This is a genomic window from Erythrobacter sp. HL-111 (genome assembly GCF_900105095.1).
Taxonomy (GTDB): Bacteria; Pseudomonadota; Alphaproteobacteria; order Sphingomonadales; family Sphingomonadaceae; genus Erythrobacter.
In genome coordinates this window covers 2,359,987-2,416,553 of the sequence record NZ_LT629743.1, presented here as the reverse complement: position 1 = coordinate 2,416,553, position 56,567 = coordinate 2,359,987, and the positions used below count along the sequence as shown (strand labels likewise).

The 56,567-nt window shown below is 68.6% G+C and carries 47 protein-coding genes, 1 tRNA gene and 1 pseudogene (2 of these 49 only partly in view); 18 read left to right on the top strand and 31 right to left on the bottom strand.

Annotation, left to right across the window (positions count from 1 at the left end; genetic code table 11):
• Positions 1–869 carry the 3' portion of a UTP--glucose-1-phosphate uridylyltransferase GalU gene (gene galU / locus BLU08_RS11425; RefSeq protein WP_090199573.1) on the top strand. The gene continues 13 nt to the left of window position 1, outside the view, so 869 of the gene's 882 nt are visible here — the last part of the coding sequence; the start codon falls outside the window, past its left edge; it ends in the stop codon at positions 867–869.
• A gap of 48 nt (positions 870–917) precedes the next feature.
• Here the strand turns inward: galU and BLU08_RS11420 are convergent, their stop codons facing one another.
• The 7 genes from BLU08_RS11420 to glnE form a co-directional block, all read right to left on the bottom strand.
• Positions 918–3,818: a DNA methyltransferase gene (locus BLU08_RS11420; protein ID WP_090199571.1), complete on the bottom strand. Its 2,901-nt coding sequence runs from the start codon at positions 3,816–3,818 to the stop codon at positions 918–920.
• 9 nt (positions 3,819–3,827) lie between these two features.
• A complete protein-coding gene (locus tag BLU08_RS11415) occupies positions 3,828–5,150 on the bottom strand; it encodes a cytochrome P450 (protein WP_233995952.1) in 1,323 nt (440 codons plus the stop codon).
• The gene (locus BLU08_RS11410) at positions 5,150–6,724 is read right to left on the bottom strand and encodes an acyl-CoA synthetase (RefSeq protein ID WP_090199569.1); all 1,575 of its coding nucleotides are present in this window, start codon (positions 6,722–6,724) and stop codon (positions 5,150–5,152) included. Before BLU08_RS11410 ends, BLU08_RS11415 begins: the two co-directional genes overlap by 1 nt.
• Positions 6,725–7,016: 292 nt before the next feature.
• Positions 7,017–7,793: a M23 family metallopeptidase gene (locus BLU08_RS11405; RefSeq protein ID WP_090199567.1), complete on the bottom strand. Its 777-nt coding sequence runs from the start codon at positions 7,791–7,793 to the stop codon at positions 7,017–7,019.
• A 132-nt stretch (positions 7,794–7,925) separates the two neighbouring features.
• Complete coding sequence (locus BLU08_RS11400) at positions 7,926–8,738, bottom strand: ferritin-like domain-containing protein (RefSeq protein WP_090199565.1); 813 nt, start codon at positions 8,736–8,738, stop codon at positions 7,926–7,928.
• A complete protein-coding gene (locus BLU08_RS11395) occupies positions 8,735–9,208 on the bottom strand; it encodes a peroxiredoxin (RefSeq protein WP_090201323.1) in 474 nt (157 codons plus the stop codon). The genes BLU08_RS11400 and BLU08_RS11395 overlap by 4 nt, the downstream gene beginning before the upstream one ends.
• Before the next feature lie 21 nt (positions 9,209–9,229).
• Entirely contained in the window at positions 9,230–11,974 is a 2,745-nt protein-coding gene (gene glnE / locus BLU08_RS11390; protein ID WP_090199563.1) for a bifunctional [glutamate--ammonia ligase]-adenylyl-L-tyrosine phosphorylase/[glutamate--ammonia-ligase] adenylyltransferase, read from the bottom strand.
• A gap of 112 nt (positions 11,975–12,086) precedes the next feature.
• Here glnE and BLU08_RS11385 point away from each other — a divergent pair, with 112 nt between their 5' ends.
• Both BLU08_RS11385 and BLU08_RS11380 read left to right on the top strand, forming a co-directional pair.
• Positions 12,087–13,796 carry a M28 family metallopeptidase gene (locus tag BLU08_RS11385; protein ID WP_090199561.1) on the top strand — a complete coding sequence of 570 codons (1,710 nt, stop codon included), beginning with the start codon at positions 12,087–12,089 and terminating at the stop codon, positions 13,794–13,796.
• 21 nt (positions 13,797–13,817) lie between these two features.
• Positions 13,818–14,798: an agmatine deiminase family protein gene (locus BLU08_RS11380; RefSeq protein WP_090199559.1), complete on the top strand. Its 981-nt coding sequence runs from the start codon at positions 13,818–13,820 to the stop codon at positions 14,796–14,798.
• Positions 14,799–14,805: 7 nt separating this feature from the next.
• Here BLU08_RS11380 and BLU08_RS11375 read toward each other — a convergent pair whose 3' ends face one another.
• The 3 genes from BLU08_RS11375 to thrS are packed head-to-tail and all read right to left on the bottom strand — an operon-like array spanning position 14,806 to position 18,207.
• Positions 14,806–15,765, bottom strand: coding sequence for a sulfite exporter TauE/SafE family protein (locus BLU08_RS11375; protein ID WP_369816786.1), 960 nt, complete (start codon positions 15,763–15,765; stop codon positions 14,806–14,808).
• Positions 15,766–15,780: 15 nt separating this feature from the next.
• On the bottom strand, positions 15,781–16,197 hold the full coding sequence (locus BLU08_RS11370; RefSeq protein ID WP_036797859.1) for a DUF305 domain-containing protein: 417 nt from the start codon (positions 16,195–16,197) through the stop codon (positions 15,781–15,783).
• Between the two features lie 3 nt (positions 16,198–16,200).
• Entirely contained in the window at positions 16,201–18,207 is a 2,007-nt protein-coding gene (gene thrS, locus BLU08_RS11365; RefSeq protein WP_090199557.1) for a threonine--tRNA ligase, read from the bottom strand.
• 287 nt (positions 18,208–18,494) lie between these two features.
• On the opposite strand from thrS, the pseudogene BLU08_RS15650 reads away from it, so the two are divergent.
• Positions 18,495–18,660 (top strand): annotated as a pseudogene (locus BLU08_RS15650) (helix-turn-helix transcriptional regulator); the annotation flags it as partial.
• On the opposite strand, the gene BLU08_RS11360 reads toward BLU08_RS15650, so the two are convergent.
• Positions 18,614–20,296, bottom strand: a complete 1,683-nt coding sequence (locus tag BLU08_RS11360) for an alkaline phosphatase (protein WP_090199556.1) — start codon at positions 20,294–20,296, stop codon at positions 18,614–18,616. The pseudogene BLU08_RS15650 and the gene BLU08_RS11360 overlap by 47 nt on opposite strands.
• Before the next feature lie 104 nt (positions 20,297–20,400).
• On the opposite strand from BLU08_RS11360, the gene BLU08_RS11355 reads away from it, so the two are divergent.
• The 5 genes from BLU08_RS11355 to BLU08_RS11335 all read left to right on the top strand — a co-directional run bounded on the left by BLU08_RS11355 (position 20,401) and on the right by BLU08_RS11335 (position 29,226).
• On the top strand, positions 20,401–21,132 hold the full coding sequence (locus BLU08_RS11355; protein WP_090199554.1) for an alpha/beta fold hydrolase: 732 nt from the start codon (positions 20,401–20,403) through the stop codon (positions 21,130–21,132).
• Positions 21,133–21,142: 10 nt separating this feature from the next.
• A complete protein-coding gene (locus tag BLU08_RS11350) occupies positions 21,143–22,006 on the top strand; it encodes a tetratricopeptide repeat protein (RefSeq protein WP_090199552.1) in 864 nt (287 codons plus the stop codon).
• A gap of 10 nt (positions 22,007–22,016) precedes the next feature.
• The gene (locus BLU08_RS11345; RefSeq protein WP_090199550.1) at positions 22,017–23,012 is read left to right on the top strand and encodes an LLM class flavin-dependent oxidoreductase; all 996 of its coding nucleotides are present in this window, start codon (positions 22,017–22,019) and stop codon (positions 23,010–23,012) included.
• Between the two features lie 161 nt (positions 23,013–23,173).
• The gene (locus BLU08_RS11340) at positions 23,174–27,907 is read left to right on the top strand and encodes an NAD-glutamate dehydrogenase domain-containing protein (protein WP_233995951.1); all 4,734 of its coding nucleotides are present in this window, start codon (positions 23,174–23,176) and stop codon (positions 27,905–27,907) included.
• Between the two features lie 53 nt (positions 27,908–27,960).
• Positions 27,961–29,226 (top strand): NAD(P)/FAD-dependent oxidoreductase, encoded by a 1,266-nt coding sequence (locus BLU08_RS11335; protein ID WP_090199547.1) that lies wholly within the window; start codon positions 27,961–27,963, stop codon positions 29,224–29,226.
• Here the strand turns inward: BLU08_RS11335 and queG are convergent.
• Positions 29,210–30,283: a tRNA epoxyqueuosine(34) reductase QueG gene (queG, locus tag BLU08_RS11330; RefSeq protein WP_090199545.1), complete on the bottom strand. Its 1,074-nt coding sequence runs from the start codon at positions 30,281–30,283 to the stop codon at positions 29,210–29,212. The two genes, BLU08_RS11335 and queG, sit on opposite strands and share 17 nt — an antisense overlap.
• Positions 30,284–30,353: 70 nt before the next feature.
• Here queG and BLU08_RS11325 point away from each other — a divergent pair, with 70 nt between their 5' ends.
• From BLU08_RS11325 to msrB, 4 genes are all read left to right on the top strand, one after another.
• Positions 30,354–31,328, top strand: coding sequence for an ABC transporter ATP-binding protein (locus BLU08_RS11325; RefSeq protein ID WP_090199544.1), 975 nt, complete (start codon positions 30,354–30,356; stop codon positions 31,326–31,328).
• Positions 31,325–32,608 (top strand): ABC transporter permease, encoded by a 1,284-nt coding sequence (locus BLU08_RS11320; RefSeq protein WP_090199542.1) that lies wholly within the window; start codon positions 31,325–31,327, stop codon positions 32,606–32,608. The genes BLU08_RS11325 and BLU08_RS11320 overlap by 4 nt, the downstream gene beginning before the upstream one ends.
• A gap of 116 nt (positions 32,609–32,724) precedes the next feature.
• On the top strand, positions 32,725–34,059 hold the full coding sequence (locus tag BLU08_RS11315) for a cytochrome P450 (RefSeq protein ID WP_090199540.1): 1,335 nt from the start codon (positions 32,725–32,727) through the stop codon (positions 34,057–34,059).
• A gap of 88 nt (positions 34,060–34,147) precedes the next feature.
• The gene (gene msrB, locus BLU08_RS11310) at positions 34,148–34,648 is read left to right on the top strand and encodes a peptide-methionine (R)-S-oxide reductase MsrB (protein WP_090199539.1); all 501 of its coding nucleotides are present in this window, start codon (positions 34,148–34,150) and stop codon (positions 34,646–34,648) included.
• A gap of 12 nt (positions 34,649–34,660) precedes the next feature.
• Here msrB and BLU08_RS11305 read toward each other — a convergent pair whose 3' ends face one another.
• The 4 genes from BLU08_RS11305 to BLU08_RS11290 form a co-directional block, all read right to left on the bottom strand.
• Entirely contained in the window at positions 34,661–36,478 is a 1,818-nt protein-coding gene (locus BLU08_RS11305) for a hypothetical protein (RefSeq protein ID WP_090199537.1), read from the bottom strand.
• A gap of 4 nt (positions 36,479–36,482) precedes the next feature.
• Positions 36,483–36,920, bottom strand: coding sequence for a GtrA family protein (locus tag BLU08_RS11300; RefSeq protein ID WP_090199535.1), 438 nt, complete (start codon positions 36,918–36,920; stop codon positions 36,483–36,485).
• Positions 36,920–38,548, bottom strand: coding sequence for an NAD(P)/FAD-dependent oxidoreductase (locus BLU08_RS11295; protein WP_090199534.1), 1,629 nt, complete (start codon positions 38,546–38,548; stop codon positions 36,920–36,922). The genes BLU08_RS11300 and BLU08_RS11295 overlap by 1 nt, the downstream gene beginning before the upstream one ends.
• Positions 38,549–38,727: 179 nt before the next feature.
• Positions 38,728–39,465: a PilZ domain-containing protein gene (locus BLU08_RS11290; RefSeq protein WP_090199532.1), complete on the bottom strand. Its 738-nt coding sequence runs from the start codon at positions 39,463–39,465 to the stop codon at positions 38,728–38,730.
• A gap of 462 nt (positions 39,466–39,927) precedes the next feature.
• Here BLU08_RS11290 and BLU08_RS11285 point away from each other — a divergent pair, with 462 nt between their 5' ends.
• The 3 genes from BLU08_RS11285 (at position 39,928) to BLU08_RS11275 (ending at position 41,753) form a co-directional block, all read left to right on the top strand.
• The gene (locus BLU08_RS11285) at positions 39,928–40,545 is read left to right on the top strand and encodes an OmpA family protein (protein WP_090199530.1); all 618 of its coding nucleotides are present in this window, start codon (positions 39,928–39,930) and stop codon (positions 40,543–40,545) included.
• A 74-nt stretch (positions 40,546–40,619) separates the two neighbouring features.
• Positions 40,620–41,285, top strand: a complete 666-nt coding sequence (locus BLU08_RS11280; protein ID WP_090199529.1) for a YsnF/AvaK domain-containing protein — start codon at positions 40,620–40,622, stop codon at positions 41,283–41,285.
• A gap of 72 nt (positions 41,286–41,357) precedes the next feature.
• Positions 41,358–41,753 carry a DUF2382 domain-containing protein gene (locus tag BLU08_RS11275; RefSeq protein ID WP_090199527.1) on the top strand — a complete coding sequence of 132 codons (396 nt, stop codon included), beginning with the start codon at positions 41,358–41,360 and terminating at the stop codon, positions 41,751–41,753.
• Positions 41,754–41,847: 94 nt separating this feature from the next.
• Here the strand turns inward: BLU08_RS11275 and BLU08_RS11270 are convergent, their stop codons facing one another.
• The 6 genes from BLU08_RS11270 to BLU08_RS11245 form a co-directional block, all read right to left on the bottom strand.
• Positions 41,848–42,909, bottom strand: coding sequence for a glutathione synthase (locus BLU08_RS11270; RefSeq protein ID WP_233995950.1), 1,062 nt, complete (start codon positions 42,907–42,909; stop codon positions 41,848–41,850).
• Positions 42,906–44,126 carry a tyrosine/phenylalanine carboxypeptidase domain-containing protein gene (locus BLU08_RS11265; RefSeq protein ID WP_157674531.1) on the bottom strand — a complete coding sequence of 407 codons (1,221 nt, stop codon included), beginning with the start codon at positions 44,124–44,126 and terminating at the stop codon, positions 42,906–42,908. Before BLU08_RS11265 ends, BLU08_RS11270 begins: the two co-directional genes overlap by 4 nt.
• On the bottom strand, positions 44,123–45,004 hold the full coding sequence (locus BLU08_RS11260) for an N-formylglutamate amidohydrolase (protein WP_090199525.1): 882 nt from the start codon (positions 45,002–45,004) through the stop codon (positions 44,123–44,125). The genes BLU08_RS11265 and BLU08_RS11260 overlap by 4 nt, the downstream gene beginning before the upstream one ends.
• Before the next feature lie 323 nt (positions 45,005–45,327).
• Positions 45,328–45,412 (bottom strand) — tRNA-Leu (locus BLU08_RS11255).
• A 118-nt stretch (positions 45,413–45,530) separates the two neighbouring features.
• Positions 45,531–45,812 (bottom strand): integration host factor subunit beta, encoded by a 282-nt coding sequence (locus tag BLU08_RS11250; protein WP_090199523.1) that lies wholly within the window; start codon positions 45,810–45,812, stop codon positions 45,531–45,533.
• A 209-nt stretch (positions 45,813–46,021) separates the two neighbouring features.
• The gene (locus tag BLU08_RS11245) at positions 46,022–46,360 is read right to left on the bottom strand and encodes a GntR family transcriptional regulator (protein ID WP_090199521.1); all 339 of its coding nucleotides are present in this window, start codon (positions 46,358–46,360) and stop codon (positions 46,022–46,024) included.
• Positions 46,361–46,655: 295 nt separating this feature from the next.
• Between BLU08_RS11245 and BLU08_RS11240 the strand changes: the two genes are divergently transcribed.
• Together BLU08_RS11240 and BLU08_RS11235 are read left to right on the top strand one after the other, a co-directional pair.
• Positions 46,656–48,263, top strand: a complete 1,608-nt coding sequence (locus BLU08_RS11240) for a peptide MFS transporter (protein ID WP_090199519.1) — start codon at positions 46,656–46,658, stop codon at positions 48,261–48,263.
• Positions 48,264–48,365: 102 nt separating this feature from the next.
• A complete protein-coding gene (locus BLU08_RS11235) occupies positions 48,366–49,043 on the top strand; it encodes an NnrU family protein (protein WP_090199518.1) in 678 nt (225 codons plus the stop codon).
• Positions 49,044–49,053: 10 nt separating this feature from the next.
• Here BLU08_RS11235 and BLU08_RS11230 read toward each other — a convergent pair whose 3' ends face one another.
• From BLU08_RS11230 to BLU08_RS11190, 9 genes are all read right to left on the bottom strand, one after another.
• The gene (locus BLU08_RS11230) at positions 49,054–49,851 is read right to left on the bottom strand and encodes a crotonase/enoyl-CoA hydratase family protein (protein WP_090199516.1); all 798 of its coding nucleotides are present in this window, start codon (positions 49,849–49,851) and stop codon (positions 49,054–49,056) included.
• A gap of 56 nt (positions 49,852–49,907) precedes the next feature.
• Positions 49,908–50,219, bottom strand: coding sequence for a hypothetical protein (locus BLU08_RS11225; RefSeq protein ID WP_090199514.1), 312 nt, complete (start codon positions 50,217–50,219; stop codon positions 49,908–49,910).
• A 160-nt stretch (positions 50,220–50,379) separates the two neighbouring features.
• Positions 50,380–51,108 (bottom strand): IS21-like element helper ATPase IstB, encoded by a 729-nt coding sequence (gene istB / locus BLU08_RS11220; protein WP_090193854.1) that lies wholly within the window; start codon positions 51,106–51,108, stop codon positions 50,380–50,382.
• Complete coding sequence (gene istA / locus BLU08_RS11215; RefSeq protein ID WP_090193857.1) at positions 51,095–52,609, bottom strand: IS21 family transposase; 1,515 nt, start codon at positions 52,607–52,609, stop codon at positions 51,095–51,097. The genes istB and istA overlap by 14 nt, the downstream gene beginning before the upstream one ends.
• A gap of 61 nt (positions 52,610–52,670) precedes the next feature.
• Positions 52,671–53,039 (bottom strand): flavodoxin family protein, encoded by a 369-nt coding sequence (locus BLU08_RS11210; protein ID WP_090199512.1) that lies wholly within the window; start codon positions 53,037–53,039, stop codon positions 52,671–52,673.
• Positions 53,040–53,205: 166 nt separating this feature from the next.
• Positions 53,206–55,140, bottom strand: coding sequence for a 1-deoxy-D-xylulose-5-phosphate synthase (gene dxs / locus BLU08_RS11205; RefSeq protein ID WP_090199510.1), 1,935 nt, complete (start codon positions 55,138–55,140; stop codon positions 53,206–53,208).
• An 82-nt stretch (positions 55,141–55,222) separates the two neighbouring features.
• Positions 55,223–55,705: a Fur family transcriptional regulator gene (locus BLU08_RS11200; protein ID WP_090199508.1), complete on the bottom strand. Its 483-nt coding sequence runs from the start codon at positions 55,703–55,705 to the stop codon at positions 55,223–55,225.
• A gap of 92 nt (positions 55,706–55,797) precedes the next feature.
• Complete coding sequence (msrA, locus tag BLU08_RS11195; RefSeq protein ID WP_090201315.1) at positions 55,798–56,448, bottom strand: peptide-methionine (S)-S-oxide reductase MsrA; 651 nt, start codon at positions 56,446–56,448, stop codon at positions 55,798–55,800.
• A 50-nt stretch (positions 56,449–56,498) separates the two neighbouring features.
• Positions 56,499–56,567, bottom strand: the end of a protein-coding gene (locus BLU08_RS11190) for a hypothetical protein (protein WP_090199507.1). 126 nt of this gene lie beyond the right edge of the window; only the last 69 of its 195 coding nucleotides appear in the window; its start codon lies off the right edge, out of view — the gene reads right to left on this strand; it ends in the stop codon at positions 56,499–56,501.

Below are 56,567 nucleotides of genomic sequence, written 5' to 3'. Positions count from 1 at the left end.
AGCCGATCAAGAAAGCCGTCTTCCCGGTCGCCGGGCTCGGCACCCGCTTCCTGCCCGCGACCAAGGCCGTGCCCAAGGAACTGCTGCCGATCGTCGACCGGCCGCTGATCCAGTACGCGGTGGACGAGGCGCGCGAGGCGGGGATCGAACAGATGATCTTCGTCACCGGGCGCGGCAAGACCGCCATCATCGAGCATTTCGACATCGCCTTCGAACTCGAAACCACGATGAAGGAACGCGGCAAGGACCTCGGCGTGCTCGAACCGACCCGCGCCGTGCCGGGCGACATCATCACCGTGCGCCAGCAGGTCCCGATGGGGCTCGGCCACGCGATCTGGTGCGCCCGCGCGATCGTGGGCGAGGAACCCTTCGCGATCTTCCTGCCGGACGAACTGATGATCGCCGAAAAGGGCGGGACCGGCTGCATGAAGCAGATGGTCGAGGCCTACGAAAAGGTCGGCGGCAACCTCATCAGCGTGCTTGAAGTGCCGCGGGAAAGCGTGTCGAGCTACGGCGTGATCGATCCGGGCGCGAGCGACGGCGCGCTGACCGAGGTGAAGGGGCTGGTCGAGAAGCCGCCGGTGGACAAGGCCCCGTCGAACAAGATCGTCTCGGGCCGCTATATCCTCCAGCCAGAGGTGATGCGGACCCTCGAAACGCAGGAAAAGGGCGCGGGCGGGGAAATCCAGCTGACCGACGCGATGGCGAAGATGATCGGCACCCAGCCGTTCCACGCGGTCACCTTCGCGGGCAATCGCTATGATTGCGGGAGCAAGCTCGGCTTCGTCGAGGCGACGCTCGCGCTGGCGATGGCGCGCGAGGACATGGGCGCCGAAGTGCGCGAAATCGCGCGCCGCCTGCTGGGATAGGGGCCTGCCCGGCCGAGGGTCAAAGGGCGCGCGCCGCGGCCCGCCGCTCTAGGCCTCGGCCCTGCGCGCGCCGCGTCGTTCCGAACGGCGCTGTGTGCGGCGATTGGCCTTTTCCGCGCCCGCCATCGGGTTGACCAGTTCTTCGTAGAGGCCGAACAGGTGTTCAACCCGGTCACGGTCGCTTTCGAAGGGGCGCCTGCGGTAGAGCCGGTCGACGGCGCTATCGAGCGCCCGGTGCGCCTTGCGCAGATTGGCGGGCATGGTGTCGGGATCGTAGAGATCGGCAAGGCTGGAAGTGGGATGCGCGGCGCGGGCATCGAGCACGCCTTGCGCGAGGTTTTCGATTGCACCGCGCTGCGCTTCGGTCGCTTCGGGCCATGGGAAGGTGTTGTAGGTATATTTTGCGGAGTATCGGTACCGGCTTTCTAGGCGCCCGGCGGTAATCTTGATCCACGCCATGTGCATCGTGGTCGTAAGAACGGCGAATTCAAATAGACTAGCATTTGGGATGATCTGCAAATCATTGGCGGCGATGATATCAGACGGCAAAACTTCGATGGGAAGAAATTCCCGCCTTTCAGAAGAAGTCCTAGGTAGCGCCAGATACTGCCCAGACTTGGGTTGCCGCCGCTCGGCAAAGAGATAGGCAGATTCGGCTTTTTGCCGTGTCGCCGCCTTTTTGCTCGCCAGCCGCATTTCTTTTACCGACTTGATGGCATCGCGCAAAACCTGGCTCCCGCGCATAACGGAGGGAGGGCAATCGACAAGCCAGAAGCAATGCCTTTGTGTCGCATTCAGTAGGTCTTCGCCTCCAACGAAGGGCTTTATCCAATCTTTGAGATCGGGTTCTTTCGAAAGGTACTCTGCCCTCTCAGCGTTCCCAAAAACCAGATTACCTCCGTCTGCTGCGACGCTGCCATTCACGATCTTTGATACCTGATCCAATGGATTTAAGGCTGGTTGAACAATTGTATGAGGGCCGATACGCGTCGCATCGAACAGATAGGCCGTCAGCGCGCCGTGGCGGCTTTCGACCGGGTCGCCCTTGATATCGGGATAGCTGAACAGCCGTTTTTCGGGTCGCTCGAAATCGCGGTGCGTCAGGCCGATGATGACGACATGGACATGCGCCTTGCCCCGCGCCTCCGAAAACCAGTTGAAGGTGCGGTGGGCGAAGGCGATCTCCAGCCCGTAGCGGTCGAACAGGAGCGGCCAAAGCTGCGCCACCTGCTCGCCCTGCGTGATCGAATTGGTCGAAACGAAGGCGATGCGGATGCGGCGGTTGCCGCGCGAAAGCCCCTCCCCTGAAGGGGAGGGGTTGGGGAGGGGAGTATTGGAGGCCAGCCCCTCCCCCACGGGGAGGGGAGAAGAGGTGCCATTGAGATACGCGCCCGCCTTCAGGAACCACGCCGCGACATAATCCAGCGTGCCGCCCGAACCGCCCAGATCGGCAATGCGGCGCACCTGCGCGCGCTGCTCGGCGCTCTGATACTTCGACCCCACAAACGGCGGGTTCCCCATCACGAAGCTGCATTCCTGCGCCGGCAGAACCTCGTTCCAGTCCACCTCCAGCGCATCGCCATGCCGGATCGTCGCCCCGCCGGTCAGCGGGATGCGCGCATAGTTCAGCCGGAACGCCTCGTTGATCTCGTTATTGGCGATATGGTCCGCCATCCACATCGCCACCTCGGCGATCATCGCCGGGAATTCCTCGTATTCGATGCCGTAGAACTGATCGACCGTCACCCGCGTCATCAATTCGGCGTCGATGCGCTGATCGCCGTAGAGCGCCTTGAGACAATCGAGTTCCAGCCGCCGCAGTTCGCGATAGGCTATGACGAGGAAATTGCCGCAGCCGCACGCCGGATCGAGAAAGCGCATCCGCGACAGCTTCGCCTGGAATTCGAGCAGCGCCCGGTCCTTTGCGGTCTTGCGCGATTTCAGCTTTTCCAGCTCCTCGCGCAGGTCGTCGAGAAACAGCGGGCCGATCACCTTGAGGATGTTTTCTTCCGAGGTGTAATGGGCACCCCGCGCACGGCGTTCGCCGGCATCCATCACGCTTTGAAACAGGCTGCCGAATATGGCCGGGCTGACCGCCGACCAATCATGGCGGCAGGCGTCGAGCAGGTCTTCGCGCATCTTTGCATCGAATACCGGCGTGCGCAGGTTTTCGCGGAACAGGTCGCCGTTGATATAGGGAAATTGCTTCAGCTCGTCGGGCAGGTTCGCCTGCCGTTCGTCCTCCGGCGTGTCGAGCACTTCGAACAATTCGTTGACGATGCGCCCGGTATTGCTGCCGTCGGGAAGCGTGTCGTTGTCGATCAGCTGGAGGAAGATGTCCTTGGGCTGGAATATGCCGGTATCGTCCGCGAACATGCAGAATAGCAGCCGGACAAGGAAGCGTTCGAGATCGTGTCCGCGATAGCCGTTCTCCTCCAACCCGTCATGGAGGCGGCCCATCAGTTCGGCGGCCTTGATCGTGACCGCTTCCTGCCGTTCGAAACTGACCCGGCGGCCAAGCATGAAATCGAACGCCTGCACGTGCTTGTGCAGGTCGGCCAGCTTGAACCTGAGCGGTTCGCCGGCGGCGTCCCGGTCGCGCAGCACCCAGTTCTGGAAATCGCAGGTCAGGATGAAGCGGGGCTGTTCGGTCGGGTGGATGCCGATCAGGTAATCGAGCGCCTGCGTTTCCGCCTTCTTCAGGTCCAGCGTGGCGCTCTTCTGTTCCACCAGCAGGGTTCGCGGCCAGAACAGGTCTATGAAGCCCTGCTTGTTATCGAGCAGTTTCACCCGCCGCTCGTAATCGGCGACCTGGCGGCGCTTGATCCCGAAGATGTCGAAAAAATCGTTGTAGAAGCTTTGCGTCTCGCCCTTTTCGTAATGTGCTTCGGCCCAGTCTTCGCTGAAAGCCTTGGCGCGGCGCGCGATTTCATCCCAGCCCAGACGCATCGGGGCGCTTTACCCCGCCCGGATACGCAGGGGCAGCGTCTTCAGCCCGCCGACGAAGGTGCTGTTCGCCCGCTTCGCCTCGCCCGCCGGTTCGACCGCGCCCACCTTGTCGAGCAGCGCTTCGAACAGCAGCCGCATCTCCAGCCGGGCAAGATGCAGGCCGAGGCACTGGTGCGCCCCCGCGCCGAAGGCGAGGTGGCGGTTGGGCGAGCGGGCGGCGTCGAACCTGCGCGGATTGTCGAACTGGGCCGGGTCGTGGTTCGCGGCGACGTAATTCAGCATCAGCCAGTCGCCCTTCTTCACCTGCTGGCCGCCGACCACGCAATCCTCGGCCGCGGTCCGCATGAAGTGCTGCACCGGCGTGGTCCAGCGGATCGCCTCCTCGACGATGCCGGGCAGCAGCGCGCGATCGGCCTTGACGCGCTCCCATTGCTCGGGATCGTTCGCCAGCGCCTGCATCGCGCCCGCGGTCGAGGCGCTGGTCGTGTCGTGTCCGGCGGTCGCGACGATGATGTAATAGCCCGCCATGTCGCGCGGCGGCAGCGGTTCGCCGTCGACCGTGGCGTTGGCGATGACGCTGGCGACGTCCTCGGTCGGGTTCGCCCGGCGTTCCTCGGCGAGCGCGGCGAAATAGTCCTCGAAGGTGCGAACCGCACCTGCGACCAGTTCGACCACCTGTTCGGGCGTCATGTTCTCCATGCCGGTCCCCGAAAGGTCCGCGTCCTGCCCGCCGAACAGCTGCTGGGTAAGCATCTGCATCCGCGGCTCGTCCGCCTCTGGCACGCCGAGGATCTGCATGACGACGCGCAGGGGGTAAGGGCCGGAGACTTCCTTCACGAAGTCGAGTTCAGGCCCCTTGGCGATCATCGCGTCCACCGTGCGGTGGGCAAGCGCGCGGATCTCCTCCTCCATCTTCTGGAGGTTCCTCGGCATGAACCAGTCCTGCGTCAGGCGGCGGTATTTCGGATGCACCGGCGCGTCGAAGACCACCAGCGAATCGACCAGCATGTCGGAACCCGTCGCCGCGCGGCTGAATTCGATCGCCTGGTTGTAGCTGAACACCACCGGGCGCGGATTGTTGAGGAAGCCCTTGTTGTCCTTCGAAATCCGCATGACCTCGTCATAGCTCGTCACCAGCCAGAACGGCTCGAACAGGCCTTCCGTGCCCGGCATGACCTTCGCCACGGGGGTTTCAGCGCGCAAGGCGTCGAAAGTATCGAGGAGGCCGTCCCACTCGGCATAGGCCCTGGGATCGATCACCTCGCGCGCGATATCGGGCGCCAGCACGGCGGGCGCCGCGGCGCTCTTGGCGGTTTCGCTCATGCTCGCCATCACGCGTGCACTCCCTCTTTGGCTTTCGCCGCGTATTCGTCGCGCAATTCGCGCTTGTAGAGCTTGCCGTTCTGCTCGCGCGGGAGATCGGGGCGGAAATCGAACAGCTTGGGCAGCTTGATCCGGGCGAGCTGGGGGCCGAGGAAATCGCGCAGCTCCTGCTCCAGCGCCGCACCCCCGTCCTTCTCGACCTCGGCCATGTCGACGGGCTGGACCACCGCGACGACCTTTTCGCCGAGATCGGGATCGGGCGCGCCGATCACGGCGGCGTCCATCACCTTGTCGTGCGTCACCAGCAGATTCTCGATCTCCTGCGGGTAGATGTTGACCCCGCCCGAAATGATCATGTGGCTCTTGCGGTCGGTGAGATAGAGGAAGCCGTCCTCGTCGACGTGCCCGATGTCGCCCAATGTCATCCAGCCTTTCGGATGCATCGCCTCGCGCGTCTTGTCGGGATCATTGTGATAGGTCGGGAGCAGGTCGTTCTCGAAATAGACGAGCCCGTCCTCGCCGGCGGGCAGTTCCTCCCCGTCGGGCCCGCAGATGTGCAGCTTGCCGTAGATCGCCTTGCCCACGCTGCCCGGGTGATCGAGCCAGTCGGGCGAGCGCACCATGGTCATCCCGATGCCTTCGCTCCCCGCGTAATATTCGTTCACGATCGGTCCCCACCATTCGATCATCTCGCGCTTGATCGGGACCGGGCAGGGGGCGGCCGCGTGCAGCGCGCGCCGGTGGCTCGACAGGTCGTAACGGGCCCGCACCTCGGGATCGAGCTTGAGGAAACGCACGAAATGGGTCGGGACCCACTGGCTGTCGGTGACCTTGTATTTCTCGATCGCGGCGAGCGCGGCCTCGGGCTCGAACTTCTCCATCATCACCACCGTCCCGCCGAGCCGATGCGCGGTCGAGCACCAGCCGATCGGCGCGGCGTGGTAGAGCGGGGCGGGCGAGAGATAGACCATCGACCCGTCGGTCGGCATTCCGGCGCCCATCACCGCGAGGCCCATGAGCGGGACCGCCGCCTGCGGGTCGGGATCGGCGGGCGGGGCGGGGCGGATGCCCTTCGGCCGCCCGGTCGTGCCCGAGGAATAGAGCATCACGCTGCCCGCCGTCTGGTCCTCGATCGGCTCGGCGCTCCGGGCCGAAAGCGCGGCGGCGAAGTCCTCCTCGCCCTCGCCGTCCATCACGAGCACGGGCAGGTCGGGGCATTCGCGCCGCACCCCTTCGAGAACGTCGGAAAACGCGGTCGAGGTGATGAGCAGCTTCGCCTCGCTGTCGCGCAGGATATAGGCGATCTCGGGCGCGGTCAGGCGGGTCGAGATCGGCACCAGCATGGTCCCCGACCGCTGCGAGCCCCAGATGAGGGTGAAATATTCGATCCGGTTCTCGAGCAGAACGGCGAAGGCATCCCCGCCGGCCTCGTTCGGGCCGAGCCCGCGCGCGCGCAGCAATCGGGCGAAGCGGTTGGCCTCGTCCTCCATTTCGCGAAAGGTGATCTGCTTGCCGCTCCCGGCCATGATGACGGCGGGGTGATCGGGACGGGTCGCGGCGTGCGCGGTCGGATGCAGGCTCATGATGTGTCTCCCAAAGGGGCGCCCTCGTCCGCCCGGGAACGGAGCGCGCTCTCTCTCGGAGACGGAAACTAACCGTGCGGGGCCTGCGGGCAAGAGAAATCGAATGCGGGCGGTGCGCCGCGCGATCAATTCGGGCCTTGGACAGGAGAGCCCGCGGGAAAACCCGCCGACCCCATAAAAAAGGCGGCGGGAAAACCCGCCGCCCATGTTCGGACACCCTCTCCAATGTCCGGCCCGCTCTTCACGGGCAAACTGTCATGCCGGGTTCGATCGCCGCGCCCGGCGACTGCGATCAGTCCCCGCCCTGTCCGGTCAGTTCGGGCCGGTCGGCTGCGGCAACCTGGACTTCGGTTTCCACCATATAGGGAATCGGATTGACTGCAACCCCCTCGACGCGGACCTCGTAATGGAGGTGCGGACCCGTGGAACGCCCGGTCGAACCGACATAGCCGATCAGGTCGCCCTTGCGCACGCGCTCGCCCCGGTCGACGGCGAGCTTCGAGAGATGGGCATAGCGCGTTTCGAGATCGGCGCCGTGATCGACATAGATGACGAGCCCGTAGGACGGCGAGAAATCGGCCCGGCCGATGATCCCGTCGGCAGTGGCATAGACCGGCGTGCCGGTGGGCGCGGCCAGATCGACGCCCTTGTGATGCGCGCGGCGACCGAGCACCGGGTGCGTGCGCATCCCGTAATCGCTCGTCATGCGAAAGCCCGACAGCGGCATCCGCGACGGCACGGAAATGACCGGCCGTTCGGCCGGGGCGCCCGGACCCCTGATGTCGAGCGAGCGCCAGCTCGCGAACAGCTGGCGGAAGCGCGGATCGCCGTCGGTCAGGCTTTCGCCCTTCGCGTCGCGGACCGGCTTCACCACGTCGGCGGCGGCGGTCGAAGCGGAGTTCGCATTGCCCGCCGCGGCATTGGCGCTCGCGGCGTTGGCGGCGGCGGCATTGGCGGCGGAGATTCCGACTGCCGAATCGGCGAGCGCGGGACTCGCGGCGGCAAGTCCGGTCGCGGCGGTCAGCGCCGCGAAAATCCTGGTTATCCTGGCAAGCACGGTCGCGCTCATTGTGACCCGGTCCTTCGTTGCGGCCTTTTCGCCTTGTCGCGTTCCCGGCGCGTCATTCGCACGCCTGGTTGCCCATGCGCGGGGAGCCGGAGCCGCCTGCGGGAGACGGTCAGGGGTTATCGGCAACAATTCCTAGGGCGCAACATTTGTGTAGAAATCCCGGGACAAACCGGCAGCAAGACGCGCCGAGTCGTTGAACGGCGGCTTCAGGCTTCCCCGGAAATGCTGCGCGACCAGCCGTTTCCACAGGGATTCCGGCGGTTTTCCAAGATTCTCGGCGACCTGCCGAAAATGCTTGGTGCCGAACCGCACGTGGCGGATCTCGTCGTCAAGGATCCGGGCGAGGATTTTCGCGCCCTGGCGATCTCCCGCGGCCTCGACCCGATCGCGCGTCGCGGGTGTCACGTCGAGCCCGCGCGCCTCGAGCACCATGGGCACCACGGCGAGCCTTGCCGCGACATCGTGGCGCGTTTCATGCGCCGCTTCCCACAGCCCGGCATGGGCGGGCAGGGCGCCGTAGAAGCTGCCGAGGGATTCGAGCTTTCTCGCCAGGAGCGCGAAATGCATCGCCTCGTCGGCGGCCACGGCGAGAAAGTCGCCCACGAATTCCTCGCCCATCTCGCCCCCGAATCGCCCCGCCATGTCGAGCGCGAGGTCGATCGCGACGAATTCGATATGGGCGAGCGAATGCCACATGGCGATCCGCGCCCGCTCCGATCCGAACTTGCCCCGCTTGGGCATCCGGTTCGGCGGGAGGAGTTCGGGCGCGCCCGGCCACGCGGGCCGATCGGGCATCGCGACGTCGAAGGCGAAGGCGAGTTCGCCCCGGCGCCAGGCCCTCGCCACGCGGCGCGCGGCGAAACACTTGGCACGCGGCTCGCCCGTCAGGAGGGCGGCGCGGATCGCGCCCGCAACGCTGCCCCGGGCGGCGTCCCCGTCCGTCAAAGCGCCTTCGCCGCGGCGAGCACCTCCTCGGCGTGGCCCTTGACCTTCACCTTGGGCCAGACCTGCGCGATCCTGCCGTCCGCATCGACCAGATAGGTCGAACGCACCATGCCCATGTAGGTCTTCCCGTACATCTGCTTTTCGGTCCAGATGCCGAGCGCATCGGACAGCCCGCCTTCCTCGGCATCGCTCGCGAGCGGGACCTTGAGATCGTGCTTGGCGATGAATTTCTGGTGCCTCTTCGCCGGGTCCTTGCTCACCCCGAGCAGCGCGGTGCCGGCCGCGTCGAATTCGTCCTTGAGCGCGGAGAAATCCTTGTTCTCGGTGGTGCAACCGGGCGTGTCGTCCTTGGGATAGAAGAACACGACCAGCTTGCGGCCCGCGAAATCCGACGGCTTCACGCTGCCGCCGTCGGGCGTTTCCATCGCGATGTCGGGCATGGCGTCACCGACGCCGGGAAAATCGGTCATGAACAAGGCTCCCCATTTCGATCAAGACGGTGTGGACAGGATGTCCTGGCCGAGAATCGCGCGCCAGGTCGCCGCCACCCTTTGCCGTGCCTCGCCCAGCGCGCGCAAGAGGCCGGCGTAATCCTCCTGCCGGCACGCCTGCGCCAGCGCGCGCGCGGCGAGCGGGGGCGGCTCGCTGCCGCCCGGCGCGAGCAGGCGCCCGGCGACGAGCAGGCGGGTCATGAGATCGTAGTCCTCGCGAAACCCCTGCGGCAGCAGCCCCGCCCCGACAAGCGCCGGGATCGCCCGCCCGAGATCGGCCGAAAAGGCGAGCGGGTGCGCTTCGGCCAGCGCCCGGCCGCCGCGCAATTGCAGGTAGTGGACGAGAAATTCGAAATCGACCAGCCCGCCGCGCAGCAGCTTCACGTCGAGCGTCCCGCCCGGCTGCTTGTGCCGCGCCATGGCGTCGCGCATCTCGAGCACCGATTCCCTGAGATCGCCCGGATCGCGCGGGCGGAACAGGACATCCTCGATCAGCGCCTCGACCTGTTTGCGGGCCGCGTCCGACCCTGCCAGCACCCGCGCCCGGGCGAGCGCCATGTGCTCCCACGTCCAGGCCGCCTCGCGCTGGTACTTGGCGAAGGCATCGCAGCTCACGGCGAGCGGCCCCTGCGCCCCCTGCGGGCGGAGCCGCGTGTCGATCTCGTAGAGCGCGCCCTCGGCCGTGGGCACGGACAGCGCCGCGCTCACCCGGCTTGCAAGGCGGTTGAAGTAATGCGTCGCCCCCAGCGGCCGCGGCCCGTCCGATCGCGCCGCGAAATCGCCGGTGAAGAGATAGACGATGTCGAGGTCCGAGGCATGGGTCAGCGCCCCGCCGCCCAGCCGCCCGAGCCCGAGCACGAGCAGTTCGCCGCCTGCCATGCGCCCGTGCGCCCTGGCGAATTCCGCCGCCGCCCCCTCGTGGGCGAGACGCAGCGCGGCCTCGGCGGTGCGCGAGAGCGAGGCGGCGACGGCGAGCGGGTCGGCGCGGCCCTCGACCAGCTCCACACCGAGCGCGAAACGGACCTCGCCGGTCACCACCCGGATCGCGTCGAGCAGCGCCTCGTAGTCCTCGCGCGCGGCGGCGGCCATGATCCGGCCCATGATCGCCTCGACCGCATGCGGCAGGGCGCGCGCCTCGCGGTCGAGCAGGATGTCGAGCAGTTCGGGCCGCCGCGCGAGCTCGTCGGCGAGGGTCGGGGCAAGGGTGAGCGCGGAGATCAGCCGGTCGAGCAGGCCGGGGCGCGCCTTCAGCAGGTGGAACAGGTTGATCGCCGAACTCGCCCGGTCGAGCACGCTTTCCCAGCGCACCAGCGCGCGTTCGGGATCGTCGGCGTCGAGGAAGGCCTCGGCCAGCACGGGCGCGATCGCGTCGAAGGCGGCGAGCGCCTGCGGCGAACGCAGGCTCTGGTAACGCCCGTCGCGCCAGCCCGCCATCCGTTCCGCCAGGGCCGCGGCGCGGGCCGAGCGTTCGGGGGCAGCGGATGCGGAAGGGACAGGGGACGGGGCCGGTGCGCGTGCGGGCACGGCCGGCGCGGCGGGCGCGTCCTCGCGGATCAGCGCATCGTAGATCGCGCCCGTTCGCGCGGTCAGTTCGCCGAGCTCCGCGACCAGCGCCGCCCCGTCCGCCAGGCCGTCGAGCTGCGCAACCGCATCGAGCGCCGCGGCGCTTTCGGGCAGCGAATGGGTCTGGCGGTCGTGGACCATCTGCAGGCGATGCTCGATCACGCGCAGCCGGTCGTATCCGTCCCCCAGCGTGCGCGCATCCCCGGCCCCGACGTGCCCCGCCGCGGCCAGCGCATCGAGCGCCTCGCGCGTGCCGCGGACCCGCAGCGAGGGATCGCGCCCGCCATGGATGAGCTGGAGCGTCTGGGCGTAGAACTCGATCTCGCGGATGCCGCCGCGCCCGCGTTTCACGTCGAAGCCGGGACCCGGGCGGGGCGGGCCATCGTGGTCCTCGCGGATGCGCTTGGTGAGGCGGCGGATCTCCGCGATCGCGCCGAAATCGAGGTGCCGCCGCCAGACGAAGGGCCGGGTGGCGGCGAGGAATTCCTCGCCCAGCGCGATGTCGCCCGCCGCGGGCCGCGCCCGGACGAAGGCGGCGCGTTCCCACGCCAGCGCCTGCCCCTGGTAATGCGCCAGCGCGGAGGCGATCGGCACGGCCGGCGGGCTGATCTCGCTCGCGGGGCGCAGGCGCAGGTCGACCCGCACGACATAGCCTTCCGCCGTCGTCTCGGAGAGCAGCCGCACGATCCTCCGGGCATAGCGCTGCGCCGCCTCGCCCGGATCGTCGCGCTCGCGCCGGGGGAGGCGCGCGGGATCGAACAGCAGGATCGGGTCGATGTCCGAGGAGTAGTTGAGCTCCCCCGCGCCCTGCTTGCCGAGCGCGAGGGCGACGAAGCCCGCGGCGGTTTCCTTGCCGGTGCGCTCGCGCACGGCGGCGCGGATCGCGCGGTCGAGCGCGCGGTCGGCGAAGCCCGTCAGCTCGCGCACCACGCGCGCCAGCGGGAAGGCCCCGGCAAGGTCCCCGATCGCCAGCGCCGCGGCAAGGCCGAGCCGCTCGCGCCGCAGCGCCGATTCGATCGCGCCTTCCCGTCCGCGCGCCTTCGCCCATTCGAGCGCCGCCTCGCCCGCTCCCGCCGCCAGCAGTTCGGCGAGTTCTCCCTGGCGATCGAGCGCGCGCTCGAGAAAGGGCGCATGGGCCCGCGCCCGCTCCAGCGCTCCGGTCCAGTCGGGTCGATCTGCCATGCCCTACCCCTTGGCCGCGCCGCGCGGCTGTCGCAAGCATCCTCGGCTTGCCGTTCCCGCGAGGCTCTGCAAGAAAGCCCGCCTTGTCGGGGAGCAGAGGATTTCGAGGGACATGACACGATTTTTCGCCTGGCGCGCCGGCGCCGTTTTCGCCGGGGCGCTGCTGCTCGGCGCGTGCGACGCCGCCTTTCCGGGCATGGAGAGCGCCGAGGGCGCGCTCGACATTCCCGAAGTCGCGGGGGGCGAGATTTCCGAAGAGACGATGAAGACCGTGACCCGCACGCTCTCGCAGGACAGTTTCGGCGGGCGGATGCCCGGCACCGAGGGCGAGGAGAAGACCGTCGCCTATCTCACCGAACGCTTCGCGGCGGCCGGGCTGGAGCCGGGCAATGACGGCAGCTGGGTGCAGGAAGTGCCGCTGGTCGAGATCACGGGCAGGAACCACGCCCCGCTCACGATCACCGGGGGCGGGCCGGGGCTCGGCTTCGACCATGGCAGCGAATGGGTCGGCGTGACCTATCGCGAGGACGAAGTGACCCGGCTCGAGGACAGCGAGCTCGTCTTCGTCGGCTACGGCATCAACGCGCCCGAACGCGGCTGGAACGACTACGAAGGCGTCGATGTCGAGGGCAAGACCGTCATCATCCTCGTCAACGATCCCGACTGGGAAACGCCGGGGCTGACCGGCCCCTTCGGCGGCAAGGCGATGACCTATTACGGGCGCTGGACCTACAAGTACGAAGAGGCCGCAAGGCAGGGTGCCGCGGGCGCGCTGATCGTCCACCAGAGCGAACCGGCAAGCTATGGCTGGAACGTCGTCGAAAGCTCGTGGTCCGGCCCGCAGGCCCATGCCCGGCGAGGCCCGGACGCGCCGCCGCCGACCAGGGTCAACGGCTGGATCCGGGAGGAGGTCGCGCGCGAGATCCTGGCGAGCGCGGGTCAGGACCTCGACGCGCTGAGCAGGGCCGCCAGGTCCGAGGATTTCGAGGCGGTGCCGCTGGGCCTCAAGGCCTCGACCCGCTTCGGGAACGACTTCCGCAATTTCGTCAGCCGCAACGTGATCGGCATCCTGCCGGGGGCCGAGGCGCCCGACGAATATGTCATCCACACCGCGCACTGGGACCATCTCGGCCGCTGCAAGCCCGCGCCCGACGGGGACGACATCTGCAACGGCGCGATCGACAACGCGACCGGCACGGCGGCGCTCGTCGCGCTGGCCGAGGCCCACGCAAAGGCCGGACCGCCGCGCCGCAGCCTCGTCTTTCTCGCCGTCACGGCTGAGGAATCGGGCCTGCTCGGGGCGGATTACTACGCCGCCAACCCGGTCTTCCCGCTGGCGCAGACCGTGGGCGGCATCAACATGGACGCCTTCGACATGGCAGGCCCCGCGCGCGACGTGACCGTGGTCGGACCCGGCAAGTCCGAGCTCGATTCGTTCCTCGATGCGGCGCTCGCCCTCGACGGGCGCGTCGCGACCCCCAATCCGAACCCCGAGGCGGGCTATTACTACCGTTCCGACCATTTCGCCTTCGCCAAGCGCGGGGTGCCGATGCTCTATGTCGATGGCGGGCAGGACCTGGTCGAGGGCGGGCGCGCGGCCGGGCAGGCCATCGCCGACGATTACCGCGCCAACCGCTATCACGGGCCGAAGGACGAATACGACCCGGACTGGGACTGGTCGGGCGTGATGGCCGATCTCCAGCTGTTCTACCGCATCGCCCGCGCGCTCGCGACCAGCACGAGCTGGCCGAACTGGAACGAAGGCGACGAGTTCCGCGCCGTGCGCGACCAGAGCTGCGCCGCCTCGGACGCGGGCTGCTGAATTTTGGAGGAGGGCCGGGGCATGGCGGTAGCGATGCCGCCCGAATGGGCGCGGCAGGACTGGCTGTGGATCGGCTTTCCCCACCTCGCCGAGGAATGGCCGGGCTTTCTCGAACCGGCGCAGGAGCAGGTCGCCGCCTTCGCCAATGCGGTGGCCGACAGCGGACAGGAGGTGCGCCTGGTGGTCCGCGACGAAGCCAACGAGGCCCGCGCCCGCGCGCTGGCGAGCGCCCGGGTCACGCTCGAGCGGCGGACCTATGGCGACATCTGGCTGCGCGACACCGGGCCGCTTGTGGTGCACGATAACGGCGAACGGCGCGCGGTCCGCTTCGCCTTCAACGGCTGGGGCGGGAAATACGAGATGCCCGGCGACGAGGCCATCGGCGAGGAGATCGCGCGCGCCGCGGGGCTCGCAGTGGTCCGCTCGCCGATGATCCTCGAAGGCGGGGCGATCGACACCGACGGCACCGGCCTTTGCGTCACGACCGAGCAATGCCTGCTCAACCCCAATCGCAACCCCGCAATGGACCGCGAAGCGATCGAGGCGGAACTCGCCGCGCGGCTCGGTTTCGCGCGCGTCGTCTGGCTGGGCGAGGGGCTGGTGAACGACCATACCGACGGCCATGTCGACAACCTCGCGCGCTTCGTCGGCGCGAACCGCCTCGTCGTGCCGGAGGCGACCGGGCGCGACGATCCCAACGCCGCGATCTACGAGGACGCTGCCCGCCGCGCGCGCGAGGCGGGGATCGAAGTGGTCCGCATCCCCTCGCCCGGCCTGACCCTGCGCGAACGGATGGTGGAGCCGGCGAGCTACGTCAATTTTGCGATCACCTCGCACCTCGTCGTGGTGCCGAGCTTCGGTTCGCCGCATGACGAGGACGGGGTCTCCGCCATCGCCGCGCTCTTCCCGGACCGCGAGACGATCGGCCTTCCGGCCGATGCCGTGCTCGCCGGCGGGGGCGGTTTCCATTGCGCCAGCCAGCAGATGCCCGCCGCGGCTTAACCTTTCGTTAGGGTTTGCGGGCGACAATCTCGGGGATGGACAGCACCCTCGCCCTTGCCCGCACGAGTCGCGACATGATCGCGCTCCGGCACGAGGCGATCCTGCGGACCATCGTCGTGACGGCGACCGCCCTCGCGCTGATCCTCGCCGACAGGTCGCTCCCGTTCTGACCCCGGGGCGATTGCCTGGTCCCGCAGCGGGGCCACCGCGTCGGAAATCGCCTCAGAACAGCCGGATCACCGCTCCCGCCGCGGCGCCGCCCAGCAGCAGCCCGACCACCGTCCGCCAGACCGCATCGCCGATCCGGCCCGACACCGCCATGCCCAGCCGGTTGCCGAGCAGGATGACCGGCAGCAGCGCCGCCGCGAACAGCATCCACTCGCCCCCGCAGCAGGCCCATCGCCGCCGCCGCCGCAAGACCGGTCGCCGCGGCGATGGTGAAGACCAGCAGCATCGAGGCCTTGATCGTCGCGCGCGGCAGGTCGCGCCCGGCGTAATAGGGCACCACCGGCGGGCCGGGCATCCCGGCATAGCCGGTCATCAGCCCGCTCGCCGCGCCGACCAGCCCTGTCATCCAGCGCCCCGGCATCGCACCCGGTCGCCGCGGCAGCAGGATCGCGGCGAAGGCGCTGCAGGCGATCAGCGCAATGACGAGCCGCGCGACATCGGCGGTGGTGGAGAACAGCGCCCATAGGCCCAGCGGCGTGGTCAGCACTACAGCGGCGCCGATCACCCAAGCGCTGCGCTCCGCCTCGCGCACCAGCATCCGCGCTTCGGTCAGGCCGATCAGCAGCGACAGGCAATTGCCAAGCACCACCGCCTCGACCGGCGGCAGCGCCAGCGCGAGGATCGGCACCAGAAGGATCGCCATACCGAACCCGGTCAGCCCGCGCACAAAGCTCGCCCCCAGCGCCGCTGCCAGCGCGACCGCGATTTGAAGTGCGGTGAACCCGCCGATCAGTTCCATGCTGTCGCTTTGCGCTTATCGCGCGCCGCGTTCTTTCAGCCAGGCTTCCATCTCGGCGATTTCTTCCTTCTGCGCGGCAATCACCCGCGCCGCGAGATCGCGTGCCTGTTCGTCCCTGGCGTATTTCAGCGCGACTTCCGACATCTCGACCGCACCCTGATGGTGGGCCAGCATTCCCTGCATGAAGGCGATATCGGCGTCCTCGGGAATGTCGGCCATCCCGGCGTGCATCTTGTCGTTCGCTGCCTTGAAGGCCGCCTGCGCCTCGCTCAGCTTGGAATCCGCACTGCCGCCCATGTCGTGGCCTGAATGGTCGATCATCGCGTGATCGACTTCGCCGGTGGCGGCGTCTTTCGCCGGGTCGGTCTTCGCCCCGCAGGCGGAAAGCAGCAGCGCGGCAGCCGTCGCGATCAGGGTGGTGGTCAGCTTCATGACTCAGCTCTCCGTGTTAAGATCGGGCGGTGTCGCCTCGCTGCGCAACATCGCGATGGCATCGGCGAGGCTCATTACCTTCTGGTGTTCTGCGCCGAGCGTGCGGACCGCGACCGTGCCTTCCTCGGCCTCGCGCTTGCCCACCACCAGCAGGTGCGGGACTTTCGCCAGAGAATGTTCGCGCACCTTGTAGTTGATCTTTTCGTTGCGCACGTCGGTTTCGACCCGGATGCCCGCCGCTTTAAGCTTGGCAGCGACGTCATCGGCGTATCCATCTGCATCCGACACAATGGTCGCCACCACCGCCTGCACCGGGGCGAGCCACACCGGCATGCGCCCGGCGAAATGTTCGATCAGGATGCCGATAAAGCGTTCATACGACCCGAAGATCGCGCGGTGCAGCATCACCGGACGGTGCTTGTCACCATCCTCGCCGATGTAATGCGCGTCGAGCCGTTCGGGCAGCACCCGGTCGGACTGGATCGTGCCGACCTGCCAGGTGCGCCCGATCGCGTCGGTCAGGTGCCATTCGAGCTTGGGCGCATAGAACGCGCCTTCGCCGGGCAGTTCTTCCCATTCCAGCCCGTTCGCGGTCAGCGCATCGCGCAATTCCTGTTCGGCCTTGTCCCAGTCCGCATCCGAGCCGAACCGCTGGTCCGGGCGCAGCGCCAGTTTGATGTCATAGGTGAAGCCGAAATCGCGATAGACGCTATCGGCCAGCGCGATGAAATCCTGCACTTCGGCCACCACCTGGCCCTCGGTGCAGAAGATATGCGCGTCGTCCTGCGTGAACTGGCGCACGCGCATCAGGCCATGGAGCGCGCCGTGGGGTTCGTTGCGGTGGCAGCAGCCCATCTCGCCCAGCCGGATCGGCAGGTCGCGGTAGCTGGTGATGCCCTGCTTGAAGACGAGGACATGCGCCGGGCAGTTCATCGGCTTCAGCGCCATCCATTCGGCCTCGCCGCTGATGACCGGGCCTTCATCCTCGGTGTTCGGGACCTCGTCGGGGATGACGAACATGTTCTCGCGGTACTTGCCCCAGTGGCCCGACTGCTCCCACTGGCGCGCATCCATCACCTGCGGGGTCTTGATCTCGCGATATCCGCCCGCGTCCATCCGGCGGCGCATATAGGCCTCCAGCTCGCGCCAGATGCGATAGCCCTTGGGATGCCAGAAGACGCTGCCGTGCGCCTCTTCCTGCAGGTGGAACAGGTCCATCTCGCGCCCGAGCTTGCGGTGGTCGCGTTTGGCGGCCTCTTCCAGCCGGGTGAGGTGGGCGTTCAGCTGCTTCTTGTTGAGCCACCCGGTGCCGTAGATGCGGGTGAGCTGGGCGTTCCGCTGGTCGCCGCGCCAGTATGCGCCGGCGACGCGCATCAGCTTGAAGGCGTCGGGATCGAGCCTGCCGGTGGAGGGCAGGTGCGGGCCGCGGCACATGTCGAGCCAGGAATCCGTCCCGTTCGGGGTGCCGGACCAGTAGACCGTGAGTTCCTCGTTCTCGGGCAGTTCCTTCGCCCATTCGGCCTTGAACACCTCGCCCTCGGCCTCCCACCGGGCGATCAGCGCCTCGCGGCTCCACACCTCGCGCACCAGCGGCTTGTCGGCGCGGATGATCTCGCGCATCTTTTCCTCGATCGCGGGCAGATCGTCCATCGAGAAGGGCTCGCGGCTGTCGGGCGCCTTGACGTCGTAATAGAACCCGTCCTCGGTCGCCGGGCCGAAGGTGATCTGCGTGCCGGGCCAAAGCGCCTGCACCGCCTCGGCGAGGACATGGGCATAATCGTGCCGGACGAGTTCGAGCGCTTCGGCCTCGTCCTTCGCGGTGATGAGCGCGAGTTCGGCGTCGCTGTCGAAAGGCCGGGCGAGGTCGCGCACCTCGCCGTTGACCTTCGCCGCGAGCGCGGCCCTGGCGAGCCCCGGCCCGATCGCGGCGGCGACATCGGCCGGCGTGGAGCCCGGTTCCATCTCGCGCACCGATCCATCGGGCAGGCTGATCTTGAGCAGTTCGGTCATGTCGTCGCAGTCCGTCTCGTTTGGGGTGCGCCCTGCCACAAAGGGCAACGCACCGGAAGAGCGGTGTTGCGGGGGAAAGGGCCGAATTCGGGAGGACACCGCACCGCCCGTCGGCCGGGCGGCGGAACCTGTCGCTAGCGCGCGACCGGCCGCCCCCCGGAAACCGGAGGTGGTAGTGGTCGTCGTGGTCGGCACAGGCACCATGCGGGCGAGATAGGCTCCCGACAGGCGAATGTCACGCGCTGGTTGAGCTGGTTCATCCAGAGGCGGCAAGCGCGGGCGCCGGCCGCCAGTGCGTCAACGCCATCGAGAGGGGGCCGCTACGACCCCTCGCTCCCCCTCGCCTTCCGCATCGCCGGGCTGTTCGCGATGCGGATCGAGGACATCTTCACCCGCGATTGGCCGCTCACGCCTCGAGCGTGTTCGTGCCCGCCACGGTCGCGATCCGCCTAGTCCCCGCGAGCCGGGTCTGGCGGGTCCTGATCCCCTCGACGAAGCGGAATTCGGTGGTCGCCCGCGCCGGCGTCAGCTCGACCGTCATGTAGCCGCGCTGCGAGGTGTCGGCCCATTTGAGCTGCGCGTTCTCGGCAACCAGCGCGCCGGCGAGATCGCCCGGCTTCACGAAGGAGAGGTAGTTCTCGAACCCGGGCGAAGAGACCGAGGCGGTGCCGAATTCGACGCCGACCTTCGCCCCGTCATGGTCGAGGTCGAAGGCCCAGGCATTGTGCGTGTCCCCCGCGAGCACGACGAGGTTCGCGTCCGCCGCAAGCGCCGCCTCGAACACCCTTTCGCGCGCGGCGGGATAGCCGTCCCACGCGTCCATGTTGAGCGGCAGGCCGGCCTCGCTCGCCAGCGCGGCGGCGGTCAGGCGCTGGCGCACGAAGTCGGGCAGGCTCCCCTCGATCTGGGCGACGAGCGCGGCCGGGCTCTTGAGGTTGCCGATCAGCACCTGCTGCGCGAGCACCTGCCACTTTGCCCCGCGCGCGGTGGAGGCGGCGAGGCCTTCGGCAAGCCAGCGCTCCTGACGCTCGCCAAGCAGCTGGCGCTCGGGGTCCGACCATTCCCCGTCGCGGAACGCGGTCAACGCGGCCACCGCCTTTTCCGGGTCGGTCACGCCTTCGAGCACGGCGCCGAAATCGAGCTGTTCGTCGCGCCCTTCGAGCCGCGTGTCGAGCCGGAAGATCGTGGCGAGGTCGCCGATGTCGTAGGCGGCATAGGGTTCGTCGGAAACCGGCATCCATTCGCGGTAGACCCGCTTGGCGATGGCCTTGCGCGTGGCCCAGTCGCCCTCTGTTTCGGGCTGGTGGTTCTCCGCCCCGCCGGTCCAGCTGTCGTTCGCGCTTTCGTGGTCGTCCCACACCGCGATCATCGGCAGCGACTGGTGGAGGCGGCGCAGGTCCGGGTCGGCGCGGTAGGTCGCGTAGCGGGTGCGGTAATCGGCGAGGGTGACGATCTCGTTGCCCGGCGCAAGCGTGCGGTCGGGATGGCGCTGGCCCTGGGCGGGATAGGTGTCGCCGCCATATTCGTAGATGTAATCGCCAAGATGCACCGCGAGGTCGCAGTCATTGGCCTCGGCGGCGTGGGCATAGGCGTTGAACCAGCCGAACCCGAAATTGGAGCAGGAGAACACCGCGAGCCGGAACGCCTGCGTAGGCCCTTCGGGCAGGGTGCGGGTGCGGCCGATGTCGCTGGTCGTCCCGCCGGGCGCGACGAAGCGGTAGTAGTACCAGCGGTCGGGCGCGAGGCCGCTCGCGGTCGCCTTGGCGCACCAGTCGCGCTCGGACGAGGCGGCGGCGGTGCCCGACGCGACGACGCGCGCGAAATCGGCGCTCTCGCTCACTTCCCATTCGAGCGCGGTTTCCGCCTCGCCGACGAAGCGGGTCCACAGCAGCACGCTGTCCGCCTGCGGTTCCCCGCTCGCGACCGAATGGGTGAAACCCGAACCCCAGCTGCGCGCGCCGGCGGGAGTCGCGGCGAGCGCGGAGGCCGCGCCGGCGAGCGCGAAGAGGCCGCGGCGCGAGACGCCGGTGGTGGCGGTGGGCGTGGAGGCGGGGGCGGGGGCGGCAGCGGCCGAATCGAGGGTGCTCATGGCGGGAGCCCTTAATCGCGCTTGGTGTCGGAGATGTGACAACGCCGGGCGCGGCGGGCAGGGGGCTTGCGCGGCGCACGGGCGCGCGGGCATAGCGCGCAGGCATGAGCGACACTCGATTTCATGAAATGGCGGACGGCCGCCGGATCGCCTTCCGCCTGGCCGAGGGCGCGGGGCCGTGCCTCGTCTTCCTGCCGGGCTACATGTCCGACATGGCGGGCGGCAAGGCGAGTGCCCTGTTCGAACAGGCCCGGGCCGAGGGCCGCGCGGCGCTGCTGCTCGACTATTCGGGCTGCGGGGCGAGTTCCGGCCGCTTCGCCGAGGGCACGCTGTCGCGCTGGCGGGAAGAGGTGCTGGCCCTGGTCGAGCATTATGGGAACGCTCCCATCCTGCTTGCCGGGTCGAGCATGGGCGGCTGGCTGATGCTCCTGGTGGGCGAGGCGCTCGGCGACCGGCTCGCCGGGCTCGTCGGGATCGCCGCCGCGCCCGATTTCACCTTGTGGGGCTATTCCGCGCAGCAGCGCGCGGCGCTCGCCGCGGGCGAAACCGTGCTGGAGGACAATCCCTACGGGCCGGAGCCCACGCCGACCCATCCCGGCTTCTTCGCCGATGCGGAAGGCCACTTGCGGCTCGGGCAGGAGATCGCGATCGACTGCCCGGTGCGCCTCCTCCACGGACAGTGCGATGCCGACGTCCCGTGGGAAATCAGCATCGAGCTCGCGAAGAACCTGCGTTCGGACGACGTACAGGTGACCCTGGTAAAGGACGGCGACCACCGCCTCAGCCGCGCCTGCGACATCGCGCTGCTCGAGCGCATCGTCGCCGCGCTCACCTGAAAGACGCTTCATGTCCCTCCTCCTCGCGCTTCTCCTCCAGGTCGGTCCCAATCCCCAGGCGGGCGGGATCGCGGGCGAGCCGGACGAATTGGTCACCCGCCCGCCGCGTCCCGGCGAAACCATCGAGGCCCCGCTCGATCCGGTCAGCGAATGGCTCCGGAACTGCCTCGAACAGGTTGCGAGCGATCCCGCCCGGGCGCACGCGCAGGCGCAGATCCGGCGCAGCGAGACCTCCGGCGAAAAGCGGGTGATCGCCAACCACTGCCTCGGCGTCGCCGCGACCGAGCTCGGCCTGTGGGACGATGCGCGCGCCGCCTTTCTCGCCGCGCGTGACGAGACTCCGGCCGACGAAGCCCGCACCCGCGCGCGTTTCGGAGCGATGGCGGGCAATGCGGCGCTCGCGGCGGGCGACGCTGTGAACGCTCTCACCCTGCTCGCCGCCGCCGAATCCGATGCGCGCGCCGCCGCCTCGGCCAGCCTCGAGGCGCTCGCCGCGCTCGACCGCGGGCGCGCGCTGGTGGCGCTCGACCGACCCGAAGAAGCGCTCGCCGCGCTGCGCAGCGCGACCGGCCTCGCCCCGGAAAGCGGCGAGGCGTGGCTGCTCGAGGCGACGCTGCTGCGGCGGATGGATCGGCTCGGCGAAGCGCAGCAGGCGATCGAGCGCGCGGTCGAGCTTGCCCCGACCGACGGCGAGGTCGGGCTCGAGGCGGGGGTGATCGCGGTGCTTTCGGGCCGCGAGGAGGCGGCCCGCGCGAGCTGGCAGTCGGTGGTCGAGACGCAGCCCGACAGCCTCGCCGCCGAGACCGCCAGGGGCTATCTTGCACAACTCGCCCCGGCGGGCGAGAATGCCGCGCGAGAGGAGCCGCCCGAATGAGCCATCCGGCATGACCCGGTTTTCCGTCCTCGACCTCGTCCCCGTCCGCGAAGGCGGGACGCTGGGCGAAGCCTTCGCGGCGACCACCGCCCTCGCCCGCGCCGCCGAGGCCGCGGGATGCAGGCGGTTCTGGGTGGCCGAACACCACGCGATGGAAGGGATCGCGGGCGGGGCGACCTCGGTCGTGCTCGCCCATGTCGGCAACGCGACCCGCACGATCCGGATCGGTTCGGGCGGGATCATGCTGCCCAATCACACCCCGTTCCAGATCGCCGAACAGTTCGGCACGCTCGACGCGCTCTTCCCGGGACGGGTCGATCTCGGCCTCGGCCGCGCGCCCGGGGCGGGTCCGGAACTGCAGCGGGCCTTGCGCAGGAACCTCCACCAGGCGGCCGAGCATTTCCCACAGGACGTGCTCGAACTGCGCGCCCTGCTGACGGGCGAGGTCGACCTGCCGATCGTCGCCACCCCCGGCCTCGGCGCGCAGGTCGAGCTGTGGATGCTCGGCTCCTCGCTGTTCGGGGCGAGCCTCGCCGCGCGGCTCGGCCTGCCCTATGCCTTCGCCGCCCATTTCGCGCCCGACCACCTCGACGCCGCGCTCGACCTCTATCGCCGCGATTTCCGGCCCTCCGACGCGCTCGAGCGGCCGCACGTCATGGTCGCGATGAACGTCTTCTGCGCGCCCACCACCGCCGAGGCGCGCCTCCTCGCCTCCAGCCAGCAGCAGAGCTTCGTGCGGCTTCGCACCGGCAATCCCGGCAGGCTCCCGCCGCCGGTCGAGGACTATGCCGATACGCTCCCCGCCCCGGCGCGCGCGATGCTCGACCACCTCGGACAGGCCGCCGCCACGGGCACCCCGGGCGAGGTGCGCGCCGGGGTCGATGCCTTCATTCGGCGCACCGGGGCGGACGAGATCATGCTGTGCGGCGCGACCTATGATCCCGAAGCCCGCATCCGGTCGCTCGAACTGACGATGGACGCGCTCGAACCGGCCGACGCCGCCTGAACCGGCCCGAAAAGCGGCACGGGTCGCCCGCAATCGTGCTTGCGCGCCGCCCGGCAAAGCCTGTATCGCCTCGGCACGAAAAAAATCGTCCGGCATAATAATGTTGCGCCGCAACACGGGCCGCCGCGGCGGGCCGGACCAGGGTGCAGGAGCAGTTGACAGTGTCCACGTCCCCCGCAGGAACCCGCGCGAATTCCGCCCCGTCCGACCTCGCGCGGGTGCTCGCCGGACGGCTCGGCGCGTCGGTCCTGCCGGGCGACACCCCGCTCGAGGGCGGGGAGCTCGACGAAGCGGCGGCCTTCCTGCTCGGCACCGCGGCCGAGCGCGAGCCCGAACGCGCCGCGATCTGCATCGAATCCGCCACCAACGGGCGCCGCCGCCTGCGGATCGCGATCGTCAACGACGACATGCCCTTCCTCGTCGATTCGATCGCGGCGACCCTGACCGCGCAGGGCGTGAGCATCGACCGGCTGGTCCACCCCGTGATCGCGGTGGAGCGCGCTTCGGACGGCACCCTGACCGGGCTGGACGGCGCGGGCGCGGGACACAAGGAAAGCTTCGTCTACATCGAAACGCCGCGGGTCGATGCGCGCCACCGCCGCGACCTCCTCGCCGAACTGCGCCGGACACTAGGCGACGTGCGCGCGGCGGTCGGCGACTGGCGCGCGATGCAGGCGGCGATCCGCGCCGATGCCGAACGGATCGCGCGCGGGGAGAGCGGCAGCGGGCCGTCCCACCACGAGGCGACCGACCTGCTCCACTGGCTCAACCGGGGGATGCTGACCCAGCTCGGCCATCTCACGCGGCACCGCGACGGGAGCGAGGACGAAGTGCTCGGCATCTGCCGGGCGAGCGCGCGCGAAATCCTCGCCGAAATGTCCTACGAACGCGCCTTCGCGTGGTTCGACGAAGGCGATGCGGCCGGCGAACCGCGCCCGCTGCTGGTGATCAAGGCGAACCGCCTGTCGAACGTTCATCGCCCCGCCCCGCTCGACCTGTTCATCGTGCCCCGGCGGGAGGACGGCAAGGTCGCCGCGATCTCTATCCATGCGGGCGTGTGGACCAGCGCCGCGCTCGCCTCGCCGCCGCAGGACGTGCCGGTCCTGCGCGCCTCGCTCGCGCGGGTGACGGAGGAACTGGGATTCGATCCCGCGGGCCATGCCGGCAAGTCGCTGGTCCACGCCTTCACCACCCTGCCGCACGATCTCATGGTCGCCTTCCGGCACGAGGATGTCTTCCGCCTGACGACCGCGATGATGAGCCTGATGGACCGCCCGCGCCCGCGGCTGGTGCTGGTCCCCTCGCCGCTCGCCCGGCACGTCTTCGCCTTCGTCTGGCTGCCGCGCGACACGATCTCGACCGATGTGCGGACGCGAATCCAGGCGCTGCTGACGCAGGAGCCGGGCACGGCGCTGCTCGACTGGAGCCTCAAGGTCGAGGGAAGCCAGCTCGCGCTCATGCAGTTCCTGCTCGACACGAGGGCGAGCCGCAATCCGCCCGATGCCGCCGCGATCGAGGCCAATCTCGAGGACCTGCTGCGCGGCTGGGGCGACGCGGTCGAAACCCACCTTGCCGAAAGCGAGGAGCCGGGCCGCGCGCCCGCGATCGCGGCGCGCTATGCCCCGGCCTTCCCGCCGGGCTATCGCAGCGACTACGGCCCGGCCGAGGCCGCGCGCGACATCGCCCGGCTGCGCGCGCTCACGGCGGAGGACGACACGGCGATCGACCAGCCGCTGCGCGACGTGCGGCTCTACCGGCTGGAAACCGACCTGCCGGGATCGCTACGGCTCAAGATCTACTATACCCGCGGCCAGCTCGCCCTGTCGGACGCAGTCCCGGCGCTGGAGAATTTCGGCTTCCGCGTGGTGACCGAGATCCCGACCATGCTCGCGGGCGGGGCGCTCGGCACGATCCATGATTTCACGCTCGACCTGCCCGCGGGCGCGGACGCGGCTGACCTGCTCGCCCGGTGCGACGCGATCGAGGCGGCGATCGCCGAGGTGTTGAATGGCAGGGCGGAGAACGATGCCTTCAACCGCCTCGTCATGGGCACGGCGCTGTCGGCGCGCGAGGCGAACTGGCTGCGCGCGATCTACCGCTATCTGCGCCAGACCGGCATGGGCTTCACGATCTACACAGTGGTCGACGCGCTCGAGGCCGCGCCGGACGTGACGCGCGCCATGATCGACCTGTTCCTCGCCCGGCACGATCCCGCCTTCGCCGGGGACCGCAAGGAAGCCTGCGAGGAGGCCGATCGCGTGTTCGCCGCGGGGCTTGCCAAGGTTTCGGCGATCAACGACGACCGGTTGCTCAGGCTCTACCGCGCGGTGATCGACGCGTGCCTTCGCACCAATGCCTTTGCGCCCGCAGCGGAAGCGGCGCTCGCCTTCAAGATCGATTCGGCGCTCGTCCCGAACCTGCCAAGGCCGCTGCCGTGGCGCGAGGTGTTCGTTTACAGCGCGCGGGTCGAAGGGATCCACCTGCGCGCCGGCCCGGTCGCGCGCGGGGGCCTGAGGTGGTCCGACCGGCGCGACGATTTCCGCACCGAGATCCTCGGCCTGATGAAGGCGCAGAAGGTCAAGAACGCCGTGATCGTTCCCACCGGGGCCAAGGGCGGCTTCTATCCCAAGTGCCTGCCTTCCCCGGTGAACGATCGCGAAGGCTGGGCGGCCGAGGGGCAGGCGGCTTACGAGATCTTCATCCGCACGCTGCTGTCCGTTACCGACAACATCGAGGACGGGGACGTGGTCCATCCCTCGCAGGTCGTCATCACCGACGGGGAGGACCCCTATTTCGTCGTCGCCGCCGACAAGGGCACGGCGCGCTTTTCCGACGTCGCCAACGGCATCGCGCAGGCGCGCGACTTCTGGCTCGACGATGCCTTTGCCTCCGGCGGGTCCAACGGCTACGACCACAAGGCGATGGGCATCACCGCGCGCGGCGGCTGGGTCAGCGTGCAGCGGCACTTCCTCGAAATGGGGATCGACGTGCAGAGCGATCCCGTGCGGGTCGCGGGCTGCGGCGACATGTCGGGCGACGTGTTCGGCAACGGAATGCTGCTGTCGAAGGCGATAAAGCTGGTCGCCGCGTTCGATCACCGGCACATCTTCCTCGATCCGGACCCCGACCCGGCGGCAAGCTGGGCCGAGCGCCAGCGCCTGTTCGACCTGCCCCGGTCGAGCTGGGACGATTACGACAGGACGCTGATATCCGGGGGCGGCGGGGTATTCTCGCGCGATCTCAAGCGGATAGCCCTGACCGACGAGGTTCGCGCAATGCTCGGGCTGGAGGAGGCCGAGATCGAGCCCGACGCGCTCATCTCCGCGATCCTCAAGGCCGAGGTCGACCTCATCTGGTTCGGCGGCATCGGCACCTACATCAAGGCGGCGAACGAGAACCACATCACCGTCGGCGATCCGGCGAACGACGCGCTGAGGGTCGATGCGAGCGACGTGCGGGCAAAGGTCATCGGCGAGGGCGCCAATCTCGGTGCGACGCAGGCGGGAAGGATCGAATTCGCGCTCGGCGGGGGGCGGATCAACACCGATTTCATCGACAATTCCGCCGGGGTCGACTGTTCGGACAACGAGGTCAACATCAAGATCGCGCTCGCCGCGGCGATGAAGGCGGGCCGCCTCACCCGCGAGGAACGCAACGCGCTCCTGGGCGAGATGACCGACGAGGTCGCGGGCATCGTGCTGGAGGACAACCGGCTCCAGGCGCTCGCCATCTCGGTGGCCGAAGCGGCGGGGCCGGACCAGACCGCGTCCTATGTCCGCCTGATCGAACGGCTCGAGGAGCTCGGCGATTTCGACCGCCGCACGCAGGGGCTGGCCGATGGCGAGACCCTCATTCGCCGGGCGAGCGACGGGCAGGGCCTCACCCGCCCCGAACTCGCCGTGCTGCTGTCCTCGACCAAGCTCGCGCTGCAGGACGCGATCGAGGCGAGCGACCTGCCCGACGATCCGGCGCTCGAGGACACCCTGATCGCGATGTTCCCGCGCCCGATGCAGGAGCGTTTCGCCGAGGAGATCCGCACCCACCGCCTGCGCCGCGAGCTGATCGCGACCGAGATCGCCAACCGGATGGTCAACCGGCTCGGCCTGCTGGTCGCGTTCGAACTGGCCGAGGAGGAGGGCGCGAGCCTCGGCGCGATCGCCAAGGCCTTCGTCGCGGTCGACAGGCTGTTCGGTTGCACCGCGCTGTGGGAACGGCTCGACACCGCCGAGGTGAGCGAGGCGACCCGCCTGATGCTGTTCGACCGCACCGCCCATGCCCTGCGCGCGCAGATGGCGGACCTGCTGCGCGCGGGCGCGGCGCGCCAGTCGGCGAGCGAGCTGGCGCGCGAACTCGAACCCGGGGTGCGCGCGCTGACCGAGGCGACGGGCACGGTGCTGGTCGGCGAGGCGCGCCAGCGCGCCGAACGGATGCGGGCCGAACTCGAAGGCGCGGGCGCGGACGAGGACCTCGCCCTGGCGGTGGTGCACCTCTTCGCGATGGACGGCGCGGTCGGCCTCGCCCGGCTGGCGCGCAAGACGGGGGTCGCGGTGCTCGACCTGACCGAGGCCTTCACCGGGCTCGGGATGCGGCTGGGGCTCGACTGGGCGCAGGGCATGGCGGCGCTGATGGAGCCGTCCGACGTGTGGGAACGCCTGCTCGTCGCCGGGCTGGCGCGCGATTTCCAGCAGATGCGGCTCGATTTCCTGCGCCGGCTGGTGCGGCGCAAGAACGGCGCGGACGGGATCGTCGCGGCGGTGGAAAGCTGGGCCGATGACAACACCGCCGCGATTCGCCGCTTCCGCTCGGTCGTCGAGCGGGCGCAGGCGCACCCGCCGGTGTCCCCCGCGATCCTCGCCCAGATCGCCAGCCAGGCGCGCAACCTGCTGGACCCGTGAGGTTTCCGCCGCAAGGCTTGACCTCGGGCGCGGTTTCGGTGACGCACCGGCCCATGAACGAAAGGGACGAGCCGCCCGCGAGCGCCGACGTGGTGATCGTCGGCACGGGGCATGGCGGCGCGCAGGTCGCGATCGCCCTGCGGCAACAGGGACACGAGGGTTCGATCCTCATGATCGGGCGCGACACCTCGCCGCCCTATGAGCGACCGCCCCTGTCGAAGGAATATCTCGCAGGGGAAAAGGGCTTCGAACGGATCATGATCCGGCCCGAGAAGTTCTGGGCGGACAAGCGGATCGACCTCGCGCTCGGCCGGGGCGTGACCGCGATCGACCCGATTCGGCACGAGGTGACGCTCTCCGACGGCGGCAAGGTCGGCTATCGCAAGCTGATCTGGTCGGGCGGGGGCGACCCGCGCCGCCTGTCCTGCCCGGGCGCGGGACTGAAGGGCGTGTTCTACGTGCGCGACCGGCGCGATGCCGACGCGATGATGGCGGCCCTCGCCGCCGAAACCACGGGTGAGCCGAAAAAGGCGGTCGTGATCGGCGGCGGCTATATCGGGCTCGAGGCGGCGGCCGTGCTGCGCAAGCTCGGCTGCGAGGTGATGCTGGTCGAACTGCAGAAGCGCCTGCTCGCGCGCGTGGCGGGCGAGGAATTGTCGCGCTTCTACGAAGAGGAACACCGCCGCCAGGGCGTCGACGTGCGGCTCGGCACCGGGGTGGAGGAAATCCTCGGAGAGGAGGCGGGCCGCGTCACCGGCGTGCGCCTTTCCGGCGGCGAGGAAGTGTCGTGCGACATGGTGGTGGTCGGCATCGGCATCGTCCCCGCGGTCGCCCCGCTGATCGCGGCCGGAGCGGCGGGATCGAACGGGGTGGACGTCGATTTCTGCTGCCGCACCACGCTCGACGACATCTACGCCATCGGGGATTGCGCGGCGCACGCCAATCCTTACGCGGGCAGCGCGGTGATTCGCCTCGAATCGGTCCAGAACGCGCACGACATGGCGAACACCGTCGCCCGCGCGATCATGGGCGAAAAGGAGCCCTACGACGCCCTGCCCTGGTTCTGGTCGAACCAGTACGACCTCAAGCTCCAGACCGCGGGCCTCAGCCTCGGCTATGACGAAACCGTGCTGCGGGGCGATCCCGCGACTCGCAGGTTCACGGTCGTCTATCTCAAGGAGGGCCGCCCGATCGCCTTCGACTGCGTCAACACGATGAAGGACTACGTGCAGGGGCGCAAGCTGCTCGAACAGGGGGTCGAAAAGGTCGACCGCGCGCTGCTGGCGGACCCCGAGATCCCGCTCAAGGACCTGCTCTGAGCTTTCGCAGCGCCCAGCGCGCCGCCTCGGCCACGACCGGGTCGGGATCCTCCGTCAAGGCTTCGCAGGGGTCGGCAAGCGCCGCATCGCCGCTGTTCCCGGCGGCGTAGAGGCAGTTCCGCACGAACCGGTCGCGCCCGATCCGCTTGATCGGGGAACCGGAAAACAGCGCCCGGAACCCCGCATCGTCGAGCGCGAGCAGTTCGGCGAGGCGCGGGGCGACCAGTTCGGGGCGGGGGAGGAATTCGCGCATGGCCGCGGCTTGCGAAGCGAACTTGTTCCACGGGCACACCGCAAGGCAATCGTCGCAGCCGTAGATGCGATTGCCCATCCCTTCGCGCAGGTCCTCGGGCACCGGACCCTTGTGCTCGATCGTGAGGTAGGAAATGCAGCGCCGCGCATCCAATCGATAGGGCGCCGGGAAAGCGCCGGTCGGGCACACGTCGAGGCAGGCGCGGCAGGAGCCGCAGGAATCGCGGTGCGGCTCGGCGGGGGCAAGGTCGAGCGTGGTGTAGATCGCCCCGAGGAACAGCCAGCTGCCGTGCTCGCGGCTGACGAGGTTGGTGTGCTTGCCCTGCCAGCCGATCCCCGCCGCCTCGCCCAGCGGTTTTTCCATGACGGGTGCGGTATCGACGAAGACCTTGACCTCGCACCCCTCCTCCTCGGCCACCAGCCAGCGGGCGAGCGCTTTCAGCCGCTTCTTGACGATGTCGTGGTAATCCTTGCCCTGCGCGTAGACCGAGACGCGCGCGCGGTCGCCGACATCCTCCAGCGCGAAGGGATCGTGCCCGGGCGCGTAGCTCATGCCCAGCGCGATGACGCTGCGCGCCTGCGGCCACAGCGCCCTGGGCGAACGCCGGTGGTGGAGGCGGGTCTCCATCCATTCCATGGTCCCGTGAAGCCCCTCGCCCAGCCATTGCTCGAGCCGCGCGGCGCGGACGGGGTCCTCCTCGGCACCGGCGAAGCCGCAGGCGACGAAGCCGAGCTCGCGCGCCTTGGCCGCGATGCGCGATTCGAGCGTTTCCGGCGCGATCGTGCTTACCGGCGGCTTAACCATGTTTGGGGTTACTCCCGTTCAGTCTCGCGCGTTAACTCTCCCCTTTATGGATATGGCGGTAGGCGATCTCATGGCGGCGGGCAAATCCGCCGGCGCCGCGCAGGACACGCGGCCCCTCGCGATCGAGGCGCGCGGGCTGGTCAAGAGCTTCGACGGCACGCGCGCGGTCGACGGCGTCGACCTTTCCGTGCCCGAGGGCGCGATCTACGGCGTGCTCGGCCCCAACGGCGCGGGCAAGACGACGACGCTGAGGATGCTGCTCGGCATCATCGACCCGGACGAAGGCGTGCGGCGCGTGTTCGGCCACGATCGCCCGCACGATATCGGCCGGCTGATCGGCTACCTTCCCGAGGAGCGCGGGCTCTATCCCGCGATGAAGGCGGTCGAGGCGATCGCATTCATGGGCGCGCTGCGCGGCCTGCCGCTCGCCGAGGGGCGCAGGCGCGCGGCGGAGCTGCTCGAACGCCACGACCTCGCCCATGCCGCCGACCGCACGATCCGCCAGCTCTCGAAGGGCATGGCGCAGACCGTGCAATTGCTCGGCACGCTGGTGCACGATCCGCGCCTCGTGGTGCTGGACGAGCCGTTCTCCGGCCTCGACGCGATCAACCAGGGCAAGCTCGAGGTGCTGATCCGCACGCTGGCCGAGGACGGCGTGACGGTCATCTTCTCGACCCATGTCATTCACCATGCCGAACGCCTGTGCGAAGGGGTCGCGATCATCGCAGGGGGAAAAGTGCCCTATGCCGGCAGCGTCGAGGCCGCGCGCGACCGCATCCCGGCGCAGGTCCGGCTCGAAACCCGCGCCCGCGAAGGGGGCTGGACGGCCGCCCTGCCGCGCGACACCCGCCGGGTGGGCGATTTCTTTCACTTCCCCCTGCCCGAATCGGGGATCGAACCCCTGCTGCGCCAGCTGATCGAGGGCGAGGCGGGCATCCTCTCGCTCTCGATCGAGCGCGCGGGGCTGCACGATGCCTTCGTCGCGATCGCGGGGGAGGCCGCCGCGCGCCAGCTCGCCGCCGACAGCGAAGGAACCGCCCGATGAGCCTCGCAACCGGCGCAAGGCCGCGCCTCTCCAGCCTCGAAGCCGCCTGGGTCATCGCCCGGCGCGATTTCGTCGCGGTCCTGTTCAGCCGCGCCTTCCTCTTCTTCCTGCTCGGCCCGCTTTTCCCGCTGATCGTCGGCGGGCTCGCCGGGAGCATCGGGAGCGAGGTGCAGCGCGAGGCGGTGAGCGTCGAGATCGGCCTTGCCATGGGCGAAGCCGACAACGCCGCCATGATCGCCGCGCGCGACCGGCTGCGCCCGCAACTCGGCCGGGCGATTCCCCATCTCGTCCCCGTGCCCGAGTCGGGCGAGCCGGGGTTCGAACCGCACGCCTTCCTCGAGCAGCGGCGGGGCAATTACGCCGCGATCCTCGCCGGTTCGCCCGAGGCCCCGCGCCTCGTCGGGACCGAGCCGCAGGTGGCGCGCTGGCAGGGGCCGGTCGGCCTCGTCGCCGCGAGCGCAACCAGCGCCGCGCCCAGCGCCTTTCCCGAAGTCGCGCGCGAATTCGTCGCCACCAGCGGCGCGTCCGAACGCTCCAACCGCATCCGCACCGCCCAGGCCGCGCAGATGCTGCTGTTTCTCCTGACCATGCTGCTCGCCGGCATGGTGCTGTCGAACCTCGTCGAGGAAAAGGCGAACAAGATCATCGAGATCCTGGCCGCTGCGATCCCGATGGACGCGGTCTTCATGGGCAAGCTCTTCGCCATGCTCGGCGTCAGCTTCGTCGGGATCGGCGTCTGGGCCATGGTCGGCTGGGGCCTGTGGAGCCTCGGCGGCGACGCGGTCGGCGCGGCGACGGGCAGCGACCCTTCGGGCCTGCCCGCCCCCGCGGTCGGCTGGGCGCTGTTCGTTGCCCTCGGCGTCGCCTATTTCTCGATGGCCTACCTGCTTCTGGGCGCGCTGTTCCTGACGATCGGGGCGATGGCGAACACGGTGCGCGAGGTGCAGACCCTGTCGATGCCGGTCACGATGATGCAGCTGATGGTGTTCTTCCTCGCCGCCTACACGATCACGCAGCCCGGCTCCTCGCTCGAGCTTGCCGCGCTGGTGTTTCCGCTGTCCTCGCCCTTCGCCATGCTGGCGCGCGCGGCGATGGACGAAACGCTGTGGATCCATGCCGCCGCGCTCGCCTGGCAGGCGCTGTGCGTGCTCGCGCTGGTCAAGGCGGGCTCGATGCTGTTCCGCAAGCGGGTGATGAAATCGGGCGGCGCGGGCCGCGAGAAACGCCGCCCGTGGCGTCCGCGCAACGCGCCCGCCCGGCTGGCCGAACCGGCCGAATAGGTAGCCAAACGAAACTCACTATTGACACCGCTGTCAGTTAGGGCAGGATGGCTCGCGGAAGGGAGCGGACCTTCCAGATGCGAGAACGCACGGCCGCTTCCCACGAGGAGAGAGCCATGGCCACGATCGCACCCCAACGCCCGCAAGTTCGCCGTTCGCCCAGCGCATACGAAGCGCTGAGGGAACATTACGCCCGGCACCCGGACGAACGCCTGTCCCACCCGCACAAGTGGGACGTGTCGCGTTCCGACATCTATTTCGAGGATCGCTGGCAGCCGATCTTCAAGGAAATGCAGGACGCAGGGCCGCTGCACTACATCCCCGAAAGCCCGTTCGGCCCCTATTGGGCGGTGGTCGATCACAAGGCGATCCAGCACATCGAGGCCCTGCCCGAAACCTTTTCGTCGAGCTGGGAATACGGCGGCATCACCATCCTCGAACGCCCCGACGACGCCGAGCTCGAAGCGGCCGGGATGGAACGGCGCGAACTGCCGATGTTCATCGCGATGGACCGCCCGCAGCACACCGGCCAGCGCCGCACCGTCGCGCCCAAGTTCACCCCCACCGCCATGGCGGAAATGGAGCCCGAAATCCGCCGCCGCACGGGCGAACTGCTCGACACCCTGCCGCGCGGCGAGGTGTTCGACTGGGTCGATACCGTCTCGATCGAGCTGACCACGGGGATGCTGGCGATCCTTTTCGGCTTTCCCTGGGAGGACCGCCGCCTTCTGACCTTCTGGTCCGACTGGTCGGGCGATACCGAGCTTGCGACCGTGCGCGATCTCGACGAATTCCGCTGGGGCATCCTGCAGGAGATGGCGGCCTATTTCCAGACGCTCTGGGTCGAACGCACGCAGGATCCTTCGGGCGATGACCTGATCTCGATGATGATCCGTTCGGAATCGATGAACCAGATGCGGCCCGAGGAATTCATGGGCAACCTCGTGCTGCTGATCGTCGGCGGGAACGACACGACCCGCAACACCATGAGCGGGATCGTCCACGCGTTCGACCAGTTCCCCGACCAGCGCAAGCTGTTCGAGGAGAACCCGGACCTCATCCCCAACGCGGTGCAGGAATGCCTGCGCTTCATCACCCCGCTCGCGCACATGCGCCGCACCTGCACGGAAGACACCGAAGTCTTCGGTCAGACGGTGAGGAAGGGCGACAAGGTGGTGCTGTGGTATCTCGGCGCGAACCGGGACGAAAGCGTATTCGAGAACCCGCACAAGCTCGACATCACCCGCGAGAACGCGCGGCGGCACATCGCCTTCGGCTATGGCATCCACCGCTGCGTCGGCGCGCGGCTGGCCGAGCTGCAACTGCGCGTCCTGCTCGAGGAAATGCACGCACGGCGGATGCGGGTCCATGTCGCGGGCGATGTCGAGCGGGTGCGCGCCAATTTCGTCCACGGCTTCCGCAAGCTCGAGGTCGAGATCACCGAATTCTGAAGGACCGGCGGGGCGCGGTCATGAAACCTTCAGGCGGAGTGTGGCGTAACTGCAGGCGAACTGCCCGCCGATTTCGAGACATCCTGCCATGAACCGCGCCCCTACCCGCCGCTCCTTCGTCCTCGCCGCTTCCGCCGGGGTCGCCGCGCTGCCGCTGCTCGGCGCCTGCGGCTCCGGCCCGGCGAATGCGCGCGACAACTTCCCGGTCTCGAAAAGCGAGGCCGAATGGCGCAAGCGGCTCACGAAAAGCGAATACCACGTCCTGCGCGAAGCGGGGACCGAACGGCCCTACACCTCGCCGCTGAACGAGGAGAAGCGCGCCGGGACCTTCGTGTGTGCGGGCTGCGGGAACGCGGTCTATTCCTCGAAGCACAAATACGACAGCGGGACCGGCTGGCCGAGCTTCTGGCAGGCGATCGACAGGGGCGCGGTCGGGACCAGCACCGATTACAAGATCGGCCTGCCCCGGACCGAGGTCCACTGCGGCGATTGCGGCGGGCACCTGGGGCATATCTTCGGGGACGGACCGGCGCCAACCGGCAAGCGGCACTGCATCAACGGCCTCGCGCTCGATTTCCGGCCGGCCTGACGACCCGCACGGCTAGTCCGCGCGGACCCGCCACAGCCGGAAGCTGCCGTCCGCCCCCGCCGCGACCGGTTCGAGCCAGTCCGGTGCCTCCCCGCCGAGCAGGGCGGCCATGAACCCTCCCGGCGCGAGCGCCGCATAGCGATAGGGTTCGCCAAGGTCGCGGCACAGCGCGACATAGGCCGTGCCGCGTGCCCTGAGCGCTTCGCGCGCGGCGGCGGCATCGCCCGTCGCGGTCTCGATCACGAAGCGCAGGCCCCGGTCGCCGCGATGGTGGGGGGTGGCGATGACGGTGTGCGGGCTTTCGACGAGCAGGGCGGGGGCAATGTCGATCGGCGCGAAGATCTCGCCCGGGGGAAGCACGCCGAGCATCGCGCCCGCCCCCGCGATGTCGCAGCGCGAACCGCGGAGCGAGGGCACGATGGCCGCCCCGCCTGCGCGCGGGCTTGCGGCGGGCGCCGTGGCGGTCGCGGCCGCCGAGAGCGCCGGGCCGATCACGGTCAGCGGCAGCGTCGGGACCAGCACCAGGGCGATGCCGAGGGTCATCCCCATCCGCCGCACGGGGCTTCGCATCCCGCGCGCGGCGCGCCACCAGCGAATGATCTGCCAAGCGAGCGGCGGCGCAGCGAGCGCGCAGGCGACCGCCCCGGCACGCGCCACCAGCAGCGCGACCATCAGCGCCGCGCCGAGCAGCAGGGCGTAATCGCTCCAGAAACGCCGCAGCCAATCGCTCGACGCGGCCCGCAGGCGCAGCGCCGCGAGCAGGGCGACGAGCGGCGCGACCACGAAGGGCAGCGCGTGCTGCAGGTCCTGGTGCCAGACCGGGCGGCCCTCGTTCACCCGGTCGAGCCATTGCGCGCGCACCAGCGGATCGATCGCGGCAAAGCCACCACCGCTCACGCAATGCGGCGCGGCGCCGAGGACGAGCGCGAGCGCCCCGCCTCCGGCAAGCGCGAAACCGGCCAGCACCAGCGCGAGCGGGGCGGGCTCGGTCCTGCCGAGGAGGGTGAGGACCAGCGCGCCCCAGCCGAACACGGCAAGGTGGAGCGGGCCGATCGCGTCGCAATGCAGCGCGAGGTCGCCGAGCCCGCGGGTCAGCACGAACAGCGCCGCGCTCGTCACCGCGAGCGACTGCATCGCGCGGATCAGCCAGCCGCGCTGCGAACGGTTCCCGAGCCAGCGCAGTGCCAGCACGGCAAGGATGGCGGCGGCGAAGGGCAGCCCCTCGACCGAGATGGCGAGCCATGTCGCAAGGGCCGCGCCCACACCGAACGCCCCCCCGCGGTCCGATCGCCCCATCAGCGCGTTCATCGCCCACAGCGCACAGACCACCTGCCAGCCGTGATGGTCGATCCGGAGCGGGGAAAGCTGGAACAGCAGCGGCACCGACAGAGCGACGAGCAGCGCGGCGAGCATCGTCTCCTCCTCGCCGAGCAGCTGGTGCGCGATCCGCGCGGCGAGCAGCATGGCGGCGAAGAGGGTGACGAGCGGCACGATCACGAGCGCCGCCGCCTCCGCCGCGCCCGCGCCGATCAGGGGCGAAAGAAGCAGGATGACCGCGAGGAGCGGAAGGTCGACCAGCCGCGACCAGTGCATCGCGACCCCTCCGCCCGGCGCATCGACGCGGTACTGGACGAGGTCGAACCAGCCCTGCCCCGCCAGCACGTCGCGCACCTGCACCAGCCGCATCGCGTCGTCGGGGTCGGGAAATTGCCGCGCGCCGATCGCGGACCAGTTGATCGCGAGAACGACCGCGGCGACCAGCACGAATGCGAGCGTGACCGGCCTCAGCAGGTCGGCGGGAAGGACCCCCCGGCGGCGCTCGACCAGCATCGCCTCACCCCGCTTCGCGCAGCGGCGCGGGCGCGCGGAACACGATCCGGCTGCGCAGGAGCCATGTCGCAAGGAAGCTCACCACGATCGCCGCGGCCTTGGCGATGCGGGGGTCGATCGCGGCCCTGTCGCCCGCCCACACGATCGCGGTGGTGAGGCCGAGCCCGATCAGGGCGGAAATCACGAACAGCGCCTTCTGCCGTGCCCGCGCGAGTCCGCCTGCGGCGACCCCGTCGCCGAACACGGCGCGGCTCGACATCAGCCAGTGCGCGAGGATGCCGAGCGAATAGCCCGCCGCCGAGGCCGGCGCCGCCGCCGCGCCGAGCGCGAGCAGGGCGAGGAAGGCGCCGACATCGACCGCCAGTGCGCCGAAGCTGGCGGCGACATAGCGCGCGAAGCGCTGGTCCCGCAGCCGGGCGAGGAGGCGCGCCGGGCCCGCCATCACGCGCGCTTGCGGACGCCTTCGCCCGCGCCTGCCGGCCGCACCCGTTCGGGCACGCCGCGAAGCGAAGTGAGAGCGGCGATCTGATCGTCGCTGAGCGGTTGTGCCGCGCCATCGCGCGCGGGCAGGCCGGTGTCCGCGCCCTCGCTGCCCGCCTCGTGATATTCGGCGTCCTCGTTGACGCACCACGTGTCGTAGATGCGCCGCCCGGCGAGGATGTTTTCCACCGTCAGCATCGCGGTCATCATCGCGTGGTCCTGGTTGTTGTAGCGGTGCATCCCGTTGCGCCCGACGAGATGGAGCGTCGGGTGCTTCGCCTCGAGTTCGCGCCGCATGGCATCGACATTGGCGGCGTAGTCCCCGTCATAGACGGGATAGGCCTTTTCCTGCCGCACCACCGCGCCGCCCAGCACCCGCGCCGGATCGACGAGGCCGAGGATCGCCATTTCCTTCTTCGCAAGCGCGACGAGGTCCTCGTCGGAAGAGGTCCACAGCCCGTCGCCCTCGAAACAGAAATATTCGAGCCCGACGCAGGCGACGTTCTCGTCCGGCACCATTTCGGGCGACCACGAACGGAAGTTCTGGACCCGTCCGACCTGAACCTTGGAATCGTGGATGTAGATCCAGTTGTCGGGGAACAGGTCCTCGCTCTCGATCATCAGCGCCACCGTCAGGAAGTCGCGGTAGCGAAGCTTGCTCGCCTGGAGCGTGGTTTCCGGGAGCGGGTGGAGCCGTTTCGCCAGCTCGCGCATCGGCGCCGAGCTGATCACGTCCCTCGCCCGGATCCGCGCGCTGCCGTGGGCCGAACGCGCGGTCATCGTCCAGCCCGCACCGTCGCTCGCGAGCCGGTCGAGCGAATGGCCCATCAGCACCTCGCCGCGCCCGCTGGCGATGATCCTGTCGCGCGCGGCCTCCCACATCATGCCGGGGCCGAGCCGGGGATAGCGGAAGGTTTCGAGCAGGGTCTTGGCCTGCTTGCCGCTGCCGTCATTGGGCCGCTTGTTGAGGCCGAGGCTGCGCTTCAGCCCGTCGACCACCGCGCCCCACAAGGACAGGCCCTTGATCCGCTGCGCCGCCCAGTCCGCGCTCATTTCGTCGCAGGGCATTCCCCACACCTTCTCGGTGTAGGTCTTGAAGAAGATCGAATAGAGCTTTTGTCCGAACTGGTTGGTGGTCCAGTCCTCGAAGCTCCTCACCTCGCGGATCGGGAACAGCTTGTACCTGAGGTAGCTCGCCATGCAGGCGGCCGAACGCAGCAGGCCGAGATTGCCGAGCGCCTCGAACGCGCGCAGCGGGTAGGAGTAGAACTTGCCCTCGTAATAGATGCGGCTCATGCGCGGGCGCTGGATGAAATCGTCGGGCAGGATCTCGTTCCACAGGTCGACCACGGCCTGCGATTTCGAGAAGAAGCGGTGCCCGCCGATGTCGAAGCGGTAGCCCGCGTGTTCGACCGTGCGGCTGATGCCGCCGACATAGGTTTCGTCCTGTTCGATGATCGCGACCGACTTGCCCTGTTTCGTCAGGAGGTAGCCGGCGGTGAGACCTGCCGGCCCGGCCCCGATGATCGCGACGTCGACCTCGCGGATCGAACCCCCGGCGTCCGGTCCCAAGCCCACCCGATCATTCATTCCAGCCCCCGTTCCTGCTTCGCCCGGATCAGGCGCGAAAACGCGCGCAAGGGTCCGGGCCGGTCGCAGCCGGGAGTGAAGGAAATTGGTTAGCGGTCGGTAAACACGGGGCCTTTGCGGGGGAAAATCCGCCCGCAACACCGCGGCAATCCCTGGCGCGGTCGCGGGTTCGCGCCCCGTCATTCGCGCAGCAGGGCGGGTTCCTGCAATTGCGCGGCGAGCCGGGCGAAATCGCCCAGCGTGAAGGTGTCGTCGAACACGACCCCGTAGTGCCGGGCGCGCCGCCAGCGGACCTTGACGCGGACCTCCTTGCGGAACGCGCCGCCGAGGTCGGTGCCTTCGATCCTCAGCGTCTGGTCGATCGCGAAGAGCCCGTCGCATTCGAACCGTGCGCCCTGCTGCGAGATGTTCTCGACCACGCCCTCGCATTGCTGGGCGAGCGTGCGGATGGTGATCGGGAAGAAGAGGTCGAGCCGGATGCCGCGCTTGGGATACTGCCCGGCCTCGCTGATGAGGCGGGAGACTTCGACCGGGCGGGTGAATTCGAAGCCCGCCTCGTTGTCGCGCTGCCAGACGGCGCGCATCTCGTAGGCGACGCCGCCGGGCATGTGCAGTTCGTATGGGCCGCCCGATGGCAGGCGGTGGAACAGGCGCACGCTCACCCCGGTTTCGGAAACGTCGCGGATGACGCAGACGAATTCGCCCTTGGCGCAGACGAGCTTTGCCGCGCGGATGAGGAGGGTGAAACGCGGCGCGGCGCGCATGTCCGCGCCCGGATCCGCGGGCGCAGGGTCGGGCGCAGAGGCGGCTGCGGGGCCGGATTGCGCCGACGTGCCCGGCGGCTCGGCCGAGGCTTCCGCCGCGGAGCCGGAGGCGGCCTCGCCCCGGGGCCACGGATCGCTCGCTGCCTGTTCCATACATCATGCCCTGCCGGTGCGACGCCCGCGCGGCGATGCGACCGGTTCGATTGATCCCCGCAAGACTGCAGCCCGTGCCTAGCGCCGGGGCGGTTAAGAGCGTGATAACGCTGCGGCAGGGGCTGGCCCGGGCGCCCTAGCGCGAGGCGGACGGCCGGCTCCGCGCCCCAAGCGGCCGCGGTCCGTTCCCAACCTGCCGCCGCGCAAGACGCGCTCGCACGGCGCTCGTCCCGAGGCCGCCGCGCTCGCGCCGTCTTCCATTCACCCCGGTCGCCCAACCTTGCGTCGCACGCAACGGAACGAGCGCGCCTGCCCCTCTGTTGGCCAGGTGTGGGACCACTTGATCCGGATCCGCCATCGAGCGGACCAGGCAGAGCCCCGATACGGCGGCCGGGACGCGACGTGAACCGCGTTCGGCCATTGCGAACAAGCCGATGCTTTGACCACGATTGGAGGAAAATTATGGCCGAAATTCCGGTAGAAAAAAAGGGAGGCGGGCTGGGCTGGCTGTGGATCCTGCTCGGTCTTCTGGCGGTTGCCCTGCTGCTCTGGCTGATCTTCGCCAATACCGGTGACGACGACGGGCTGGCGACTGCCGACGATGACATGGCCGGCACCGCCCAGACCGAACAGGCCGCGACCGACGAGGATGCGGAGGGCGCAGCGGAAGGCGGCCTGATGACCGCGGAGAGCGTTGCCGCGGCCAACCGCCGCTCGCTCGAACGGATGGAGGAAAACCCCGAGGCGACCCCGCGGATCTTCTTCGCCTACGATTCCGCCGACCTGACCGATGGCGCGCGCGAAGTGCTCGACGCCATGGTCGAGGCCCGGCCCGAAGTGCGCGAAGACGGGATCACCCTTGCCGGCTTCGCCGACCGCGCCGGTCCCCGGCCCTACAACCGGGAACTGTCCGATGCGCGCGCCGAACAGACGAGGGACTACCTCGTGAGCCAGGGCCTTGATGGCGACGACATCGAAATCGAAGCCGAAGGCGAAACCCCGACCCTCGTGGAAACGGGGAACGACGAACGTGAGGTGTTGAACCGCCGCGTCCGTCTCGAACTCGGCGATACGGAATAAGGCCGATCGCCGCACTTACCCGGCCCGCCTTCTTTGCAGGCGTGCCCAACCGAATACCCCAACGGAGAGACATCATGCGACACGACACACGTTACGAACAGCTCGACCAACTGTCGGACTACGAACTCGAACACAGCGACCAGGACATCCGCGGCCTGCCCCTCGTCAGCCCGACGGGCCAGCGCTACGGCGTGATCGAGCACCTGCTGGTCGACGACGACCGGACCCACGTCGAAGCCGTCAGGCTCGACAATGGCAAGGTCTGCGCCGTCGAACCACTGGTCATCCACGACAATGCGGTGGTCTATGGCGAGGAAGCCGCGGCCCATGCGCGCCAGGGCGGCGCGGCCGTGACCGAGGAAGTGGTCCCGGTGGTCGAGGAAAAGGTCGCCATCGGCAAGCGCGTTTCCGAACACGGCAGGAACATCAGCGTGAAATCCCGGGTGGTCGAGGACCGCGTGAGCGAGGACGTCCATCTGCGCGACGAAACCGTGTCGGTCGACCGCCGGCCGGTGGACCGGGAAGTGACGTCCGCCGATGCGGACAAGCTGCTCCAGGACAGGAACGTGTCGATGACCGAACACGACGAAGAGGCGGTCGTCGGCAAGAAGGCCGTCGTCAAGGACGAAGTGGTCGTCAGGAAGACGGCCGACGACAGGGTCGAGCACGTCGAGGAGACGGCCCGCCGGACCGAGGTCGACGTCGATGTCGACGAGGACCGCAAGAACAGGCGCCGCTGAGCGCATCCCCCCGGAAGGCGGCCGGTCGCGCAATGCGGCCGGCCCCTTTTCGTCTCGAAGCGAGGAGCGATCATGAGCGACAGGACCGAGCAAGAAACCGCCGAGGAACATGTCGTCCCCGTCGTCGAGGAACGGGTCGAAATCGGCAGGAAGGTGGTGGAAGGCCGGACGGTCAGCGTGACGACCCGCCCGGTTTCGGAAACGCACGAGATCTCGCAGCCCGTGATGCGCGAGAAGGTGACGGTGGAGCGCGTGCCGGTCGGAGAAGTGATCGAGGAACGCCCGGACATCCGCGAGGACGGCGATCTCACCGTCATCCCGGTGGTGGAGGAACGGCTCGTCGTCACCCGCCAGCTGGTGCTGAAGGAGGAAATCCACCTCCGCCGCACCCGCGAGGAAACCACCGAGGAGCACTCGGTCGAACTGCGCCGGACCGAGGTCGACATATCCGAACAGCCCCCCTCCTGACATTCGCGTCGGCGCGCTGTCCGAAGCGGATGCGCCGCGCTCGATCCCCACGAACCCCATCGAACCCCGGAGCCCGGCACGCGCGGGGGAAGGTTCAGATCACCGCGAGCTGGCGGTTGCTGAGCGTTCCGCCGTACTGCCGCCGCAGCTTCACCTTGCGCTGGAGGTCGTCGAGTACCGCGCCGCTGAAATCGACGCCCGCGAGATCCTCCATGAAACTCAGCCCGCCGGGCGTATCGACGTTCAGTTCCATCATCCTGTCGCCGGCGATGTCGAGGCCGGTGAGATACATTCCGTCATCGATGAGCTTAGGTCCGACGATCTCGGCGATCTGAAGCGCGGCTTCGTCGGGCTCGGCGAGTTCGACCCCGCCGCCGGCCGAGATGTTGGAACGATGGTCCTCGCTCTGGCTGAAGCGGCGGATGCAGGCATAGGTGTCGTCGACCCGCAGCGGGTGGCCGTTCAGCGTGATCATCCGCAGGTCGCCGTCGGCGGCGGCCGGCAGGTATTCCTGCACGATCGCATAGCCGTCGCGCGTGACCGCCTCGATGATCTGGGACAGGTTCTGGCGATTGCCCTCGTCGATGATGAAGACGCCCTGTCCGCCCGATCCCTGCAGGGGCTTGACCACGCACTTGCCGCCATGCGCTTCGAGGAAGCGCGCGACCTCGGCCTCTTCGCGGGTAATGGTCGTCTCGGGCCGGACGCTTTCGGGAAATCCCTGGAAATAGGTCTTGTTGACCGCATCGGTGAGATGGCGCGGATCGTTCAGGACGATGGTTCGCCCGAGCGAGGCTAGCTGCGCGAACAGCAGGCAGGAGGCGGGCGCCCAGCTGCGCGAGACCAGCTCCTCGGCCGGGTCGCTGCGGAGCATGAGAATGTCCCGCTCGCCCAGCACGATGCGCGCGCGCTCGCGTTCGGGGTCCTGGAGATGTTCAAGATAGGCCGTGTCGTCCGCGAATTCGCCGACCTTGCTGAGCGTCGCCATCGCGCAGATGCCGTCTTCCCAGTCATAGATGAAATCGCCGAGCCCGATCAGCGCGACCTCGTGCCCGCGCCCGACCGCCCGGCGGGCGAGGCGGATCGTCGTGTAATTGTCCTGCTCGGTCGCGACGTCGTTGACGACGAAAGCGAGCTTGATCTTGTCCTGCGTCATCCTGCGGGCCTTTCATGGTAAAGCGAAGCGAGCGGGGCGGACCGCGCGTCGGCAAGCCGCCGGATCGCACCCTCGTCCTCGCAGAAGGACGGGAGCAGTTCGGGTGGGTGCACGATGCCGTCCTCGATCAGTTTTTCGAGCGTCGGGAGCTGTTTCAGGGCGAACTTGCCGAGGAACAGGATCCTGAAATCGCCGCCGTGGTCGAGATATGCGAGCAGTTCCGCAAGCCCTTTCAGGTAGAGCGCATCCTTGGTGAGGCCGCCGCCACGCTTGGCTCGCACGGCCGTGTCGAACGCGTCCTTCTGCCCGATGCCATGCTCCTCGACGAGGCGGGCGAATATCTCGGGGCCGGCTTTCCCCTCGACCGCCATGTGCGCCGCGACCACGCGGGCCGCGAGGATGCGCAGGCGCTCTGCCGGGAGGTACCCGGCGAGATATTCGCCCAGGACCGCGAGCCCCTCCTGCAGGTCGTCGTAGTCGGCGAGCCCGTCCGCCAGCGTGTGCAGCGGCTGGCGTTCGCCATTGAAACGGGTGACGGCATGGGTGCCGACCTCGTGCGCGATCAGGGGTTCGACCCTATGCCTTGAGGTGCGGTAATCGTGCGCGATGTGCAGATTGCCCTGCGAGACATAGAGCGAGGTGCCCGGCGTCGTGTCGACGATCACCTCGCAGGAGAAACCGGGGCTGCGTTCGCGGTACCGCACGACGGCCTCGAATGCCGCGGCGCGAACCTCCTCGGCGCCCGCGTCGAGTTCGTCCGGGGGCGGGGCGGATATGGTGTCGAGCAAATCGAGCGCGGTATCGAGCAGGCGTTCGCTCACATGGCCGAACAGGTCGATGCTGGCGAGGATGAAACCTTCCTGTCCGCGCATCCGCACCAGTTCGATCTGGCGATCGAGTTCGCGCTGCTTTTCCAGCAGCAGGGCCTCGATCAGGGGATTGGCGATCGCGCGCACCGGCAGGTCGAACAATTCGTCGCGCAGAACCGGGGCGTCGCGGGAGAGCCCGTCGCCGAACCGGCTGTCGGGCATGGACCGAAAGCCCGAGGACCTGAAACCCTCCCATATCTCGTCCATGTTGACCGGGGTGAGGCGCGCGAGCCAGTCCACCTTGCGGTCCATCTCGGCGAGCGCGCGGTCGACTTCGATCGCGGCCGCGCAAAGCGCGCTCGGCCCTGCTTCCGGTTGTGCGAGCCGCCTGCCTGCAGCCCCGCTCATGCGCTCGCCTTCGGCCGACCCCGCGCGCAATTCGCCGCGAGCCAGACCCGGGCACGGTCGATCGCGGCGAGGAATCCCTCGCGCAGGTCCTGCAGGGCGATGATGTCGGCCGTGCGCCCCCACTCGTCCATGAACACCTTCTTGTATTCGAGGGTCATGACGCAGGCCGCCGCGCCATAGCGGGCATGGAGCCATTCGGGGAAATGGCCGCCGTCCTTCCACCGCACGTTGGTCCGCACATCGGGCGTGCGCCCTGCCAGTCTGCGCGAGCGCAGGCCTTCGGCGATCTCGTCGTGCAGGCCGCCGGAGATCTCACTGTCGAGCGTCGTCGCGCCGAGGTCGATGTCGGGATTGGCGGCCGGATCGGCAGGGTCCGCGTCCTGCCCGTCGCGGCGATGGTTGTAGCTGTGGATATCGAGCACGAGGATGCGTTCGTGCCGGGCGATCATCGCCTCGACCCTTTCCGCGACCCATTCGTAGAAACGCCGGTGCAGATCGAGCGAGTGCCGCCTCTCCGCCTCGGGAAGGGCCGGATTCCAGACCTTTAGCCCCCAGGTATCCGCGGGATCGGTCGTGACCGCGGTTGCGGGAGGGCGGTTCAGATCGAATTCGAAGCGCGACCGGTTCGCCCGGACGAGCGTGTCGCCCGCGGGAAGGAAATAATCGGTGAGCGGGTCCTCCTCGCGCAGACGCTCCTCGTCGCCGAGTTCGAGCCACGGTTGCAGGGAGGGGCGGATCGTGTGTCCCGCATGGATCGCGGTGACCATCACCGGACCAGGCTGCACCACGATGTCCCACGGGGCGGATTCGCGCGAAGCGCAGGCGCCTTCCTTCGATGGGGCAGCGCCCCGTTCGTATCCTGCGGTTTTCTCTTCCATGTCGGACCAACGGGGCGATCAGTCCGCCGTTCCGCCGGTTCGGGTCGCTTGTCCGGCCGGGGTTCCGCCTTGCCTCAAGCGTCGATCGCGTCCACCAGCCCCTGCCGGCCGGGCGAACTTGCCGCCGGAAATCACGGGCCTGCCGTGCAATCCGGCATGGTTATCCGGTGATCGGGCGTGCGAGACGCTTTGCGGCTGCTCGTGGAAGGCGATTCGAAAGCGCGTCCAGGGATCGTGCGAGCCTTCATCGAAACGGGTCGCGCAGGCCGGGATATCCGGGTCGATCGAGAACCGAGGCCCCGGCGGGCGTCTTCGGCCGGACATGGTGCGGGTGGCGGGACTCGAACCCGCACGTCCTAGGGACAGGGGATTTTAAGTCCCCGGCGTCTACCATTCCGCCACACCCGCGCGGTGTCGAGCGATAGACAGGGGCGCGCGTTCGGGCAACACGCGCGCTCGGCCTCGGCCTCGGCCTTGGCCGGGAGCGGAAACGGACGACCGCGCGCCGGGGACGCGGGCGGGCCACCTATTCGTCGTTCAACCGCTTGCGGATTTCCTTGCCCGCCTTGAAATAGGGCACGCGCTTGGCCGGCACCTCGACCGTTTCGCCGGTGCGCGGGTTGCGCCCGGTGCGGGCCTTGCGTTCGCGGGTGGAGAAGGCTCCGAAGCCGCGCAGTTCGACCCGCCCGCCTTCGGCGAGGCGCTGGGCGATTTCGTCGAAGAAGATGTCGACGACCTGTTCGATCTCCTCCGCGCGCAGCTCGGGATTGTCCTTGTGAAGCGCCTGCAGCAATTCGGATCTGATCATCACGGCCTCCCGACGGCCCCGCGAGCGGCAAGCAGCCGCGCGGTCCGCCGATGGCGGGTCCCCCCCCGCTTTTCCCCTCCAAGGCCCCGACCCGGCAAGCCCCGACGAGCCGGAAGACTGCCAGAGGATTGCGCGTCCCGCAAGCTGGCGCAGCCTCGAAAACGCTCCGATTTCAAAGGAAATATGCGCGCGGTGCGCGGTGTGAACGCTCACTCGCGCTCGGCGAGCGCGGCGATGTCGAGCCCGAGCCGGTCGAGCCGTTCGCGGATGTCGGGCCATTCCTCGGTGAGGAATCGCTCACGCTCGCTGCGGCGCAGGCGTTCGGCGGCGCCTTTCACCACGTACATGCCGACGCCGCGCTGGACCTCGACGAGGCCGTCGGCCTGGAATTGCTGGTAGGCCTTCGCGACGGTCAGCGGATTGGCCCCCTGCTGCGCCGCGAGCGCGCGCACCGAGGGCAGCATCTCGCCTTCGCGATATTCGCCCTCGATGATGGCGGCCGCGATCTGGTCGCGCAGCTTGAGATAGACCGGGCGGGCCTGGGTCATGTGTCCCCGCTTGCTTCGGGCACCGGCGGATGCGGGCGCCCCGGAAATGCAAGGTGGTGCAGTGCCATAATACAGCCATGCGCGTCAAGGCGCAGGGGCGGGGGCGGGACGGGGCGGGGCGGACCGCGCCGGCCGGGCGCCTCAGGCGAGGTTCAGGCAGGCCCTGCGAGCCTTGCGTCCCAAGGTCCTGTAATGAAGGCTTCACAAGGCGCGCTTTGCCGCTAGTGTGCCGGCCTTTCGCGGCCGGGTCCCGGAGAGGCGCGTCGCACGGGGATCAATTCGAAAAGGTTCATTCATGGCTACCCAAGCACTGCCGGACGGGGACAGCGCAGGCACCATCCTTGGCCATCCCAAGGGTCTGTTCGTGCTGTTCTTCGCCGAGATGTGGGAGCGGTTTTCCTATTACGGGATGCGCGCCCTGCTGATCTTCTACCTGACGAAGCACTGGCTGTTCTCGGACAGCGAGGCGGGCGTCATCTACGGCGCCTACACCGCGCTGGTCTACATCACCCCGGTGGTCGGCGGCTATCTCGCAGACCGGTATCTCGGGCAGAGGAAGGCGGTGCTGTTCGGCGCGATCCTGCTGACTCTCGGGCACTTCTTCATGGCCTTCGAGGGCGAGCCCGCCGCGGGCAATGACGGCAACCCGATCATCTACGTCTTCTGGCTCGCGCTCGCGCTCATCATCGTGGGTTCGGGCTTCCTCAAGGCGAACATCTCGGTGATCGTCGGCCAGCTTTACCCGCGCACCGACATCCGCCGGGACCCGGCCTATACGATCTTCTACATGGGCATCAATATCGGTGCCTTCTTCGGCTCGATCCTGTGCGGCTACATCGGCGAGACCTATGGCTGGGCCTACGGGTTCGGGCTTGCCGGGATCGGAATGCTGCTCGGCCTCGTCGTTTTCGCATGGGGCACGCCGCTCCTGCTTGGCCGCGGCGAGCCGCCCAAGCCGCTTCGCAAGGGCACCGAATGGGGCATGTATGCCGCCGGCATCGGCCTCGTCGGCATCTGCTGGCTGGCGATCCAGTTCCAGAGCCTCGTGGGCTATGTCCTCGGCGGATTCGGGGGGGCGCTGGTGCTTTACGTCCTCTTCACCGCCGTCGTTAAGCTTTCCAGCGAGGAGCGGGACCGGATTTTCGCGGCGCTGTTCCTGATCCTGACCTCGATCATCTTCTGGGCCCTGTTCGAGCAGGCGGGGTCCTCGCTCAATCTGTTCACCGATCGCCATGTCGATCGCACCCTGTTCGGCATGGTAGTGCCCGCGTCGGTCTTTCAATCGGTCAATGCCGGTTTCATCTTCCTGCTCGCGCCGGTCTTCGCCGCGACCTGGACCGCGCTCGGTCGGCGCAACATGGAGCCGTCGACGCCCTTCAAGTTCGGCCTCGGCGTGATCCAGGTGGGGCTTGGCTTCCTCGTGCTGGTCTTCGGCGCGCAGTCGGTGGGGGTCGATGCGGCCACGCCGGTCATGTTCATCTTCCTGATCTATCTGCTCCACACGACGGGCGAGCTGTGCCTGTCGCCGGTCGGCCTGTCGGCGATGAACCGGCTCGCGCCAGCGCACATGGCCTCGCTCATCATGGGGACTTGGTTCTTCGCTTCGGCGACGGGCAATTTCGCCGCTGGCCTGATCGCAGCGGCGACCGGCGCCGAAGGCGTCGGCGAGGAAGCCGGCAAGCAGGTCGTGCTCGACGTCTACAGCAATGTCGGCTGGGTCGCGGTGGCGGTCGGTGTCGGCGTGCTGGTCGTCAGCCCGCTGATCAAGAAGCTGATGCATCTCGAAACGCTCGTCGACGACACGGTGGACGACGACCTGGAGGGCCAGAGGGCCGCGGGCCTCGAAGCGCAGGAAGGCGGCATCCATCCGGCCACCCGTCCCGGTCCGCGTCCGGCGGAATGACGCTGCGGGCGGAGTCGCCGTGCGGCCCCGCCCCGCTCGCGCCGGCTGGCGCGGCTCGCCGGGCAAGCTATAGTCCCGCCACCTAGGCCTGGGGGGTGGGACATGGACGAGAGTCTCTTTCTGCTGATCGCCGCGAACACCGCGTTCGTCGGCACGCATTTCCTGATGTCGCATCCGCTGCGCGCGCCGATGGTCGGCGCGTTCGGCGCGAACGGGTTCCAGATCGCCTACACCATCGTCAGCGCGGCGACGCTCGCCGGGGTCTATTTCGCCTACAGGGCCGCGCCCGCGGGCGACCTGCCCGGCTCGGGCGAGACCGGCTGGATCATCGCCACCGCGCTGACCCTGCCCGCGACGGTGCTGCTGGCGGGATCGCTGTTCGGCAATCCCGCCCTCCCGACCCCGCAGGCCGAGGCGCAGGCGCGGGCCGAGCCGAAGGGCGTGTTCCGCGTCACCCGCCACCCCATGATGTGGGGCATCGGGCTGTGGGCGCTTTCGCACATCATCCTCTTCGCCAACTGGCGCAGTGTCGTCACCGCCTTCGCGATGGGCCTGCTCGCGCTGGTCGGCGCGAAACTGCAGGACGCGAAGAAGGAGCGCCTGATGGGCGAGGCGTGGCGCGAGTGGGAGGCGAAGACGAGTTATGCCCCGCGCCTTGGCAAGCTGTTTTCAGCGGGCGCGGCGGCGTGGGGGCTGGGGCTGGTGCTGTTCCTCGGCCTCTCCTGGCTGCACATCCGCGCGGGCGGCATCGCGGCGGGGATCTGGCGCTGGGTGCTCTAGGGCCGGGGCTTCATTCGCCCCGGAAATCCGGCTCGCGCTTCTCGATCAGGGCGGCGACGCCTTCGGCATGGTCGGCCGTCGCGTGCATCATGGCCTGCGTGTTCGCCGCCAGTTCGAGCGCGGTGTCGTAGCTCACCTCGCGCCCCTGCCGCAGCAGCATCTTCGACTGGCGCAGCGCATGGGGCGGCATTTTCGCGACCCGCTCCGCAAGCGCGCGGGCCTCTTCCATCAGCGCGTCGGGCGCGACCACCCGGCTGACGAGGCCCCATTCATGCGCCGTCGCGGCGTCGATCACGTCGCCGGTGAAGAACAATTCCGCCGCCCGGCTCATCCCGATGACGCGCGGAAGGATCCACGTGCCGCCATCGCCCGGGATGATGCCGAGTTTCAGGAAGGTGACGCCGAACTTCGCCTTTTCGGACGCGATGCGGATATCGGCGAGGCAGGCGACGTCGCAGCCCAGGCCGATCGCCGGCCCGTTGACCGCCGCGATCACCGGCACGCGCAGCGAGTAGAGCGCGCGCAGCATCCGGTGGATGTTGTCGCGATAGCCGTCGGAAATCGCGGGCGGGGTGCCGCCGAAGGTGCCGGACCTGTCGCGCATCGCCTTGATGTCGCCGCCCGCGCTGAAGGCCCTGCCCGCCCCGGTGAGGATGACGCAGCGCACGCCTATGTCGGTGTTGATCGTGTCGCAGGCGTGCGCGAATTCCTCGCCGTCACCCGGCGCGCCGAGCGGGCTCATGCTCTCTGCGCGGTTGATGGTGAGCGTGATGATAGCGCCGTCGCGGGCGATGGTGAGGAGGGACATCAGGCTTTCCTTTCGCCCCATCCATGCCAGCGCTGCGCCGCCCCGTCACCCGGATATCACGGCGCGGGATAGGCCTCGCGCTTCAGCAGCTTTGCCAGATGCGCGGCGTTGGCGGCGAGGCTGCGCGCGGCGGTCACGATCGGATCGGGGACTTCGGCCAAATCCTTGAAATCGACCGGCTGCATCGCCTCGCCCACCCAATAGCACGAGCCCATCGGCGGGATGGTCCAGCCGACGTCGGCGAGCGCCTGGAAGCATTCGGCGGCGACATGGTGCGCGCCGTCCTCGTTTCCGACCACGCCGACCACCGCGACCTTGCCGTAGGGCGGATAGCGACCCTCGTCGTCCGCTTCGCCGAGGAATGTCAATCGGCGTTCAATCGGGACCCCCTATCGGCGCGCAAAAGGGACCCCTCTGCGGTTGCGAGGATCGGTTGACGCTGGGCGCGGTTTTCGCGCTGCTGGCGGCGTAGGGAGGGCGTAGCCCGACCGGAGGCGTCAGCAGCGCGAAGTCGGTTTTCTGATCGGGTCAGCTGCGGTTTTTGAAGCGCCAGCTGTCGTTGCCGGTCTCGACGATATCGCAATGGTGGGTGATGCGGTCGAGCAGCGCGGTGGTCATCTTGGGATCGCCGAAGACGGTGGGCCACTCGCCGAAGGCGAGGTTGGTGGTGATGATCACCGAGGTCTGCTCGTAGAGTTTGCTGATCAGATGGAACAAGAGCTGCCCGCCTGATCGGGCGAACGGCAGATAGCCCAGTTCATCGAGCACCACGAGATCGAGCCTGCCGAGCTGGGCGGCGATGGCGCCAGCCTTGCCGATGCGAGCTTCTTCCTCGAGCCGGGTGACGAGATCGACCGTATTGAAGTAGCGCCCGCGAGCGCCAGCACGCACGACGCTGGCGGTGATCGCGGTGGCCAGATGGGTCTTGCCCGTCCCGGTGCCGCCGATGAGCACGATGTTGCGGCGACCGGGCAGGAACGAACCTGCGTGCAGGGAGCGCACCAGCTCTTCGTTGATCGGGGTGCCCTCGAACGCGAAGGCGTCGAGGTCCTTGATTACAGGCAGCTTGGCTGCGGTCATGCGGTAACGGATCGAGGCGGCATGACGATGCGCGGCTTCGGCGCGCAGCAGGTCGGTCAGGATCTCGTGGGTCGTGCGCTTGCGCTGCAGCCCGGTGGTGACCGCCTCGTCGAACGCGCCGGCCATGCCCTTGAGGCCGAGTGCGCGCATCGCCTCGATCATCTCATGCCGCTGCATCAAGGCCTCGCACCGTATCGTAGCGCGCGCAGTCCGCGATCGGCGGATGGTTGAGCTTGAGATCGACGACCACGTCCAGGGGGCGCTCGGATGGCGGGTCCCGGTATCGGGCCAGGATGTTGAGGATGACCTCGTCGCTGACGGCGCCGGCATCGAGCGCCTCCCGGACCGCGGCCTCGACCGCTTCGAGGCCATCGGTCATTATGGCTGCCAGCACGCGCACGAAGCGGCGGTCGGCTTCATCACCGCTGCCCAGCTTGCGCCGCAACCGCGTCAGTGCCGGTGGCAGGTCCCACCCCTGGAAGGGTGCGCCGTTCCGCAGAGCGCCGGGCTTGTTGGCCAGAACGGGCAGGTAATGCCAGGGATCATAGATCGTCCGGTCGCGGCCGAAGTGCCGGGCATGCTCTGCGATTACCTCGTCGCCGAGGCGCACGACGATGCGGTCGGCATAGGCGCGGACCTGGACGGCCCGCCGCGCCGCCTTGGCCATGACCGAGTAGCGGTTGCGGTCGAAGCTGATCAGGCAGGTGCCGGTCACGGCATGCGCGGTCTCATGGAAGCCATCGAACGGTGCCAGCATCGGCTGCAGGGCTGGCCGTTCGAGCTCCAGCGCCTCGGCAACGGTCAGCTCCTTCTGCTCGGGATGCGCGTGCGTTGCGGCCCATCTCAGGCACTCAGCTTCCAGCCACCCGTTGAGCTCCTCGATGCTGGCAAAGCGCAGGCGAGGCTGGAAGAAGCGGCCTCGGATGGTCTGAACCTGGTGTTCAACCTGACCCTTCTCCCACCCCGCCGCCGGGGAGCAGGCCGTGGGCTCGACCATGTAATGATCGGCCATGACCAGAAAGCGGCGGTTGAACACCCGCTCCTTGCCGACGAACACGGTGGTAACCGCGGTCTTCATGTTATCGTAGATGCCGCGCAGGGGCACGCCGCCGAAGAAGGCAAAGCCCCGCGCATGGGCGTCGAACACCATCTCCTGCGTCTCGCGCGGATAGGCCCTGACGTAGACCGCGCGCGACGCGCACAGCCGCATCTGCGCCACCTTCACCCGCATCGGCTTGCCCGCGATCTCCACATCCTCGTGGCTCCAGTCGAACTGGTAGGCCTCGCCAGGCTTGAACATGAGCGGGATGAAGGCAGGCGCCCCATCACCCGCATCCTTGCGCCGCGCTTCCGTCCAGCGCCGGGCGTAACGTCGGACCGCGTCGTAAGAACCTTCGAACCCCTCACGGCAAAGCAGATCATGGATCCGGGTCATGCGCAGCCGATCGCGCCGGGGCCGGGCCTCGTTCTCCGTCAGCAGCACGTCGAGCCGCTCCTGAAACGGTCCAAGCCGGGGCAGCGGCTGAACCGTGCGGCGATAATCAAATGCGCCTTCCGGCGCTCGGATCGCCTTGCGCACCACCTTGCGCGACAACCGCAGATCCCGCGCAATCGCCTTGATCGCCTTCCCGCCCGCGTGCTCCCGCCGAATCCGAACAACCGTCTCCACAACCAACATCCCGATCTCACCACCTGGAAAACCAGGCAGCCTGCTACACCATCAGAATGAGGGGTCCCTTTTAGACGCCGATCACCCCGCTAACGGGGTCCCTTTTGCACGCCGTTCCACAGACGAGGAAGGCGTCCATCCGTTCGAGCACGCGCTTGGCGATGCTCGACGGCTGGCCGAGCCAGACGGGCCCCGCGAGGATGAGGATGTCGGCGGCGAGCACCTTTTCGCGCATCGCGGGCCAGGCATCGCCCGCGCCCTCGTCCGAGGTGACGCCCGGCTTCACGTCATGGTCGGCCACGCGGATGGTTTCGGACAGCGTCACGTCCTCGCGCGCGAGGTGTTCGGCGATCAGGCCGATCATCCGGTCGGTCGAGGACGCCTCGTCGGCGCTGCTGGGCTTGAGGCTGCAATTGAGCGCGATCGCGGAAAGGGTCATTCGTGTCTCCTCCTTTCAAGGGGAGACGGATGACACCCGGGGGATGTTCCGGGAGAGGGGGCGGCGACCTTGGGCCGCCCTTCGCCATGGCCCGGTCGGCCGCCACCGCTGCCGGTCGTCGCCCTCCGGCGGGAGGAACGCGGGCCGCAGAGAGCGCGAGCCGCCGCTAGGCCCGCGCTTCCTCCACGCCCGCGCTGTTGTGCTTGAGCGCCTTGAGCACCGTCTCGACGATGTGCGGGGCGTTGAGGCGGGCGATGGCGTACTGCCGGTCGGGCGAATCCTGGTCGATGAAGGTGTCGGGCAGGCGCATCGTGCGGATCTTGAGGCCGGTATCGGTCAGCCCCTCGTCGCTGGCGAAGGTCAGGACATGCGCGCCGAGCCCGCCGATCGCGCCTTCCTCGATGGTCACGACGACTTCGTGGCTCCGCATCAGCCTGGCGATCAGGTCCTCGTCCAGCGGCTTGGCGAAGCGCATGTCGGCGATGGTGGTCGACAGGCCCTTCGCCTCCAATGTGTCGGCGGCCTTCTTCGCCTCTTCGAGCCGCGCGCCGAGCGACAGGATCGCGACCTTGGCGGGCTTGTTCGCATCTCCGCGCACGATCCGGCCCTTGCCGATTTCCAGCTTCTGCGGGGTTTCGGGAAGCGGCACGCCGACACCGTTGCCGCGCGGATAGCGGAAGGCGATGGGGCCATCGTCATGCTCGGCGGCGGTGTAGGTCATGTGGACCAGCTCCGCCTCGTCGGCCGCGGCCATGACCACGAAATTGGGCAGCGTCGCGAGATAGGTGATGTCGAAACTGCCCGCGTGGGTCGATCCGTCCGCGCCCACCAGCCCGGCGCGGTCGATCGCGAAACGCACCGGCAGGTTCTGGATCGCGACGTCGTGCACGACCTGGTCATAGGCGCGCTGGAGGAAGGTCGAATAGATCGCGGCGAAGGGCCGCATCCCCTGCGCGGCAAGGCCCGCAGCGAAAGTCACGCCGTGCTGTTCGGCGATGCCGACGTCGAAGGCGCGGTCCGGGTGCCGCTTGGCGAAACGGTCCACGCCCGTGCCCGAGGGCATGGCCGCGGTGATCGCGCAGATCCGCCTGTCGCGGTCGGCAAGGTCGGCGAGCGTGTCGCCGAAGACGTTCTGGTAGGCGGGCGGGCCGGCCGAGCCTTTCTGCTTTTCGCCGGTGACGACGTTGAATTTCGGCACGCCGTGATACTTGTCGGCGCTTTCCTCGGCCGGGGCGTAGCCCTTGCCCTTGGTGGTCACGACATGGATCAGCACCGGGCCTTCGGAGGTGTCGCGGACATTCTCCAGCACCGGCACGAGATGGTCGAGATTGTGCCCGTCGATCGGGCCGACATAGTAGAAGCCCAGTTCCTCGAACAGGGTCCCGCCGGTCACCATGCCGCGGGTGTATTCCTCCGCCTTGCCGATGGCGTCGTGCATCCGCCGGCTCATCTTCTTGACCGCGCGGCTCGCAAGGCTCCTGAGGCCGAGATATTCGCTCGAGGAGACCATGCGGGCGAGATAGGCCGACAGGCCCCCGACGGGCGGCGCGATCGACATGTCGTTGTCGTTGAGGATGACCACGAGGCGATTGCCCGCCTGCGCGGCGTTGTTCATCGCCTCGTAGGCCATCCCCGCGCTCATCGCGCCGTCGCCGATCACCGCGATGCCGCGGCCCGGCTTGCCCGAAAGCTTGTTGGCGATGGCAAAGCCCAGCGCGGCCGAGATCGAGGTCGAGGAATGCGCCGCGCCGAAGGGGTCGTATTCGCTTTCGCTGCGCTTGGTGAAGCCCGACAGCCCGCCGCCCTGGCGCAGCGTGCGGATGCGGTCGCGGCGGCCGGTGATGATCTTGTGCGGGTAGCACTGGTGGCCGACGTCCCAGACCAGACGGTCCTCGGGCGTGTTGAAGACATAGTGGATCGCCACGGTCAGCTCGACCACGCCGAGACCCGAGCCGAGATGCCCGCCCGAAGTGCTGACGGCATCGATCATCTCGGCGCGCAATTCGTCGGCAAGCTGGCGCAGCTGTTCGGGCTTGAGCTTGCGAAGCTCGGTCGGCGTAGGCACCTGGTCGAGCAGGGGCGTTGCAGGTTGATTGCTCATAAGTCCGGGCTTTACACGCTCGAAACGGCCCTGTCGATGAACGCTTTGGCGTTGCAACTGGACATGGGAAGGGGGACGCGCGTCAGGCGCAGCCGGCGCAGACCCCGCGAATCTCGAGCACCGGGCGCTCTGGCCGGAAGCGCCGATCCGCGGCGAGCTGGCGGACCGAACGGCTCACGTTCTCGTCGTCGATGTGCTGCGCCTCGCCGCATTCGTCGCAGACGAGGAAGATGCAGTCATGCGCGCAGCCGGGGTGGCTGTTGGCGAGATAGGCGTTCGAGCTTTCGACCCGCATCGCGAGGTTGTTCGCCACGAACAGGTCGAGGATGCGGTAGACGCTGTTGGGCGCCACCCGCTTGCCCCGCGCGGCCGAGAGGTTGTCGGCGATGTCGTAGGCGGAGACGGGCCGTTCGTGCCGGGCGAGTTCGGCGAAGACCGCCTCGCGCATGTTCGTCCACTGTTCGCCCTCCCCGACGAGCGCCGCACGCGCCGCGGCGATCAGGCTTTCGCCGGTGTGTTCGACATGGGCGTGCCCGGGGGCGTGGGTGTGAGCGTGTTGGGCCATGCACCGGCATATAGGACGCCGCGCGGCGCTTCGCCAAGCGGCTTGTTACCGGCCGGGGGACAGGGGATCCTTGTCAGGCTCCGGGCGGGTTGTCAGGCTCCGGGCGGGCCGTCGCGCAGGAAATCGGCCCGCCAGTCGCGCGGGAACATGGCCTTCAGCGCCTCGACCTTGGGCCGGTCCCAGCGCAGGATGTAACCGTGGCGCGGGTTCTTCGCCATGAAATCCTGGTGATAGTCCTCGGCCGGATAGAAGGTCCGCTGCGGCTCGATCCTGGTGACGATCGGCCGGTCCCAGATCGCCGCCCGTTCGAGCTGCGCGAGATAGGCCCTGGCGACCGCCGCCTGCTCCTCGTTCGTGGGGACGATCGCCGTGCGGTAATGCGATCCGACATCGGGGCCCTGGCGGTTCAGCTGGGTCGGATCGGCCACGACCGAGAAGAAGATGCGGAGCAATTCATCATAGCGCACCTCGTAGGGGTCGTAGGTGATCTTCACCGATTCGGCGTGGTTCGTCATGCCCGTGGTGACGACCGAGTATTTCGCGTTCTTCGCCGTTCCGCCGTGATAGCCGGAAACGGCGGATTTCACGCCCTTCACGTGGCTGAAGACGCCCTCGACCCCCCAGAAGCAGCCGCCCGCGAAGATCGCGGTCCTGAGCCCGGCGCCTTCCTTGGCGATGCGCTTGGCAGCGGGGGCGTCGACGGGCTCCTCCGCGGCGAACGCCGGGCCGGCGCAGCCGCTCATGCCGAGCGCGCCCAGCAGGACGGGGGCGAGAAGCGGCGCGAGGAGGCGCTTCAATCGGGCTCTCCGGGCAAGGGAGCGATCACGAATTCGGGCGCGGGCTGAGGCGCTTCGTGCGGCGC

What these genes read in the sequence shown, in the direction of transcription:
- BLU08_RS11420 (WP_090199571.1), bottom strand. Translation starts at nt 3,818, where the DNA reads ATGCGTCTGGGCTGGGATGAAATCGCGCGCCGCGCCAAGGCTTTCAGC.
- BLU08_RS11415 (WP_233995952.1), bottom strand. Translation starts at nt 5,150, where the DNA reads ATGGCGAGCATGAGCGAAACCGCCAAGAGCGCCGCGGCGCCCGCCGTG.
- BLU08_RS11410 (WP_090199569.1), bottom strand. Translation starts at nt 6,724, where the DNA reads ATGAGCCTGCATCCGACCGCGCACGCCGCGACCCGTCCCGATCACCCC.
- BLU08_RS11405 (WP_090199567.1), bottom strand. Translation starts at nt 7,793, where the DNA reads ATGAGCGCGACCGTGCTTGCCAGGATAACCAGGATTTTCGCGGCGCTG.
- BLU08_RS11395 (WP_090201323.1), bottom strand. Translation starts at nt 9,208, where the DNA reads ATGACCGATTTTCCCGGCGTCGGTGACGCCATGCCCGACATCGCGATG.
- glnE (WP_090199563.1), bottom strand. Translation starts at nt 11,974, where the DNA reads ATGGCAGATCGACCCGACTGGACCGGAGCGCTGGAGCGGGCGCGGGCC.
- BLU08_RS11385 (WP_090199561.1), top strand. Translation starts at nt 12,087, where the DNA reads ATGACACGATTTTTCGCCTGGCGCGCCGGCGCCGTTTTCGCCGGGGCG.
- BLU08_RS11380 (WP_090199559.1), top strand. Translation starts at nt 13,818, where the DNA reads ATGGCGGTAGCGATGCCGCCCGAATGGGCGCGGCAGGACTGGCTGTGG.
- BLU08_RS11375 (WP_369816786.1), bottom strand. Translation starts at nt 15,765, where the DNA reads ATGGAACTGATCGGCGGGTTCACCGCACTTCAAATCGCGGTCGCGCTG.
- BLU08_RS11370 (WP_036797859.1), bottom strand. Translation starts at nt 16,197, where the DNA reads ATGAAGCTGACCACCACCCTGATCGCGACGGCTGCCGCGCTGCTGCTT.
- thrS (WP_090199557.1), bottom strand. Translation starts at nt 18,207, where the DNA reads ATGACCGAACTGCTCAAGATCAGCCTGCCCGATGGATCGGTGCGCGAG.
- BLU08_RS11360 (WP_090199556.1), bottom strand. Translation starts at nt 20,296, where the DNA reads ATGAGCACCCTCGATTCGGCCGCTGCCGCCCCCGCCCCCGCCTCCACG.
- BLU08_RS11355 (WP_090199554.1), top strand. Translation starts at nt 20,401, where the DNA reads ATGAGCGACACTCGATTTCATGAAATGGCGGACGGCCGCCGGATCGCC.
- BLU08_RS11350 (WP_090199552.1), top strand. Translation starts at nt 21,143, where the DNA reads ATGTCCCTCCTCCTCGCGCTTCTCCTCCAGGTCGGTCCCAATCCCCAG.
- BLU08_RS11345 (WP_090199550.1), top strand. Translation starts at nt 22,017, where the DNA reads ATGACCCGGTTTTCCGTCCTCGACCTCGTCCCCGTCCGCGAAGGCGGG.
- BLU08_RS11335 (WP_090199547.1), top strand. Translation starts at nt 27,961, where the DNA reads ATGAACGAAAGGGACGAGCCGCCCGCGAGCGCCGACGTGGTGATCGTC.
- queG (WP_090199545.1), bottom strand. Translation starts at nt 30,283, where the DNA reads ATGGTTAAGCCGCCGGTAAGCACGATCGCGCCGGAAACGCTCGAATCG.
- BLU08_RS11325 (WP_090199544.1), top strand. Translation starts at nt 30,354, where the DNA reads ATGGCGGCGGGCAAATCCGCCGGCGCCGCGCAGGACACGCGGCCCCTC.
- BLU08_RS11320 (WP_090199542.1), top strand. Translation starts at nt 31,325, where the DNA reads ATGAGCCTCGCAACCGGCGCAAGGCCGCGCCTCTCCAGCCTCGAAGCC.
- BLU08_RS11315 (WP_090199540.1), top strand. Translation starts at nt 32,725, where the DNA reads ATGGCCACGATCGCACCCCAACGCCCGCAAGTTCGCCGTTCGCCCAGC.
- msrB (WP_090199539.1), top strand. Translation starts at nt 34,148, where the DNA reads ATGAACCGCGCCCCTACCCGCCGCTCCTTCGTCCTCGCCGCTTCCGCC.
- BLU08_RS11305 (WP_090199537.1), bottom strand. Translation starts at nt 36,478, where the DNA reads ATGCTGGTCGAGCGCCGCCGGGGGGTCCTTCCCGCCGACCTGCTGAGG.
- BLU08_RS11300 (WP_090199535.1), bottom strand. Translation starts at nt 36,920, where the DNA reads ATGGCGGGCCCGGCGCGCCTCCTCGCCCGGCTGCGGGACCAGCGCTTC.
- BLU08_RS11295 (WP_090199534.1), bottom strand. Translation starts at nt 38,548, where the DNA reads ATGAATGATCGGGTGGGCTTGGGACCGGACGCCGGGGGTTCGATCCGC.
- BLU08_RS11290 (WP_090199532.1), bottom strand. Translation starts at nt 39,465, where the DNA reads ATGGAACAGGCAGCGAGCGATCCGTGGCCCCGGGGCGAGGCCGCCTCC.
- BLU08_RS11285 (WP_090199530.1), top strand. Translation starts at nt 39,928, where the DNA reads ATGGCCGAAATTCCGGTAGAAAAAAAGGGAGGCGGGCTGGGCTGGCTG.
- BLU08_RS11280 (WP_090199529.1), top strand. Translation starts at nt 40,620, where the DNA reads ATGCGACACGACACACGTTACGAACAGCTCGACCAACTGTCGGACTAC.
- BLU08_RS11275 (WP_090199527.1), top strand. Translation starts at nt 41,358, where the DNA reads ATGAGCGACAGGACCGAGCAAGAAACCGCCGAGGAACATGTCGTCCCC.
- BLU08_RS11270 (WP_233995950.1), bottom strand. Translation starts at nt 42,909, where the DNA reads ATGACGCAGGACAAGATCAAGCTCGCTTTCGTCGTCAACGACGTCGCG.
- BLU08_RS11265 (WP_157674531.1), bottom strand. Translation starts at nt 44,126, where the DNA reads ATGAGCGGGGCTGCAGGCAGGCGGCTCGCACAACCGGAAGCAGGGCCG.
- BLU08_RS11260 (WP_090199525.1), bottom strand. Translation starts at nt 45,004, where the DNA reads ATGGAAGAGAAAACCGCAGGATACGAACGGGGCGCTGCCCCATCGAAG.
- BLU08_RS11250 (WP_090199523.1), bottom strand. Translation starts at nt 45,812, where the DNA reads ATGATCAGATCCGAATTGCTGCAGGCGCTTCACAAGGACAATCCCGAG.
- BLU08_RS11245 (WP_090199521.1), bottom strand. Translation starts at nt 46,360, where the DNA reads ATGACCCAGGCCCGCCCGGTCTATCTCAAGCTGCGCGACCAGATCGCG.
- BLU08_RS11240 (WP_090199519.1), top strand. Translation starts at nt 46,656, where the DNA reads ATGGCTACCCAAGCACTGCCGGACGGGGACAGCGCAGGCACCATCCTT.
- BLU08_RS11235 (WP_090199518.1), top strand. Translation starts at nt 48,366, where the DNA reads ATGGACGAGAGTCTCTTTCTGCTGATCGCCGCGAACACCGCGTTCGTC.
- BLU08_RS11230 (WP_090199516.1), bottom strand. Translation starts at nt 49,851, where the DNA reads ATGTCCCTCCTCACCATCGCCCGCGACGGCGCTATCATCACGCTCACC.
- istB (WP_090193854.1), bottom strand. Translation starts at nt 51,108, where the DNA reads ATGCAGCGGCATGAGATGATCGAGGCGATGCGCGCACTCGGCCTCAAG.
- istA (WP_090193857.1), bottom strand. Translation starts at nt 52,609, where the DNA reads ATGTTGGTTGTGGAGACGGTTGTTCGGATTCGGCGGGAGCACGCGGGC.
- BLU08_RS11210 (WP_090199512.1), bottom strand. Translation starts at nt 53,039, where the DNA reads ATGACCCTTTCCGCGATCGCGCTCAATTGCAGCCTCAAGCCCAGCAGC.
- dxs (WP_090199510.1), bottom strand. Translation starts at nt 55,140, where the DNA reads ATGAGCAATCAACCTGCAACGCCCCTGCTCGACCAGGTGCCTACGCCG.
- BLU08_RS11200 (WP_090199508.1), bottom strand. Translation starts at nt 55,705, where the DNA reads ATGGCCCAACACGCTCACACCCACGCCCCCGGGCACGCCCATGTCGAA.
- msrA (WP_090201315.1), bottom strand. Translation starts at nt 56,448, where the DNA reads ATGAGCGGCTGCGCCGGCCCGGCGTTCGCCGCGGAGGAGCCCGTCGAC.